Consider the following 45,977-nt stretch of genomic DNA (forward strand, 5'->3'; position numbering starts at 1 on the left):
GCTGCTTGAGGTCATATCCCGAATTGTTCTTCAGCATGCGGTTCATCGAAGAAACCACCTCGCCGGTCGGGAGGACAGCTTCGAGCCCGAGCACCAGATTGCGCATCATGCCATATCGCAGAACGTTCACCCCACCAGCATTGGTGGCGACATTGCCCCCGATCGTGCAGGTTCCGCGCGCGCCGAGGTCAAGCGGCAGAACCATGCCCTTTTCGGCAACCGCTTCCTGGAGTGTCTCGAGAACCACGCCGGCTTCGACGATCGCTACACCCTCGACACAATCGATCTCGAGGATGCGGTTCATGCGCTCGAGCGAGAGGACGATGTCATCAGCCTGTCCGCGCACACCATCTACGCAGGTAGTCCGCCCGCCATGAGTAACGACGGTTTGCGCACTCGAAGAGGCCCGACTGAGGAGTTCGGACACCTGCTGGGTTGTCCGAGGCCGTGCGAGCGCGCATGCCTGAAGAGGGGATGCATCCCAGTAACTGGTCTGCCGCAACCGAACTTCGTCGGCATCGAGCCAGGCAAGATCGGGCAGCGCCGCGATCAGGTCTGCCACAGAGCTCATTGGTGCAGGTCCGAGACGAACTTGTATCGATCTCCGCGATAAACAGACCGGGTAAGCTCGACGATATCGCCCTTGGCGTTGCGCGTGACGCGTTCGATTCTGAGAACTGCGCTTTGCTCGGCAATCGACAACAGCCCGGCCTCGGTCGGCGTCGCAAGCGAAGCATGAATACTCTGCGTGCCCCCGACGGGTCGGTTCCCGAGAGCTTCGAATGACCTGTAGAGTGAGCCTTCGATCTGCTCGACCGGAGGCAGGAACGTCTTCGGGACGACTGCATGCTCTATTGCGAGCGGCTCTCCATCGAGCAACCGCACACGCCCAAGTCGGACCACCTCGCTGTCACGGCCAATGCCGAGGATATTGGCCTCGTCCTCGGTCGGGCGGGCAATCGCCCGCATGATCCAGATGGTACCCGGCGTCCCGCCGCGGGCCAAAGCCTCGTCGCTGAAGCTCCCCAGCGCGTCGTTCTTGGTCTCGATGACGCGATTGACAAAGGTTCCTGATCCCTGCCGACGCGAAAGCAAACCTTCGGAGATCAATTCAGCAATGGCCTTGCGCACGGTAACACGGGATGCGTCGGTCAGGGCGCACAATTCACGTTCGGACGGAACAGCCTCACCTTCGCGCCACTCGCCTGCGATGATGTGCTGCTTGAGATTGGCAGCGATCTGAAGATAGAGCGGAGTAGAGCGGGTCCGGCCGGGTGCAAGGTCAAGCGCCATTGGACACTCCCTCAGATTGTCGCAACAGGAGGGACAAGGCCAACCCGACACTGCCGCCGGACTCGTCAAGTGCCAGCTCAGCTTGCGGACGCGCAAACCCTGCCGCGATCAGGATGGCCATGGGCAAATCATTTCCCGCGCGTGCCAGCGCCTGCCGGCTCTCCTCGGCAGAAACAGAGGCAATCGTTGAGATGATGTCGACTGCACGCTGGCGCAGTTTTTCATTGGAAACTGACATATGCGTCATCAGTCCGAGATGGGTTCGGCCGAGACCGACCATCATGCCCGTGGAAAGTGTGTTGAGCACAATCTTCTGCGCTGTTCCGGCTTTCATGCGAGTAGAGCCCGCGATGAACTCAGGTCCGGTTTCAGCGCAAAGCGCGATTTCCGCAAGGGCAAGCAAAGGCGTTTGGGGCTGGTTGGCGATCCCGATGGTCAGTCCGCCTTGCGCGCGCGCATGCTCGATCGCGGCGCATGTGTATGGTGTTCTGCCGCTGGCTGCGACGCCGATCACCACATCATGCGGAGTGATCTCACAATCCGAAATCTCATTGATTGCCAATGCAGCATCGTCCTCCGCAGCCTCTGAGCTTTCCACCAGTGCGCTCTCCCCGCCGGCGAGCAGGAATTTCAGGCGCTTCATCGGCCAGCCATAGGTCGGTGCGAGCTCGACTCCGTCCTGAACCGCTATGCGTCCAGATGTGCCGGCTCCTACCAATATAATACGACCGCCCTGCTTCAGGCGCGGCACTGCTTCGGCCACCGTCTCCGCAATCAGCGGTGCAAGAGCTTCGGTCGACTGCGCCGCCTCCACCTGTCCGGCAAGCATTTGCGCTATGTCGCCGTTGATCTGCTCAGGCAAACTGACGCCGGAGTTGCGTTGTACGGGTCTCGTCATGCCACCATTCTAGCGCAAACCCCTGCCATGGCAATACCTGTATTATATTGGTAATATTTTTGCTGGCCTGGCTTTCTTGATGTTTCATGTCTCACGCCGATCGGCTCGATTGCAATGTGAGAGCCGGAGAGGCGCGACCAGAATGCTTCGCTATTTCCCGCGGTGTCTCTGGCTGCAGGACTTCTACTTATGTGCTTGGGTATGGAGTTGCTAACACGGGTCCAGCGCACCTGAGGCTTGAAAGCGCACCAACAAGAGACCGTCGTTTCAATGCTCTACGGAATTAGTGGGATCGAGGATAGCGCCACAATTGCGTCGTGGATGATCTCACTGCCCGCCTTCAGCCTGTCGTTAAGCCCAGCACAACCCGTCCAGGGGGGAGACTGAAAATCGCCTGCCCCCGTTCCTTGGTGTACGCGTCTCGGGCCTCTTGCTCGTCTTTCGTTTCAGGAGTGATGAACTTCGCGACGCATACTTCGAGCACGCCAGGAACGACCGAGCGAAGATGTTGGTGTATGCGCGCGAAGTTCTGCCAGTGCTAGTTGCTTGTATTAACTCTGAGGCCAATCTGATCGGCGCTGAGTTCCCCGCTTTCGACCCGCTGGAGTGCACGTTCCCCGATCATCTCGAAGGTCGTGTCCGGTTCTCTATCCTTCGGCGACTTTCCCATGGTCGTCGGTAGGAGTCCGAACCACCGGTCGAGAGAAGTCGCGTGCTCCATAGTGACCTGAGAGAACGGCGTGCCCTTGGGCATTGCCTTCTCTAGTAAAGACCGCCACCCAGCGGATGTCGCGCAGGGTCGAGTCCTGCACCATCTCGCGCTGATGCTTGTCATCCTCGCGATGCGCCAGACCGCCGAACTTTTCGCTGATAAACACCTCGGCGAATCTGGTCGGCGCCATTGCAGCATACCGCCGCTGCTCTGCAGTGAGCGGCGACGCCAAGAGGGGCGACGCGCCGGGAAACTGGCTAGCGGGCCGGGTCGCGCCTTCGGGCGGCATGACCGCCTTCACGAACGAAGTCGCAAGGGATGCGAGCTTGGCGAGACCGTCGAAATCGGCATTTTCCTTCACACGTCGGGCTGCCTCGGCGCGCGCCCGGGCGATCACATCCACTGCAACCGGTATGCTGACCGCGTTGCTGGGAGCGCCAGCCTGCTCGAGACGCGCCTGCGCGGTCAGCCGAAGCGATTCCGGCAGGTCTTGGTGATCGCGAAGCAGATCCAGCACACGACATTGCATGTCGTGGTCGAATTCGGAGAAATGCTTTTCGACGAAGTCCCAGTCGCGGGGAACGCCGAGCCCTTCGTCGGCAATTCCTTTCCAGAGCGACTGGAACATCGCCAGATCGTCATCGCGGTTGGAAACCTTGCTCCAGACCGAGTGCGCCTTCCAGGCGGCCTCGAGATGGACGAGCTCGTTGCGGTAGCTGCGCACTTCTTCGACGAAGATCGTGCTTATGGACTGCTCGTCCAATCCTAACTGCGCGACGTTATCCCGGAAACTCATCCTCAATCTCTCACTGTAAGCGGTCATCGCCGCAGCACGTCTGCGGGCGCTGTCCAGCTCCTTGGTGAAGAGGCTGAACTCCAAGCTTATGAGTCGAGACTCCGAAAAATCCAAACAGGTGAGTGAAATGGTCCGACGCCACCAGTAGACAGCGCCGCGGCGTTTGAGGTTCTGAACGGGTGATCGGGGCATATGGGGCAAGCCTTTTTCGGCCTGCTGTCACCCCTGCCTTGGGACAGCTGGTTGGGACAGTTGCTGGGGACAACTGTGAATTCGCATTTGGGAAAAGCACGGATTTCCGTGCCTTTCGGCTGGTTTTGAGGTTAACTGGCTGGGGTGGCAGGGATCGAACCTGCGAATGTCGGTACCAAAAACCGATGCCTTACCACTTGGCTACACCCCAGCAGGTGCGCGCCCCTATAGCGTGTCCGGCGCGGAAGGGAAGGGGGTGGGCTCGGATTGCATGCGTCGTTCGGCAAGCTCACCTTCGAATCGTGCAATCGTCCGCCGGTCGAGCTTGTAGAAGAACATCGCAACGCCCGCGGGAATGATGATCGCGGCGGGCACTATCGCGAAGGCGAGGTCGATACCGAACTTCGCCGAATCGGTCTGCACAACCCCCGTCTCGAACCCGGTCAGCGCGAACAGCATACCCGGCAACGCCGCCCCGACTGCCACGCCGGTCTTGATCGCGAAAACCGCGCCGGACACGGCGAGGCCGGTCATCTGGCGACCCGTCGACCAGTCGAGATATTCGGCAATGTCGGTGAACATCGAATAAGCGAGCATCATCATCATGCCGAGGCCTACACCGACGAACACTTGCGCGATCGTTTGCGGCCAGATCGCGTCGAGCGGCATCAGATGGAAGATCGCAATCGCAGCGACTTCGAGCGCGCCGGCGAAGATCAGCAGACGGGCCTTGTCGAACCGGCGCGCCATCGAGGCCGCGAAAACGACTCCGACCAACTGGCCCACTGCGAAGGCTGTGTAGAAGAGGCCGATCCTGTCGAGAAACAGGAAGATCGGCGTGCCATCGTCGCCCGCCACATAGCGGAACCAGAACAGTGCACTGCTCGCGCGCGAGGCGAGGGCTACCGGGGTCAGCATTGCAGCGACGGCAACGGCTATCCAGGCTGGCGTGCGGACGAGCAATCTCACATCGTCGCGAATGCGCCCATTGGTCCGGGCCGGTGGAATTCTCTCTCTGCTCGAGGCGAATGCGATCAGCAGCGAGAGTGATCCGGCGCCGGCGATAAGGAACATCGTCAGCATGATTCCGCGCCGCTCGTCTCCCGCGCCCAACTCACGTACCAGCGTTGTCGCGATAACCGCCACCGCCACCACGGCCAAAGCGGAGAAAACCATGCGGTAGGCGGCGAAGGACGAGCGTGTATCGGCGTTGGGCGACACCACCCCCATCAGCGCCGAATAAGGCACATTGGTCGCGGTGAATGCGACCATCGTCAGCGTATAGGTCACATAAGCCCATACGAGCATTCCATTTTTCGACATGTCGGGTGCCGCGAAGATCGCCGCGCCGAACAGGCCGAACGGAACCGCGCCCCACAGCAGATAGGGGCGATAGCGACCCCAGCGGCTGCGCGTCCGGTCCCCGATCGCGCCCATTACCGGGTCGGTTATGGCATCGAAGAACTTCGTCAGCAGCAGCATGAGGCCCATCGCCGCCGGGCCAACACCGCCCAGCTCCACGAAAAAGTAGAGCAGGTAGATGTTGAAGAAGTTGATGTAGAAGGACGATGCGAGATCGCCGATCCCGTACCCGATCTTCTCCAGTCGCCCGGCGGCGGGGATCGGCTTACTCACAATTCGGTTCTCCCATGAAACCTATTGGGAGGTCATGGAAGGCGCGAAGTCAAGCCCGCGGCGGTGCGATCAATATCGCTTGCCTTCGAAATCTGCGGCCGAGTGGCGTTCGCGTAGCTGTTCGTCATCCTCGCCCCAGACTTTGTTGACGATGCGTCCGCGCCGCACTGCCGGGCGCTCGGCGATCTGTCTCACCCAGCGTTCCACATGCGTGTATTCTTGGATGGAAAGGAAGGTCTTCGCTTCACCATAAATCTCGCCGAAAACGAAGGGAGCGATCCAGGGATAGGCGGCGATATCGGCAATCGTGTAGTCCTTCCCGCCGAGGAATTCGCTGTCCGCCAGGCGCTCGTCGGCAACGTCGAACAGGCGCTTGGTTTCCATCGCATAGCGGTTGATCGGATATTCGTATTTCTCCGGGGCATAGGCGTAGAAATGGCCGAAGCCGCCGCCGATGAAGGGCGCGCTGCCGACCTGCCAGAACAGCCAGCTCAGCACTTCCGCGCGGCTGCGGTCGGTGGGTAGGAAAGCGCCGAATCTTTCGGCCAGATGCATCAGGATCGCACCGCTTTCGAACACGCGCACGGGCTCGCTGCCGCTGCGGTCGAGCAGGGCGGGGATCTTCGAATTGGGATTGAGGCCGACGAAGCCCGAACCGAACTGGTCGCCATCGCCGATATCGATCGTCCAGGCATCGTATTCCGCGCCCCCATGGCCCGCCTCGAGCAATTCCTCGAACATGATCGTCGCCTTCACCCCATTGGGCGTGGCGAGCGAATAGAGCTGGAAATCGTGCTGACCGACAGGCAGCTCTTTTTCCTCGCGCGCACCGGAAGTGGGGCGGTTTATGCTGGCGAAGCGGCCACCGTTCTCGGCATCGTGATTCCAGACTTCGGGCGGGGTGTAGGTAGGGTCGGCCAAACTCGTTCTCCTTTGGGCGGGATGGCTAGTTCACCCCGCCATTCGTCACAAGGTGGGGAACCGTGACAGCCATCCTACGGTTGTTCCCTACGCTATGACGAAGCTCATCTATGTCGACGACGATCTGCCCGGTATCACCCGGAAAGGGGCGGGTAAGGGATGGGCCTATTACGATGCCGAAGGTCGGCTGATTACCGATCCGCAGGAGAAGAAACGGCTCAATGCGATTGCGCTGCCCCCGGCCTATCGCGACGCCTGGTTTTGTCCGGCACCCAACGGCCATATCCTGGCGACCGGCGTGGATGCCAAGGGGCGCAAGCAATATCACTATCACCCCGATTTCCGCGCGGCGCGAGAGGGCGAGAAGTTCGATAGCTGTGTGACCTTCGGAAGCTTGCTGCCGCTGGTGCGCAAGCGGGTGGAAGACGATCTGCGGGGGCGCAAGCTCACTCGCGAGCGGGCGGTCGCCAGCGTTGTCCGCTTGCTCGATCTCGGCGCGGTGCGGGTCGGGAACGAGGGATATGCGCAGCGCAACCGCAGCTTCGGGGCAACCACCCTGCGGAAGCGCCATGCGGAGCTAACTGGCAAGACGCTGCGGCTGCGCTACAAGGGGAAGGGCGGCAAACTGCGTGAAGTAACCCTGTCGGATGGCAGTTTGACGCGGCTGGTACGCAAGATGCAGGATTTGCCCGGCCAGAACCTGTTCAAATATGTGGACGAGGACGGCGATGTCCAGGCGGTCGGTTCTTCCGACGTCAACGAATACCTTGCCGAAACCATGGGCGAACGATTTACGGCCAAGAATTTCCGCACATGGCATGGCAGCGTGATGGCGTTTCAGTGTCTGCTCGAAGGCGCGGGAGAGTTGCCGATCAAGGCGCTGCTCGATTGCGTCGCGGACAGGCTCGGCAATACCCCCGCCGTCACCCGCAAGAGCTATATCCATCCAGCCGTGATCGATCTGGTCGAACGGCAGGAAGAATGGCGCACGAAAACGCGCCTTCCGCGCGCGACCAAATGGCTCACCAGGGAAGAACGCGGCTTGATCGAACTGCTGCAGGAAAGCCCGGCCGCAGCGGACCTGCTCGCGGCCTAGCTCGCAGCTTGCATCTAGTATCCTTTAGGGATACCGAGCCTTCATGCATGTGGCAGGTGCCAAGATACGCGCCTTTCGCGAAACCCATGATCCGCCGCTTAGTGCGGGGGAATTCGGGACGCGCTATGGCGATCCGGAACCCTGGCCCAGCCGCACGGTCTACGGCTGGGAAGCCAGGGGCAAGATTGCCCGGGCCTCGGTCCAGAAACGCCTCGCCGATCTCGGGATTTGCGAGCCGGCGGACTGGCTCGAGCCCGCTTCGAAAAATTCCGACGAGAAAGGTCCCGCCCCCATGAGCGGCAGCGATATCCACCCCTTCTTCGACCTGCATACGCACGGCTTCGTGCGCATGGCGACGAGTACCCCGAAGGTGCGCACCGCCGATATCGCCTATAATGCCGAAGGCATCCTGGAACAGGCACGGATGGCGGATGCGCGAGCTGTCGATCTGCTGCTCTATCCAGAGCTTTCGCTGTCGTCCTATGCGCTTGATGACCTTCACCTGCAGTCGGCATTGCTCGATGCCGTCGAAACGCAGATCGAGGCGATTTGCGAAGCATCGCGTGACCTATCGCCCGTGCTTGTTCTCGGCGCGCCCTTGCGGCGTAATGGCCGGATCTACAATTGCGCACTGGTCGTGGCGCGCGGCGAGTTGCTCGGTGTCGTGCCGAAAAGCTATCTGCCGAACTACCGCGAATATTACGAAAAGCGCTGGTTCGCGCATGGCCGCGAATGCACCGGCTTGACGATCCGCTGCGGCGGGCGGGAAGTGCCTTTCGGCACCGACCTGATCTTTTCCGCCAGCGATCTGCCCGGCTTCACCTTCGGGATCGAGATTTGCGAAGATTTCTGGGCGCCCAATCCCCCCGGCACGCTCGCCGCGCTGGCCGGGGCTACGATACTCCTCAACCTGTCGGCCTCGAACATCACGATCGGCAAGTCGGATGAGCGCCATCTCCTCAGCCGGGCAAGCTCGAACCGTTCGGTCTGCGCCTATGCCTATTCGGCCAGCGGACATGGCGAGAGCACGACCGATCTCGCCTGGGACGGGCAGGGGATGATCTACGAACTGGGCGATCTGCTTGTCGAAAGCGTGCGGTTCGAGCTGGAGCCTGAACTGTGCATCGCCGATGTGGACACGCAGCGGATTCTGTCCGAGCGCATGCGGATGCAGACCTTCAACGATGCAGCCGAGGCGGCAGGGCGCCCGGAAGACTGGTATCGCCGCATCGAATTCGAGCACGCGGCATCGCGCGCCGACATCGGATTGAACCGTCCCGTCCGCCGTTTCCCGTTCGTGCCCAATCGCGCGCACAAACTGGATGAGGACTGTTACGAGGCGTTCAACATCCAGGTCGACGCGCTGATGCGGCGTATCCAGGCGACCAACCCCAAATGCCTGGTGATTGGCATATCGGGCGGGCTCGACAGCACGCATGCGCTGATCGTTGCAGCCAAGGCGATGGACCGGCTCGGTCGCCCGCGCACGGACATCCGGGGGTATACGATGCCCGGCTTCGCGACGTCCGAGGGGACCAAGTCCAATGCCTGGCGGCTGATGGACGCTTTCGGCATCGCTGCCGAGGAAATCGACATCAAGCCAACGGCGACCATGATGCTGGAGAATATTGGCCACGCCTTTGCCGATGGCGAGCCGGTTTACGATGTGACCTTCGAGAATGTGCAGGCGGGCTTGCGCACGGATTACCTCTTCCGGCTTGCCGGCCAGCATGGGGGCTGGGTCATCGGAACGGGCGATCTCAGCGAACTTGCGCTCGGCTGGTGCACCTATGGCGTGGGCGACCACATGAGCCATTACGGCGTCAATGCGGGCGTGCCCAAGACGCTGATCCAGTACCTCATCCGCTGGACTACGCAGACCAGCCAGTTCGATGAGGGTGTCGATGCCGTGCTGGCCGACATCCTCGACACGGAGATCAGCCCAGAACTGGTCCCGGCGGGCGCGGACGGGCAGATCCAGAGTACGCAATCGATCATCGGCCCTTACGAGCTCAACGACTTCTTCCTCCACCACACCATCCGCTGGGGACAGAAACCGAGCCATGTCGCATTCCTCGCCTGGCATGCCTGGAAGGACGCGAAATCAGGTCTCTGGCCGATAGACTTCCCGGATGATGCCAAGAACGAATACGATCTCGCCACCATCGCCAGATGGCTGGAAAACTTCCTCAGGCGTTTCTTCGGCTTCAGCCAGTTCAAGCGCAGCGCCTTGCCCAACGGGCCGAAGGTCAGCGCGGGTGGTGCGCTGAGCCCGCGCGGGGACTGGCGCGCGCCGAGCGATGCGGTGGCCGATACCTGGCTTGCCGAACTGGTGGCTGCCTTGCCCGATCTGGATGACTGACGATGCCGCTGCGGGCGCTGGTCATCATGATGCTGTGCAACGTCGTCTGGGCGCTCAACGTCGTTGTCAGCAAGATTGCCATCGCCGATCTCGGAACGCCGCCGTTGTTCTATGCGCTGCTGCGCTCGGTGATCATTGTGACCGTTCTCATACCGCTGCTGCGCCCACTGCCGGACAAGCTCTGGCAGGTGCTCCTGATTGGCCTCGCCATCAGCGGCGGGTCTTTCGCCTTGCTGTTCATGGGCCTCGCGACCGCAAGCCCTTCGGCGGCCGGGGTCGTCAGCCTGACCGGCGCGCCCATGACCGTGCTCTTCGCCATCATCTTCCTCGGCGAACGCATTCGTTGGCGGCGTGGGTTGGGGATTGGCTTGGCCTTCGGCGGTGTGCTTTTCGCCATGGCTGGGGACAACCAGATGGAAACGAGTACGGGCCTGTTGCTCGTGTTTGTCTCGGCGGTCGTGGGGGCGCTTGGATCGGTTTTCGTGAAGCGGCTCGATATATCTTCCATTCGTTTACAGGCCTGGGCGGCGGTCGCCTCGGTCGCTGTGCTGATTCCGTTGACGGCAGCGATTGAAGCCGGTCAGATGGTGGCCCTGTCGAAGGCCCCGTGGGCGCTCGCTGCCTGCCTGTTCTTCGCCGCGATCATCGTTTCGGTCGGGGCGCATACCGCCTACTATCGCCTGCTGCAGGAGCACGACGCCAACCTCGTCGTCCCGCTTACGCTGTTCACGCCGATTCTGACGATCCTGTTCGGAGCCTGGCTTACCGGGGACGCGATCGGCGAGCGACTGGTCATCGGCGGTGCCATTGCACTTGCCGGGGTGGCAATCATCGTGTTGCGGCCAAGCGAGACCTTTACTCGCCGCTTCCTGGTGCGGCCACGTTTCTGATCAGTCGAGTTTGACCGTCCAGCCGTGGGTGTCCTCGACTGCGCCCTTCTGGATGCCGACCAGCTTTTCGCGAATTTTGTGGGTCATTTGCCCGATCCCGCCGCTGCCGATCGTGAATTCGCCGTCGGGGCCGAGCACGGTGCCCACCGGGGTCACGACCGCGGCCGTGCCGCAGGCCATCGTCTCGAGAAGTCGGCCTTCCGTCGCGTCGGCGCGCCACTGGTCGATGCTGTAAGGTTCCTCGCGCACCTGGAGGCCTTCTTCGCGCAGCAACTGGATCAGGCTGTCGCGCGTAATGCCGGGCAGAATTGTGCCGGTGAGCGGGGGCGTGATGACCGTGCCGTCCGCGAACACGAAGAACAGGTTCATACCGCCCAGTTCTTCGATCCATTTCTTCTCGATCGCATCCAGGAACACCACCTGATCACAACCCTGATCGATGCCTTCCGCCTGTGGAACAAGGCTGGCGGCATAATTGCCGCCGGTCTTGGCGGCACCCGTGCCGCCGGGGGCGGCGCGGGTGTAGTTGCGGCTGACCCAGATCTTCACCGGCTTCGCGCCGCCTTTGAAGTAAGGGCCGACCGGGGAAGCGATGAGAATGTACTTGTATTGCCGTGCGGGCCGCACACCGAGAAAGGCCTCGGACGCGAACATGAAGGGGCGCAAATAGAGCGAACCGTCCGGATCGGAAGGAACCCAGTCGCGATCCTTCGCGACCAGTTGGCGGATCGATTCGAGGAACAGTTCCTCGGGCAATTCGGGCATTGCCATGCGCCGCGCGCTTTCGTTGAAGCGGCGCGCGTTCTGTTCGGGCCGGAACAGCGCAAGGCTATCGTCGCCCTGCTTATAGGCTTTCATGCCTTCGAAGATTTCCTGCGCATAGTGCAACACCGCCGCCGCCGGATCGAGGCTGATCGCCTCGCGCGGGCCGAGTGTCGCCTTGTACCAGCCACCTTTGTCCTCGTCATAGTCGATCACGACCATGTGGTCGGTGAATAGTCGGCCGAAGCCGGGATTTTCCAACGCTTGCTGGCGCGTTCCGGAAGGAACCGGGGCTGGGTGGGGAAGGTGCTCGAAATCCATGGATGCGCGGGTAATGGGTGAGGGCGCCAGAGGCAAGGAAGAGTCTTTTGTTCGGTGCGCTATCGGCATCCGTCGATAGCTTGCTGTTCCTTCCCGCGCCCCCTCCCGGCCACCCACGGCACGGTATTCTATGGGTGGTCGGGAGGGGGAGCGGGGCGGAATGGCCAAGGGAAGCGCGGATGCGCTTCCCGCACGCAACAATAAATTCCCAACAAAATGAGAAGGGCGACCCTCGCCCGTAGGAGGATCGCCCTTCGCATGGTCAGCGGCGGGAAGTGCCGCTCACGAAGTCTCTATCGGTTCTGCTTACCGATAGTACCTCGCGCGGAAACTTGCCGACCTCTCTGCTGAACCATGAGACATCGGATCACCTCCTTTCGCGCTGTTTAGAGCCAAAGTACCCCGTCTCCGGGGAACAAGACCGCGTTTCGCCGCTGATCTTGGATACCAATTTGTTGCCCTCAGCGCGCGAAAACAACCCTTGAAAAAAAGTTTTCCCACGTCAGAATTGGCGTTTGTGGCCCGGAGCATTCTCCGGGCCTTTTTCTTTGTTCGATCCGATCGGGATCACGAGGGGCGCCGTTTCGGGAATCGCATCAGCGGCAGTCTTCGATCACTCGGGTCACTTCGGCCCAAGGCGGCAGGTAGAGTGTAGACAAACCAGGAATTTCCACAGCGAATCGTCCACGGGTCAGCGCCATGGCATCGAGCAGCGGATCGGTCCGGCCGAGGTAAGCGGCGATGACCGGGCGCCCCGCTTCGTCGGGCGACAACCCACTCGTGTTCAGCATGCGATCGCTCGTTTCGGTGCGAATGGTCATCGCGGGTGTACCGCTGCCCGCGCCATGGCGGACCAAGGCAATCCTGGCATCGTCTGCCATACAGAGAATCGAAAAGACCGGCGCGCCCCGGCTGTCCACATATTGAGCCGAACCGTTTCCGCCCCGACTGCGGTAGGTCCATTCGCCCGGAGTACGCGCCTCGTCGATCCAGTTCTCCCTGGGAGGTGCCGGGGCGGCGGCGGACGGCGGAGGGGCTGTCTGCACCGGGGACGGCGTGGGTGTCGGCTTCGGTGCGGGGGTGGAATCCGGAGCGGGTACGCAGGCGGCGATGGTGAAGCTGAGCGCCAATGCGCCGCCGAATAGGAAATAGATCGGTTTCATGCCGCTTCAATGATCGCTAAGCGCCAAGTTTCCAATGCCGAAGAAGAAACGTCTCGATCAGATGCTTGTGGACCGCGGCCTCGTGGAGAGCCGCACGCGCGCGCAGGCGCTCGTCATGGCGGGGCTGGTTTTCTCGGGCGAACAGAAGCTCGCCAAGCCGGGGCAGCAACTTGCCGAGGATGCGCCGCTCGAGGTGCGGGGGCGCGATCATCCCTGGGTCTCGCGAGGCGGGATTAAGCTTGCCCATGCGATCGAACATTTCGGGCTCGATCCGGCAGGTGTCACCGCGATGGACATTGGCAGCTCGACCGGCGGGTTCACCGATGTGCTTCTCCAAGGCGGCGCGGCGCATGTATTCGCGGTCGATAGCGGGACCAACCAGCTCGCCTGGAAGCTGCGGCAAGACGAGCGCGTGACCGTGCTCGAACAGACCAGCGCCCGGATTCTCACGCCGGAGCTTATCGATCGGCCCGTTAGCTGGGTGGTGTGCGATGCGAGTTTCATCGGCCTCGCCAAAGTGCTCGAAGTGCCCTTGCAATTGGCCGGGCCGCGCTGCCGCCTGGTCGCGCTGATCAAGCCGCAGTTCGAAGTCGGGCGTGAAGAGGTGGGCAAGAAGGGCGTTGTCAGCGATCCCATGCTGCACGATCGGGTTTGCGGCGAAGTCCGCCAATGGATCGAAGGCCTGGATTTCGAGGTGCAGGGCATTGTTGAAAGCCCGATTAAAGGGCCGGAAGGAAATGTAGAGTTCCTCATTTCCGCCGAACGCGACCAAAGGCAGAATTGACGCTGCGGCACACTTCGCCCTAGGCGCTCGTGCAATCGTATTTCACGGAGAGAGCATGTCTTCAAATATAGCCGAGATGGAACGCCGCCGCGAAGCTGCCAGCATGGGTGGAGGACAGAAGCGGATCGATGCCCAGCACGCCAAGGGCAAGCTGACCGCACGCGAACGGCTCGATGTCCTGCTCGACGAGGGCAGCTTCGAAGAGCTCGACACCTATGTCGAGCATGACTGCGTCGATTTCGGCATGCAGGACCAGAAGATCCCCGGCGATGGCGTTGTCACCGGCAGCGGCACGATCAACGGCCGCCTCGTCTATGTTTTCTCCCAGGATTTCACAGTCTTCGGCGGCTCTCTTTCCAAACGCCATGCAGAAAAGATCTGCAAGGTAATGGACACCGCGATGAAGGTAGGCGCGCCGGTGATCGGCCTCAACGATTCCGGCGGCGCGCGCATCCAGGAAGGCGTCGCCAGCCTCGGCGGCTATGCCGAGGTGTTCCAGCGCAATGTTCTGGCCAGCGGCGTGGTGCCGCAGATCAGCCTTATTATGGGGCCGTGCGCGGGCGGCGCGGTGTACTCGCCTGCGATGACCGACTTCATCTTCATGGTGGAGGATTCGAGCTATATGTTCGTCACCGGCCCGGACGTGGTGAAGACTGTGACCAATGAGGTCGTCACGCAGGAAGAGCTGGGCGGCGCGAAAACGCACACCACCAAGACCAGCGTCGCCGACAACAGCTTCGAAAACGATATCGAGACGCTGCTCGCCACGCGCGATTTCGTCGATTACCTGCCGCTGTCGAACCGCGAGGAGGTGCCCGAGCGCCCCACCAGCGACGCATGGGACCGCGAGGAGCCGAGCCTCGACACGCTGATCCCCGACAACGCCAATCAGCCTTACGACATGCACGAGGTGATCCGGAAGACGCTGGACGAGGGCGATTTCTTCGAGATTCAGCCGAACCATGCGGCCAATATCCTCTGCGGCTTCGGCCGGGTCGAAGGGCGCACGGTGGGCGTGGTGGCGAACCAGCCGATGGTGCTGGCCGGTGTGCTCGACATCAATTCGTCGAAGAAAGCCGCGCGTTTCGTGCGCTTCTGCGATGCGTTCGAAATCCCGATCCTGACCTTCGTCGACGTGCCCGGCTTCCTTCCCGGCACGGCCCAGGAGCACAATGGCATCATCAAGCACGGCGCGAAGCTGCTCTTCGCCTATGCCGAGGCGACCGTGCCCAAGATCACCGTGATCACCCGCAAGGCCTATGGCGGCGCCTATGACGTGATGGCCTCCAAGCACCTGCGCGGCGACCTCAACTACGCCTGGCCCACCGCCGAAATCGCCGTGATGGGCGCGAAGGGCGCGGTGGAGATCATCTTCCGCCAGGACCGCGACGATCCCGACAAGATCGCCGAGAAAACCAAGGAATACGAAGACCGCTTCGCCAACCCCTTCGTGGCAGCGCAGCGCGGCTATATCGACGAGGTGATCTACCCGCACTCCACGCGTCGGCGGATCGCGCTGGGGCTAAGGAAGCTGAGGGGGAAGGTGCTTGAGAACCCGTGGAAGAAGCATGATAATATTCCGCTGTGAGGAATTATGGCGACGTAAAAGGAGATTCAGGAACACGTGAAAGCGAAGTTCGGTTTCGTGCCGAAAACCTGCTGGATTGCTGATCTGAAGCATAGGCACGGACTTACGAAGCGAACTGCGCCCAATCGACAGGGAACACAGCGGGCCTACCCTTGTCCTCCTGACAAGCGGAAAGCCATTGAGTCATCATTCAGGCATTTCGGATTGATCAAATGAAACTCGGCCGTCTCAATCGTCATTGCGAGCGTAGCGAAGCAATCCAGAGCGGCGCGCGGATCGCTCTGGATTGCCGCGGCGACTGCGTCGCCGCGCAATGACGAAGGAGCCTTGTGTCTACATCATGGCCAGCAGACGCAATGGAACGATCTATACCGGCGTGACTTCGAACCTGCCGCAGCGCGCATGGCAGCACCGTGAGGGTGTCGCCGACGGATTTACCAAACGATATGGGTGCAAAGTGTTGGTCTGGTTCGAATGCCATGAGACTATGGAATCGGCAATTTTGCGCGAAAAGCAGATCAAGGCAGGGAGCAGGCAAGACAAGCTCGCGCTGATCGAGATGGAAAATCCGACGTGGCGCGACTTGTTCGAGGAAATCGCCCAAGGCTAAGGTCGAACTGGATTACCGTGCTCGCAATGACGGAAGAATGAAATGAAACTGGGACGATTGAATCACATTGGGGTGGCCACACCGAGTATCGCGGACTCGCTTCGCTATTACCGCGACGTCATGGGCGCGACGATCACGCATGAGCCTTTCGATCTGGAGGAGCAGGGCGTGAAGGTCTGCTTCGTCGACACGCCGGGCGAAGAGGGCACCAACGGCACGCAGATCGAGCTGATCGAGCCGCTGGGCGAGCAGTCCACGCTGACCGGCTTCCTCGCCAAGAACCCCGCCGGGGGGCAGCACCACCTGTGCTACGAGGTCGAGGATATCGAGGACGCGCGCAAATGGTTCGAGGACCTCGGCAAACGCATCCTCGGCCCCACGCGCATCGGTGCGCATGGCACGCCGATCTTCTTCCTCCACCCCAAGGACATGATGGGCCAACTGACCGAGATCATGGAAACGCCCAAGGAAGGCGCGCACTGGTCGAACTGAAGGCCGAACGCCGCGCGCCGTAGCGTCCTTGCACTCTGGCTTGACGTTAGCGTAAACCTCCTGCCGAGATAAACCTTCGGGGAGAGACGCGTGAGCTACGAAACCATTATCGTCGAAAAGGACGGCCCGCTTACCACCATCACGCTCGACCGGCCCGACCGGCTGAACGCGATGGCCCCGCAGATGGCGGACGAAATCGGCGCGGCGTTCTATGATCTGGGCGATAGCCGCGCGGTGCTGATCACCGGTGCGGGCAAGGGCTTCTGCTCGGGCGCGGACCTTTCCGCGCGCGGCGAGGGGAGCGCGCTAGCCAACAAGGGCGGCAGCCATCGCGCGTTGCAGAACCATTATAATCCGGCGATCAGCATGGTGTTGCGCGCGCCGGTTCCGGTGATCTGTGCGGTCAACGGACCGGCTGCGGGGATCGGATGCAGCCTGGCGCTGGCCGGTGATTTCGTGCTGGCGGGCAAGAGCGCATACTTCCTTCAGGCCTTCGTCAATATCGGCCTGGTCCCCGACGGCGGTTCCACCTGGCTGCTGGCCCGCGCCATCGGCCGTGCGCGTGCCACGCGCATGATGATGCTGGGCGAGAAGATCGGTGCGCAGCAGGCCGAGGATTGGGGCCTCATCTACAAGGCGGTCGATGACGAGGCGCTGATGGGCGAGGCGAGGGCACTGGCGGAAAAGCTCGCCAATGGCCCCACACTGGCTTTGCGCACCATGAAACGGAATATCTCCGCCGCTCTCGACGGAACGGTAAACGAAGTCATGCTTGCTGAGGCTGAGGGGCAGCGCGTGGCCGGAGCGAGCAAGGACGCGATGGAAGGCGGGATGGCCTTCCTCCAGAAGCGCAAGCCCGCATTCAAGGGCGAATGAGCCCATGTTCGGGGGCGCCGCGGAGGTCGGAAACCTCGCAGCGATACCGGTAAAGGTGGCCGGATATGCGTAGATAGAATGGATAGATTGGCATCGTAGGAACACCGCGCTAGGGGGTCTTCCATGAGAGAGAAGACTCCCGGATACGATGACTGGAAGCCCCTCGCCGACAAGGAAGTGAAGGGCCGCGACCTAACCTGGCACACGCCTGAGGGCATTGAGGTCAAGCCGCTCTATACGAGCGAGGATGCCGCCGATCTCGATCCCGGCGTCCCTGGGATCGCGCCGTTCACGCGCGGCCCCTATGCCTCGATGTATACCGGTCGGCCGTGGACGATCCGCCAATATGCGGGCTTCTCGACCGCCGAGGAATCGAACGCCTTCTATCGCCGCAATCTGGCCGCCGGGCAGAAAGGCCTTTCGGTCGCCTTCGACCTCGCCACCCACCGCGGATATGACAGCGACCACAGCCGCGTGATCGGCGATGTCGGCAAGGCGGGTGTCGCGATCGACACCGTGCGCGATATGGAAATCCTGTTCGATCAGATCCCGCTCGACCAGATGAGCGTGTCGATGACCATGAACGGCGCGGTGATCCCGGTCATGGCGTTCTACATCGTTGCGGCGGAGCGACAGGGCGTTTCGCAGGACAAGCTTTCGGGGACCATCCAGAACGACATCCTCAAGGAGTTCATGGTCCGCAACACCTATATCTACCCGCCCGAACCGAGCATGCGGATCGTCTCCGACATCATCGCATATACTTCGGCCAACATGCCGAAATTCAACAGTATTTCGATCTCGGGCTATCACATGCACGAGGCAGGCGCCACCGCCGTGCAGGAACTCGCCTTCACCATCGCCGACGGCAAGGAATACGCCAAGCGCGCGATGGAAGCGGGCCTCGATATCGATGCCTTCGCGCCGCGCCTGTCCTTCTTCTGGGGGATCGGCATGAACTTCTTCATGGAAATCGCCAAGATGCGCGCCGCGCGTGCGCTGTGGCACGATGTGATGGAAGGGCTGGGGGCGCAAAACCCCAAGTCGAAGATGCTGCGCACGCACTGCCAGACCAGCGGTGTCAGCCTGCAGGAGCAGGACCCCTATAACAACGTCATCCGCACCACGGTAGAGGCGATGGCGGCGGTGCTTGGCGGCACGCAGTCGCTCCACACCAATGCGCTGGATGAGGCGATCGCGCTGCCGACCGACTTTTCCGCCCGCATCGCGCGCAACACGCAATTGGTGATCCAGGAAGAAACCGGCATTACCAATGTCGCCGACCCGCTGGGCGGCAGCTACTACATCGAGAGCCTCACTGCTGCCCTGATAGACGAGGCCCGCAAGCTGCTCGACGAGGTCGAGGCGGCGGGCGGCATGACCGAGTATGTCGCGAGCGGGAAGCCCAAGGCACAGATCGAGGAAGCCGCCGCCGCCAAGCAGGCGAGCGTTGACAAGGGCGAAACGGTGATCGTCGGCGTGAACAAGTATCGCCTGCCCGAGGAAGCCGAAATCGACACGCTCGACATCGACAACCATGCCGTGCGCCAGAGCCAGATCGCGCGCCTCAAGAAAGTCCGCGCTGGCCGTGACGAGTTCGCCTGCAAGGCCGCGCTCGATGCGCTGGCGCGCGGGGCCGCGCAGCGCGAAGGCAACTTGCTCGACCTCGCGGTAGAAGCCGCGCGCCACGATGCCACGCTGGGCGAAATCAGCCATGCGATGGAGGACGCCTATGGGCGCTACGACACCGTGCCCAAGCCGGTGCGCGGCGTGTATTCGCAAGCTTATGCCGATGATGATCGCTACCGGCAGGTGGTCGAAGGCGTGAAGGCGGTCGAGCGCCGCCTTGGCCGCGCGCCGAAGCTGATGGTTGCCAAGATGGGGCAGGACGGCCACGACCGCGGCGCGAATGTGATCGCATCCGCTTTTGCCGACATGGGTTTTGAGGTCGTCTCCGGTCCGCTGTTCCAGACGCCCGCGGAAACGCGCGATATGGCGCTGGAAAACGATGTGGACGCCATCGGCGCGAGCAGCCTTGCGGCAGGTCACAAAACGCTGATCCCAGAACTGATCGGCCTGCTGAAGGAGGCTGGGCGCAGCGATATCAAGGTGATCGCAGGCGGCGTAATTCCGCAGAAGGACTACGACTTCCTGCGCGATGCCGGGGTGCAGGGCATTTATGGCCCGGGTAGCAATGTGGTGGAATGCGCGGCGGACGTGCTGCGCCTGCTCGGCCACAACATGCCGCCTGCCGGTGAGGATCTGGACGAGGCCGCTGAATGAGCGCATCTTCGTCGAGCGCCTTTTTTCCGATCGCGGCCATGATGTTCGCGGCGGGGCTGGGTATACCTGTTTTCGCGGCGCTCAATGCAGGGCTCGGGCAACAGCTTGGCGGGCCTGTCGCGGCGACCGCAGTTACCTTTGCGGTTGGTTTCGTAATCGCCACGCTCATGCTGACGTTCACGGGCTATCCGCCGGCAAGCGCTTTTTCCTTTGAAAAGCCATGGCTCTGGATCGGTGCCATCATGATGCTTTTCTACGCTACATCCGTGGCCTTTTCAGCGCCCAAAATCGGGCTGGGCAACGCAATCTTCTTTGTGCTGCTCGGCCAGATCGTTGCGGCCGCCATCATCGATCATTTCGGCCTTTTGGGGTCTATACAGAGCGCGATCACACCCAAACGGGCGCTTGGTCTCGTGGTGATGGCTATCGGTCTTTATCTCGCCAGGAAACCTGTATGACCCACCCCCGCACCGACTGGACCCGCGAAGAGATCGCGGAACTGTTCGACCTTCCTTTCACCGAGCTGCTCTTCCGCGCGGCCACTGTTCATCGCGAATATCATCCGCCCGAGCAGGTGCAGCTCTGCACGCTGCTCAGTATCAAGACCGGCGGATGTCCGGAGGATTGCGGCTATTGTTCGCAGTCGGTCAAGGCCGATAGCGGGGTCGAGGCGACCAAGTTGATGGAGGTGCAATCGGTCCTCCAGCGCGCGGCGCAGGCGAAGGATGCGGGCAGCCAGCGTTTCTGCATGGGCGCGGCATGGCGCAATCCCAAGGACCGCGACATGCCCGCGATCGTCGAGATCGTGAAGGGCGTGCGCGCCATGGGTCTGGAAACCTGCATGACGCTGGGCATGCTGACGCCGAAACAAGCGGACATGCTGAAGGAAGCGGGCCTCGATTACTACAATCACAATGTCGACACCGGACCTGAATATTACGAACGCGTGATCTCGACGCGCAATTACCAGGACCGGCTCGACACGCTGCAGAACGTCCGCGATGCGGGCATCAATGTGTGCAGCGGCGGGATCGTCGGCATGGGCGAAACGCGCGAGGACCGCGTGGGCTTCGTCCACACGCTCGCCACGCTGGAACGCCATCCCGAAAGCGTGCCGGTCAACGCGCTGGTGCCGGTCAAGGGTACGGTGCTGGGCGACATGCTGGAAGGCACGCCGATGGCGAAGATCGACGATATCGAATTCGTCCGCACCGTGGCGGTGGCGCGCATCACGATGCCGATGAGCATGGTGCGCCTGTCGGCAGGCCGGGAGTCGATGTCCGAAGCCGCGCAGGCCCTGTGCTTCATGGCCGGCGCGAATTCGATCTTCACGGGCGACAAGCTGCTCACCGCTCCCAATGCAGGCGATGACACCGACGCCGCGCTGTTCGCCAAGCTCGGCCTGACCGCGCTCGAGCAGGAAGAACCGATGCGGGCGGCGGCGTGCCGCACCCAGGCCGTTCCGGCCGAATAGCCCATTTGGGGGGAATCGATGTCCGACCAGAAAATCGATACGCTGACCATTCACGCTGGATGCGAGCCCGATCCGACCACGAAAGCGCGGATCACGCCGATCTATCAAACGGCAAGCTATGTCTTCGACGATCCCGAGCACGCTGCACGGCTTTTCAGCCTGCAGGAATTCGGCAACATCTACACCCGCATCATGAATCCGACCAACGATGCGCTGGAGAAGAAGATCGCCGCGCTTGAAGGCGGTGTGGGCGCTTTGGGGCTCGCATCGGGCCATGCGGCGCAGTTGATCGCCTTCCACACGTTGATGGAGCCGGGCTGCAATATCGTCGCGGCGAAGAAGCTTTATGGCGGTTCGCTCAACCAGCTTGGCGAAAGCTTCCGCAAATTCGGCTGGGAAACGCGCTTCGTCGATGCGGACGATGCTGCGAATGTCGCCGCTGCGATCGACGAGAAGACGCGCTGTGTGTTCATCGAAAGCCTTGCCAATCCGGGCGGTGTCGTCAGCGATATCGCGGCCATTGCCAAGGCCGCGCATGATGCGGGCGTGCCGTTGATCGTCGATAACACGATGGCGACGCCGGTGCTGTGCCGTCCGTTCGAACATGGCGCCGACATCGTCGTCCATTCCTGCACCAAGTTCCTCAACGGGCACGGCAATGCGGTTGGCGGGCTGATCGTGGATTCGGGCCGTTTCGACTGGAAAGCGAGCGACAAGTTTCCCAGCCTCACGGCGCCCAACGGGTCCTATCACGGGGCGGTGCTGGTGGACGCGCTGGAGCCGGTCGGACCGATCGCCTTCATCACTGCCTGCCGGGTGCTCGGCCTGCGCGATCTCGGCCCGGCCATGGCGCCGATGAATGCCTTCCTCGCGCTGACCGGGATGGAAACGCTGGCGCTGCGAATGGATCGGCATTGCAGCAACGCGCTGGCCGTGGCGCAGTGGCTCCGCGCGCATCCCAAGGTGGACTGGGTATCCTATGCCGGGTTAGAGGATGATCCATACAGGCCGCTTGCGGAGAAATATCTGGGCGGCCGCGGCGGAGCCGTCTTCACCATCGGCCTCAAGGGCGGATTCGAGGCGGGCAAGCAGCTCGTCTCCAGCGTCAAGCTGTTCAGCCACCTCGCCAATATCGGCGATACGCGAAGCCTGATTATTCATCCCGCATCGACCACGCACAGCCAGCTTTCGGCGGAAGAGTTGGTCGCGGCGGGTGCCGGTCCGGACGTGGTGCGGCTGTCGGTCGGGATCGAACATATCGACGATATCGTCGCCGATCTCGAACAGGCGCTGGCACAGATTTAGGGACACTGGGAAGATAACGATGTTCAAAAAGATTCTCATCGCCAATCGCGGCGAAATCGCCTGCCGGGTCATCAAGACCGCGCGCCGCATGGGTATCCAGACGGTGGCCGTCTACTCCGATGCCGATGCCCGCGCGCCCTTCGTGCGGATGGCGGACGAGGCGGTGCATATCGGTCCGGCGCCAGCGGCGGAAAGCTATCTGATCGCCGACAAGATCATCGCTGCGGCTAAGCAGACCGGCGCCGAAGCGGTGCATCCGGGATATGGTTTCCTCTCCGAACGCGCGAGTTTCGTCGAGGCGTTGGCGAAGGAGAACATCGCCTTCATCGGTCCGCCGGTGAATGCCATCGCGGCGATGGGCGACAAGATCGAATCCAAGAAGCTCGCCAAGGAAGCCGGCGTGAATGTAGTCCCCGGCTTCGTCGGCGAGATCCGCGATACCGACCATGCGGTCGAGATCAGCAACGACATCGGCTATCCGGTGATGATGAAGGCCAGCGCAGGCGGCGGCGGCAAGGGCATGCGCCTTGCCTGGTCGGAAAAGGACGTGCGCGAGGGTTTCGAGGCGACCAAGCGTGAGGGCCTCAATTCCTTCGGCGACGACCGTGTCTTCATCGAGAAGTTCATCGAGAACCCGCGCCATATCGAGATCCAGATCCTCGGCGACAAGCATGGCAATGTGATCTATCTCAACGAGCGCGAATGCTCGATCCAGCGGCGGCACCAGAAGGTGGTCGAGGAAGCGCCGTCGCCTTTCGTCACGCCCAAGATGCGCAAGGCTATGGGCGAACAATGCGTCGCGCTGTCCAAGGCAGTGAACTACCACAGCGCCGGTACGGTCGAACTGATCGTCTCGGGCGCCGACCCGACGGGCGAAAGCTTCTACTTCCTGGAAATGAACACCCGCCTGCAGGTGGAGCATCCCGTTACCGAAGCGATCACGGGCGTCGACCTTGTCGAACAGATGATCCGCGTCGCGGCCGGCGAAGAACTCCAGATCAAGCAGGACGACGTCAAAATCGACGGTTGGGCGATCGAGAACCGGGTCTATGCCGAAGACCCCTATCGCGGCTTCCTGCCCTCGACGGGCCGCCTCGTGCGGTATCAGCCGCCGGTCCAGCCCTGGGCCGACGATGGCGAGGAGAACGGCCGCCGCGGTGTCGACGCTATCCGGGTGGATGACGGCGTGTTCGAAGGCGGCGAGGTGTCGATGTTCTACGACCCGATGATCGCCAAGCTCATAACCTGGGGCGAGACGCGCGATGAGGCCGCCGATCTCCAGATCGCCGCGCTCGACGCTTTCCGCATCGAAGGGCTGGGCCACAATATCGATTTCCTCAGCGCGATCATGCAGCACGACCGCTTCCGCTCGGGCGAGCTGACCACCGGCTTCATCGCCGAGGAATATCCCGACGGTTTCGAAGGCGCGCCCGCATCTGACGGGCTGACCAAGGTTCTGGCGGCGGTCGGTGGCGTGATCGCCACCGCCGATGCCGACCGGGCGCGGCGGATCAATCAGCAGCTCGCCGACGAGAATTACGCGCCGGGCGACTGGACCATTCGCATTGGCGAGCGCGAGGAAGGGGCGACCTCGCACGAGGTGCGGCTCGAGGAAAACGCGCTGACCGTCGACGACGAACAGATCACCATCGAAATGCGGTACACGCCGGGCGATGCGATGGTGGATGTGGCGCTGTTCGAAAACGGTGCGGACGAGGATGCCGATCCGCTCGATCGCTACACGTTCCAGCTCGAACCCACGCGCATGGGCTACGACATCACCACACGCGGCGCGACGCACCATCTGCGTATCCTGCAAACCCGCATCGCACCGCTCGCATCGCATATGATCGAGAAGACGCCGCCCGATCTGTCCAAAATGCTGATCTGCCCGATGCCGGGCCTGCTGGTGAAACTGCATGTGGAAGAAGGCGAGGAAGTCCAGCCGGGCCAGCCGCTCGCCACGGTCGAAGCGATGAAGATGGAAAACATCCTGCGCGCCGAAAAGCAGGCGACGGTCGGCAAGGTCAACGCAGCCGAGGGCGACAGCCTGGCAGTGGACGCGGTGATCCTGGAGCTGGAATAGAATGCACCTTTCGCATTCGCCCGATGCACCCGCAGCCGAGGAAACCGACTTCGCGACCTTTCTGAAGGCGGATATCCGCATCGGCACGGTGGTGTCGGCGGAGGATTTCCCCGAAGCGCGAAAACCGGCCTATAAGCTGGTGATCGATTTCGGCCCGGTGATCGGTGAGAAGAAAAGCAGCGCGCAGATCACCGCGAATTATTCCGCCGACGAACTGGTCGGGCGGCAGGTCGCGGCAGTGGTCAATTTCCCATCGCGACAGATCGGCCCGCTGATGTCGCAAGTGCTAACGCTGGGCTTTGCCGACGAGGCGGGCGAAGTGGTTCTGTTCGCGCCGGACAAGAAAGTGCCCGACGGATCGCGCCTGTTCTGATTTGCCGCGGGTTCAGTGCGCTTGCAGTTGCTCGTCCAGAAAGGCGGCAACATCATCCAGCGCGACGTCCCGTGCCAGACATGCTGCACCGATGCTGCGCAGCAGGATGAAGGGCAGCGTGCCCGCATCCATCTTCTTGTCGTGCAGCATGTGGTCGGCAAGCGCGCGCCCATCGCAGGGCAATTGCAGCGCGGCGATTTCCGATGGCAGGCCCGCGGCATCGACGGCGCGTGTCACCCGCTCGGCATCCGTCAGCGAAATATCACCACGCCGGGCGGAGTAGCGCGCGGCCAGCACCATGCCCAGCGCCACCGCCTCGCCGTGGAGCAGGCGGTCGGAGAAGCCGGTTTCCGCCTCCAGCGCGTGGCCGAATGTGTGGCCGAGATTGAGCAGCGCGCGCGTGCCGCTGGTCTCGCGCTCGTCCTCCGCGACAATCCGCGCCTTGGCCGCGACGCTGGTCGCCACTGCCTGTTCCAGATCGGGCGGATCCAATGCGAGTACCGCCTGCGCATGTGCCTCGAGCCAGGCGAAGAAGTCGCGATCGCCGAGCACACCGTATTTGAGCACTTCGGCAAACCCCGCGCGCAGTTCGCGCGACGGTAGGGTCGCAAGCGTATCGAGATCGGCCAGCACCAGCGATGGCTGATGAAATGCGCCGATCAGGTTCTTGCCTGCAGCGGTATTGATCGCGGTTTTTCCTCCCACCGAACTGTCGACTTGCGCGAGCAGAGTGGTCGGGAGCTGAACGAATCCGCAACCGCGTTTGAGAATGGCACAGGCAAAGCCGGTGAGATCGCCGACCACGCCGCCGCCGAGAGCGAAGACATGATCGCCCCGTTCGATGCCCTGGCCAAGCAGCCAGTCGGTGAGATGTTGGAGGCTCTCCCAGCTCTTGGAGGCTTCACCCGGCGCGACATCGTACCATCGCGGCTCGATACCTTCGGCCTGCAATGACCGGGCGACCGTCTCGCCCCAGTGCTTCCGCGCATTTTGATCGGCGACGATACAGGCATGGGCTTTGCGCAGGAAAGGCTTCGCGTGCGCGCCGAGATCGGCCAGCAGGCCCGGGCCGACCCGGACTTCGTACCGCCGTCCGGCCAGTTCGACAGGTATTACAGCCATGCGTCGATCGCCTCCAGAATGCGTTGTGCGGTTTCAGAATGGGGTCCGTTATCGGTCACCAGATGGATCTGCGCCTCGGCATAGGCTGCGCCGCGCCTGTCCTTGAGGTCGGTCAGGATTTCGCGCGCATTGCCATTGCGCAGCAGGGGCCGATCATTGCGGCGGGATGTGCGCTCTACCAAGGTGTCGATATCGCAATCGAGCCAGACCGCGATGGCTTGATCGAGAATGAGTGCGCGTGTTTCCGGATCGACGAAAGCGCCGCCGCCGGTGGCAATCACGCCATGCGCCTCTTCCATCAGACGGGCGATGACCCGGCGTTCCCCGGAGCGGAAATAGGCTTCTCCGTGCGCTTCGAAAATTTCGCTTACCGTGCGGTCTGCAGCGCGTTCGATTTCGTCGTCGACATCGACGAAATCGGTCCCGAGCATGGCCGCCAGTCTGCGCCCGACAGTCGATTTTCCGACGCCCATCAGGCCGACAAGCACCAATGGGCGGTCGATCCGCGCGGCGATCTTGGCGATTTCGCCAGGCGTCAGGGCGGTTGTATCGGTCATTGCCGCCGTGCCTAGAACTGGGCTAGGGCGCGGGCAAGGTATCAGCACTTGGAGCGGGACGCGAAAAACTTGGCGATGAGCGGCAAACGGATCGGAGCTATCTTGGTGATGGTGTTCTTGGTGCTGTTGGTAGCTGCCCTGATCCATGGCGGCGAGGAGCCGCTGCACCCGATAGAGGAAGCGATCGAAGTGCCGGGGATCGGCCGGTGAAGACCGCGTGGCTTCTGGGCACGGCGGCCCTCGTCCTCACTTCGGCCATGGGTCTTGCCCAGGATGCTCCGGTCGACCTGCTGCCCCCGGGATTCAACCAGCCTGCGCCTACCCCCACACCCACATCCACGCCAACGACACGGGCTACGCAACCTTCTGAATCCGGCCCGCCTGCCGCCGCCGAGACGCCCCGGCCGGGCGCGACGCAATCGGGCGAGATCGTTCAGCCCCTGCCGACACAAACGGCTCCGCCGCGCGCGAATCTGGACTTGTCGAACCTGCCTACAGTCGAAGAGCTGGAGTCAATGTCGACCGACGAGCTCGACGAACTGCTTGGCCTGAAGCCTAAATTCGACATACCCGACGCGGCCCGCCGTTCGACCGAACGGGTCGGTATCATCGCATCAGGCGAGGGGGGGCTGACAGCCGGTTCGCTCGCCCGCCAGCCGGCTCCCTTGGTTCGGGCTATCCTCGCCGGGACCAATCGTCCCATGGTATCGCGCTGGGGGCATATTCTCCTGCGCCGAGCCCTGGCCAGCAGGCTGGAAGCTCCCACGGGAATGGACCCGGTCGAATTCGCTAAGCTGCGGGTCGAGGTTCTCAATGCTCTGGGCGAGCATGTCGTCGCGCGGGCATTGGTTCAGGATGTCGACACGGCGGACTATTCTGCTGCGCTCGCCAATGCTGCCGTCAGGGCCTATATCGGCAGTGCCGATATCGTGGGTGCCTGCCCCGCCGTACGGTTGGTCGATACCGGGCGCGAGGATACCGAGTGGCAGATGCTGGCGGGTATCTGCAACGCCTTTGCGGGCGAAGAAACCCGCGCCCAGAACGATCTGCGCCGCTTGCTCAACCGAACCGAGGACGATCGCATCGACGTGTTGCTGGCGCAGCGCTTTGCCGGTGCCGCCGGCCGGGGGCGGCGTGCGGTGACGATCGAGTGGGAGGATACCGGACCGATCACCCCGTGGAGATTCTCACTGGCTAATGCTCTGGGCGAGCCGGTCCCGTCGAACTTGCTCGAAGATGCGGGGCCGGACCTCCTCCGCATGGCGGCGCTGACCCCGGCGCTGTCTCCGGTCCAGCGCGCTCCGGCGGTCGATATTGCCGGGGCAAGCGGCATTCTCTCGGCTTCGGCGATGGTCGATCTCTACAGCCAGATTTTCGCTGAAGAGGGCGTGGAGGGCGATCCCGCGCTGACCGCCTCGCGGCTGCGCGAGGCCTATGTCGGCAGCGACCCCGTGCAGCGGCTGGCAGCGATCCGGGACATATGGTCAGGCGGAGGCGAGTTTTCCTATGGCCGCGTTGTTCTCACCGCCTATGCTGCGGCGCGCGTGCCGGTGCGGGCCGACTTCGCCGACGAGGCTGGAAATCTTATCGCCTCGATGCTCGCGGCCGGGCTCGACGGCGATGCCATGCGCTGGTCGGGCGAAGTCGAACAGGGAAGCCTTGGCTGGGCCTTGCTCGCTCTCGCCGATCCTAACCGGAGCACTCGGGTAACCGACGGCCAGCTCGACAGCTTCGTCGATGACGATGATTCGTCAGGGCAGCAAAAGTCGCGCATGCTGCTGGCAGGACTGGCCGGTCTTGATCGGATCGACGATGCGGAGATCGGCGAATACAGCGATCGCCTCGGCATCGATCTGTCTGCCCCGACACGCTGGACCCGGATGATCGAGGGCGCGGCTGCAGTCGACAATCCCGCTCTGGTAGCGATGCTGGCGGGGCTGGGAATGCAGGGGTCCGGATGGGAACAGATGACCGCTCGCCATCTGTTCCACATCGTGGCGGCGCTGCGACGGGTGGGGCTCGATGCCGAAGCCCGCATGATCGCCGCGGAGGCGGTCGCCCGCGCCTGACGTGAGCGCGCCGGGATCATCGACAGACGATTTCCTCGCCATGCTCGCCGCCGAGCGAGGCGCGGCGCGCAACACTATCCTTGCCTACGGGCGGGATCTCGAACAGGCCGAGGCGCTGATCGGTGAAACGCTCGATGCCGCAACGCCCGCGCAACTGGCCAGGCTCGGCCAAGGTTGGTCTTCGCTTGCCCCGGCCACGCTCGCGCGGAAGGTGTCGGCTTTGCGGCAGTTTTTCGGCTTTCTCGTCGACGAAGGTCTGCGCGAGGACGATCCCACCCATGCCCTTCCTCGTCCGACAGCGCGCCGCCCGCTACCGAAAATTCTTTCGCATGACCAAGTGGAGGCCCTTTTCGCTACGGCGGAGGAAGAGGCGGTGGCAGGCACGCCTACCGCTGTCCGCCTGCTGACTCTTATCGAAATGCTCTACGGGTCGGGTCTGCGCGCGACGGAGCTGGTGTCGTTGCCGGTTTCCGCGGTGCCGCGCGATGCGCCGTTCATGACGGTCATGGGGAAAGGGGGGCAGGCCAGGCTGGTGCCCGTCAGTCGCCGTGCCGGTGCGGTTCTGAGCCGGTGGTTGCCGCTTCGCGATCCGGATTCGCCGTGGCTGTTCCCGTCGCGGGGTGGCCATCTTTCGCGTGTGCGGCTGTTCCAGCTCCTCAAGGATCTGGCCGTTCGCGCCGACTTGCCGCCCGAAAAGGTGAGCCCGCATGTCTTGCGACATGCTTTCGCGACGCATCTGCTCGAAGGCGGGGCGGACCTTCGCGCTTTGCAGACGCTGCTTGGACATGCGGATATCTCGACGACCCAGATATACACTCATCTCGATGCGGCGCGATTGGTAAAGCTGGTGAACGAGCGGCATCCGCTTGCGCGCGCGCCATCTTCGGACTAGCGCGAACCCATGATTTCCTATCTCGAATTCGAGAAGCCGGTTGCCGAGCTCGAAAAGCGCATCGCCGAACTGCGCAGTGCCTCGGAAGGCGACGATGTCGATATTTCCAACGAACTTCAACGGCTCGAACTGAAAAGCGCCAATCTGCTCGCGAGCACTTACGAGTCGCTCAGTCCGTGGCAGAAAACGCAGGTCGCGCGGCATCCTTCGCGCCCGCATTTTCGCGACTACGTCGAGCACGCGTTCGAGGAGTTCGTGCCGCTGGGCGGTGATCGCTGTTATGGCGACGATGAAGCGATTCTCGGCGGTTTCGCCAGGCTGAATGGGCGCAAGGTCGTGCTGATCGGCCACGAAAAGGGAAACGACACCGCCAGCCGGATCCGCCACAATTTCGGCATGGGCAAGCCAGAAGGGTATCGCAAGGCGATTCGCCTGATGGAATTGGCGGGACGATTTGGTCTGCCGGTGGTGACGCTGGTGGATACGTCCGGGGCCTTTCCCGGCATCGAGGCCGAGGAAAGAGGTCAGGCCGAAGCGATCGCCCGGTCCACCGAGGCCTGTCTTGCGCTTCCGGTCCCCATGGTCGCCGCGATTGTCGGTGAAGGGGGCTCCGGCGGCGCCGTCGCGCTGGCCAGTGCCGAGCGGGTGCTGATGATGGAGCATGCCGTTTATTCGGTCATTTCGCCCGAAGGGTGTGCCTCGATCCTCTGGCGCACGGCGGAGCGGGCACCGGATGCGGCGGAAGCGATGAAGGTCACCGCGCAGGATCTCGAGAGTCTCGGAGTGATCGATCGCATCGTGCCTGAGCCTGTCGGGGGTGCGCATCGCGATCCGCGCCTCGCCGCCACGTCGCTGGGATCGGCCATCGGCGAGGAACTCGACGAGCTTAGCCGGTTCCCGTCCAACGATCTCAGGCGCATGCGCGAAGAACGCTTTCTCACCCTGGCTGGCTGACACAAAGCGCCGGGGCGCGGGAACCACGCGCGCCTGCTCCGGTTCTTCCTACCGTACACGAACACAGCCGTGCGGGTCGCAATGGACGGCTCGCGCGTGCTTGCAGAGATCGGGGAGAACCGTTCATGTCGCGCATCAAACTCGCCGCCGCCACTTCCGTCGCCGCGCTTTCGCTTGGCCTATCCGCTTGTATGGGCGGCGGGGACATTCCCAGCGCATCCACACCGATTACGCAAAGCGAAGCGCAGATGGGGGCTAAGGCCCATCCACAACTGCTCGACGAATTCGGCGGTGCGATGAGCGGTTCGCATGCCCAATATGTCGCGCAGGTCGGCAAGAACATCGCCGTGCAGTCCGGGCTCGGGAACGCCCGCGAATCGTTTACCGTCTCGCTGCTCAACAGCCCGGTAAACAATGCTTTCGCCATCCCTGGGGGCTACATTTACACCACGCGTCAGCTGGTTGCGCTGATGAATAACGAAGCCGAGCTGGCCGGGGTGCTGGGGCACGAGGTCGGCCATGTCGCTGCCCGCCATTCGCAGCGTCGCCAGGCTGCGGCCCAGCGTAATACGTTGCTTGGTGCCGCCGGAGCGATCCTGTCCGGACTTCTGCTGGGCAATAGCGGGTTGGGGCAGCAGCTCGGTCAGGCGGCCCTTCAGGGGTCGCAGCTCCTGACGCTGAAATTCTCGCGGAGTCAGGAGCTCGAGGCTGACGAGCTGGGTATCCGCTATCTGAATCAGGCCGGATACGACCCGAGGGCCATGGGAACCGTGCTTCGCAGCCTGGCTTTGCAGAATGCTCTCGACGCGCGTGTTCAGGGCCGTGACAATGCGCGGCTCCCCGAATGGGCGTCCACACATCCCGACCCCGCCAGTCGCGTGCAGACTGCGTTGTCCAAAGCCCAGGCGACCGGTGGTGCGGGTGGGATCACCAATCGCGACACATTCCTGTCGCGGATCGATGGACTGACCTATGGCGACGATCCGTCGCAAGGCGTCGTCGAGGGGCGCCAGTTCATCCATCCCGATTTGCGGCTCGCTTTCACCGCGCCGCAGGGCTTTTACATGATGAACGGCACGCGTGCGGTATCGATCAATGGCCAGAGCGGGCAGGCGCAGTTTACCCTCGCACCCTACAACAACAATCTCGACAGCTATGTCACCAGCGTATTTGCGGGGCTGAGCAAGCAGCAGCAGGTTCGACCGCAATCGATCCAGAAAACGAGCGTGAATGGCCTGCCGGCCGCGTATGGCACTGCGCGGGTCAATTCGAACAACGGTCAGGTTGATGTCACGGTTTTCGCTTACGAGTTTTCCAATGATCGGGCCTACCACTTCCTCGCCATTACTCCGGCGGGACGGGCATCCACGTTCAACCAGATGTTCTCTTCGATGCGGCGGATCGATGCGCGAACTGCGGCCAATGTCATACCGCGCGTGATCGACGTGGTGACGGTGCAGAGCGGTGACACGGTTCAATCGCTCGCACGGCGGATGGCTTACAGCGACAGCCAGGTGGAGCGCTTCCGCGTCCTGAACGGATTGACCTCGAACGAGAATGTTCGGCCGGGTCAGAAGGTAAAAATCGTCGTCCGGGGCCGATAAGACCGGACGATCGCATCATGCACGAAAAAGGGCGGCGGGTAGAACCCGCCGCCCCGATTGTTCGATCAGCCTGAAATTAGGCGTTCGCTTTGCTCATCGTGGTCGAGACCTTGTTGAAGGTCGTGCTCAGCTCGCCGCCGAGGCTCTGCATCGCGGTGATCGCGGCAACGGCGATCAGCGCGGCAATGAGACCATATTCAATGGCGGTTGCACCTTCTTCGTCGCGGCGCAGCTTGCGGAAAAACTTCATGTGTCGTCTCCTGGTTCAGTCTTCGTACCCGGCTCGTCCCATAAATGCGGTTCGAGCAATTTCGCTTTCTGCACGGAAGAGATTGAAAAACTCCTAATCCCCATGGCCATGCCGATTGCCTCGTTAGATGCCTATCGCCGCAACCACCGCGGTTTCGACTTTCGACCACATGGCGATTGCCGAAGCACCAAATGATTGGATCGCACCAACCATGGCGAGAAAGATCAGAGCGAGGATCAGCCCGTATTCGACGGCAGTGGCACCGCGTGTGTCACGTCCCAGTTTGTGCAGGAAATTGACCATTCGCGTTGCCCCAATCGCCACTTGTCCAAGCTGACGGTAGGGGAGTACGGCCAAGCCAGTTAAAAAAGCGTTGAGAAGGCCTGCGATATTGGAAAAAATCCCGACATGGACCTGCGTCGTCGCCTTGGCCCTGTTCGACGGTCGGGGGCACTGGCTGATGCAGCGGAGACCCGACGACAAGCATCATGGCGGCCTGTGGGAATTTCCCGGCGGCAAGGTCGAAACGGGCGAAAAACCGCGAGATGCGCTGGTGCGCGAGATCGACGAGGAACTCGGCATTGCAATTCGGAAAGGCGATCTCATGCCCGTTGCCTTCGCGGAGGAAGCCGCAGTTGAGGGTCGTCCGCCGATTGTCATAATGCTTTACAGATCGCTGTATGACGGCAGCCCGCTATGCGCTCGGGAAGGCGGCGAACTCGGCTGGTTCGACCCACAGGGGGTTGCGCGACTGGACAAACCGCCATTGGATATCTCGCTGACGACGCAGTTGTTCGAAAAACTGTGATTTAGGGATTGCCAAGACGCAGGCGCCTGCCTATTTGGCGCCCTCCAAGCGCGCCCGTAGCTCAGCTGGATAGAGCACCAGACTACGAATCTGGGGGCCGGAGGTTCGAATCCTTCCGGGCGCGCCAATTTTCCATGGAAGTGATACCACAGGTGCGCAATGGCGCTGGGTGGACTTACCTCTAGGCCCAGACTGATTATTGGGCCGTTGCCGCAGTGGCCCCGTAGACGATCAAGCGAATTGGTGCGATTATGAGGTACTCCCTCAATCACCGAACTCGTGGTCAATCCCGGCGCAGCGAAGCTCCGGCATAGGGATCGTAGTCGGCCGACGGCAGTGGTTCTCGCGCCTCTTTCGGGATGAATATTATGGGCTCGGGGGCGGCAGGCGAGGCCGACTGCCATGCGCCGGCAAGGCCTGCGGCGATCACGGGTGCTCCGAGCAGGACAAAACAGCCGAGGATAACGCGCATGCCCTGCCGGAGGGGCATTTGACCCATCAACATAAACAGGCCGACAAGGCTGACGGCAAGGATGGACAGTCCGGTCGCCAGGCTGCCAAGCAGAAGATCGTTTATCCACCCGATGGCTCCGGCAAGAGCGGTTTCGGATCCGGGAGGCGCGACGGGTCCGTTCATTCGGCCACCATCACTTGCGACACGCGGCGTTGGCCGTGGCGCCGCTCGAGCTGGACGAAGACATCGATGCTTTCGCGCACATAATGGCGAACGTCGTCGCGCGACAGGCGCGAGCCGGTCTGGAGGACCAGCAGGGCAAGCTGCTCGATCGCCCTCTGCGGTGTATCGGCATGGATTGTCGTCATCGAGCCGGGATGGCCGGTATTGACCGCACGCAGGAAAGTGAAGGCTTCAGCCCCGCGCAATTCGCCGAGGATGATCCGGTCGGGACGCATGCGCAGCGCGGCGATCAGGAGGTCTTCGGCGCTGACATCCGCCTCGGCTAACGTTCCGCGGGCGGCGATCAGGCCCACTGCATTGGGGTGCTCGATCCGCAGTTCCTCGGTGTCCTCGATGGTCAGCAGGCGTTCGTCGCGCGGGATTTCTGCAATAAGCGCATTGAGGAAGGTCGTCTTGCCGCTCGAGGTGCCCCCGGAGACGATGATGCTGCGCCGTGCACGCACCGCTCCGGCAAGAATGTCCGCCGCTTCGCTTTCGCCAACCATATGCCAGACGCGCTCGCGATCGATGGCCGCCGCGCCGTTAGCAAGTCCGGCAAAAGCATCGCTGTCGCGCCAGTCGGTAAGCGAGAAGCTCGCCTTCACGTGCCGCCTGATCGCCAGAACGTGCCCGGCGCGCGTCGCGGGCGGAGCAATCACCTGGACGCGTGAGCCATCGGGAAGCGATGCGGCAAGCAGCGGCGCGGCGCGGCTGATCCCTTGCGAGGCATGTGCGGCGATCTGGCGCGCGAGCCGTGCTAGTAGCTGTTCGGTGAGAGCGGGATCCTCGTGGGACTCGATCCCGCCTCCCAGGCTCTCGGTCCAGATCTCGCCGGGCTGGTTCACATAGATATCGGTGATGTCCGCGCGGCCGAGCCATGGGGCAAGCGGAGCCAGGAAACTGTCGAGGTAGAAGCCCCGGGTCTCGGCAGGTGCGCTGACCTCTATCACGGTTCGACCGACGAGAAATCGAGGTCATTGGCGACGAAAACCGACACGCTGGTGCCGTGGCGGACCTTGAGCGTCGGTCGGATTTCGCCCTCCGTGATGCGCGGCGTCACATTCTGTGTGCTGCCCGGAAGCGCGACGATTACGCCATCGGTCGCCTCCCGGGTCGCAACCCCGACGCCGATATCGAGCACGGATTGCAGCAGCGCGCCGCCGAAGCGCTGGAAGAACTTGCTGTCGACCTTGCCCCTGACCCCGGCGCGCCCCAGTGGGTCGGAGGCAGGCGAATCGAGCGCGATGGTCACGCCGTCGGGACGGATCAGCCGCGTCCAGCGAATGAGCGCGCGGTTTTGCCCGCGCTGCAATTCGGCATCGTATTCGCCGTAGAGACGGCTGCCGCGCGGGATAAGGACGCGCGATCCATCGAAGCCGTGAATGTCGCGCTGAACGAGCGCGCGCACCCCGCCGGGCCGTGTGGAATCGAGCGCGGTTTCGAGCACGGCGGGGATGACGGTCCCTTGCGGCACCGTGCGCGAGGGCTTCTCAAACCGGGCTGCGTTGACCCGGGTCACCGTGCCGGCTTCTGCTTGCGATGCCGATTGTGCAGCCGAAGCGACGGGAGGCGCGGAAAATGTCACCGGCGGTTCGACCGTGCGGAATGGCTCTCGTGGAACATAGGGGGGATCTGCGGCGGCCGTTTGAACGATCACGCGCGGAGCCTGGGCGGGTGCGTTGAGCGTGGGCGCCGCACGTGTCGGTGCCGTTTGCGCAAGGGGCTCGCGCTCGCCGAGAGGTCCGCGTCCGAAATCCCCGGGCAACGCCAGTGGTGGCGGGGATGCGATGCGAGCATCGGGTTCTGGAACCGTGCCAAGGGGGCCTTCCTGTTCGAGCGTCGCCCGCCTGTCGCTCATCAGCGATACGATCCAGCCCCCGCCGATGAGCAAAGCGATTAGGAAAGCGGTCAAGCCGAGCTTGCCGGAACTACCGGTGGCGACCACCGGTCGGACATCGTTGGCCTGAGGTGTCTCGTTCGATGTCGAGGAAGCCGCGCTCATGATGCTTCCTCGGGTGTATCGTTACGCCGCGCGGTTGCTTTATCCTTGTCGATCCGGAACACCAGCTCACCATAGACCCGGTCGATGACGAAAACGCCGTCGCGCATGTAACCGTTGACGACCTCTTCCTCGCCCGTCGGGCCGATGGCAAAGACTGCCGGCAAAGCTTGTCCGGGGGCATAGGTTACGCGGGTCTTGAAGCCATCGTCGCTAAGGCTCGCCGGTCGAACTTCCCGGTCGCCGCGCAGGCGATAGCGCCAGCTCTGCAATGGGCGGGGATCTGCTACGGGTTGGGCCTCATGAGCGGCATGATCGAGCACATCCTTTACGAAGCGGACAAGCAAGGCAGCGGAATGGCTGGGCTCGACACGCAGGGAAAAATTGTAGCTCCGCCCCCGCGTGCCGATATCGAGCGTTCCCATGCGTGCATTTTCGGTTGGGAGGATCATGAAGGAATTGCGGTCCGAAGACACGCGGATTCGGAAATCGTCACCTTCGCCTGGGGTCGCACTTACTATATATTCGCTTGGTTCCAGTAGAACCGTGATCGGCGTCTCAGGCAGCATGGTGAGCAGCACGGGCGAGCCGGGGATGAACTGCACGCTCTGAATGCGGGGCGTATCGGCGCCCGGTTGCGGCGTGGTCTGCGCTGCCAGAGCCATCGGCCAAGCAACCAATCCTGCCAGGATCGCTAGTCTCATCATGCGGCGGGCTCGGCAACCGGAGCGGATTGGGGCAAACGCGGCTCCCTTGTTTCCGGAAGTGCCTCTTGATCCCGGCGATAGCGTGATACTTGAAATCCGAGCGGATTGACGAGCCGATCATCGGCACTCATTCCCGCGCCGCTGAATCGATAATTGATGACTGCAGCCCAGTGCTCGGGAGCCTGCTCGCGGCCACCGCGATCCGTGCGAACGGTGATGAAGCGCACCAATGCACTGTCGCGCGAAAGCGAGGAGACGCTCTTTATCTCGGTGCGCAGAGTTGTGCCGTTGCGCAGTTGCGCGATCGGGCTTGCGGGATTGGAGGCATTCATCGACGCGACATAGCGTTGGCGGGCATCTCCTTCGCTCCACAACGCCACCTTGCGGTAATCGTGCTGCAGATTTGCTGCATCGAAGCTTTCGCGCGCGACGACATATTGCGCGAGAAACGAGCGGGTAAGTGCGGTGTCCGGGCTGACCGCCGCTGCATCGAGCGGAGCGAGTTCCTCGACATGGCCGGTCTGGCGGTCGACCAGCAGCGTGTAGGGAACCACCGTCTTGAGCGGCAACATGACGGCGAGCGCAATCGCCAGCAGCAGTGCGATGGCGCCGGCGATGGACGCGACGATCCACGCGATGCGGCGCGAGCGCTCGAGATCCTCGGTGACGCTGGCGCCCCAGCTATCCGGAATCTCGACCTTTTCGCCGTCGATGGTGTGATGTGCGTTCATAGGCCTCGGTCCCTACGTGTGCCTGCGAGCGAGCGTCGCTGCGAGGTGCGGCGCCAGGAACTGCCCAAGGGCTCGACGCTACGCTCGCGGCTCGTGGAGGCATTGCCTTGCGAAGCATCACCGCCTGTCCGTGCCAGAAGGCGATGATCGGTGCGCTCGTGATGGAAACTCTCTTCGCGCCTTAGCTGCGTTTCCATGTGATCGACCAGGCGCTGCGAGCGTGATTGCGCAAAGGCCGGAGCCGGAGCGCTGCGAAGAGCCGTGGAGTGCTCCGCCGTCGGCGCCCGCAAGTCCGACAGCGCTGGGAAGGTGACCCAACCTCGGTTAAAGGCGATTTTGGCCATCAACCAGATCGAACTGAACTGGATGAGCGCGAAACCGAGGGTCAACGCGAGCAATTCGGTCGGCGCAGCGGGCGTTGCATAGCCGAGGCCCCGGAGCCGGAGCGCATCGCCGAGCCACGGCAGCAAGATGGCGAGTTGTCCCGCCGCCACGACGCTTAGCGTCGCCGAACCGATCAGAGCCAGCACCAGAGCGCGCAGCCAGCCTGCAAAGAGCCCCCGCGTCGCCTCGAAAAGGAGCATGCCGGCGGCCAGAGGCGCAAGAGCCAACAGCAGTCCTGCAATAATGCGGAGCAGCCCATAACTGCCCAGTATTCCTGTCAGGTAGAACAGCCGGGCAAGGCCGAAGGAGTTTTCATCTTCCAAAGCCTGGCCTTGAAACGTCCCGCCGGGTTCGTCAGCGTCGACATAGGCGCCGGTCTGCCGCCCGGTCCCCTGTTCGATCAGCCGGAGCATGGCGTCGTCGGCTTGCTGGAGACCGCCGACGAGACTTGTGTGTTGTGGCATGAGCGAAGCGCCCGCGCTTGCTGCCAATTCTCCCGGCCCATCCAGCACGACATCATGAATTATTGTGCGAAAGGCGGGCCAGGAAAACGCAAGGGTAAGGACGATCCCGATCTTGATGGCATCGCCGACCACATCGCGTGCGCCCGGCGCAGGGCCGAACAGCAGGCGAATCCCGAACAGCGCGACGAACAAGGTTAGCAGCCCCGTCATTACCGTGGCGGCGAGCGAGCTGGGGTGTCCCAGTGTCTGCCAACCATAGCTGCCCAGATAGGCTGCCTGGCAATCGATGTTTCCCAGTACGCGGGTGAGGAACTGGTCGCCGGTCAGGATCGCGGGGCAAGCCATCGTCCTCAGGCCGCCTTGCCCAGCAGCGGGCCCATCCACTTGGCCGGGTCTTCGCCGTGCTGCCTCACGAGTTCGTCGAACAGGCGCACGGTGCTTTCGCGGCCCGAGAGAATGGTCAGAAGCTCCTTCTCACCGGATAGGTCGAGCCTTGCCACCACGCTATCTTTGCCATGCCGGATAAGGAAGCAGTGCGCGCTGTCGGGCAGAGTGCGAATCAGCTCGAACTCGTGGCGCGATAGGCCGAAGCCGTTGATATAGTCTTCGGCGCGCGCCTTGGGGTTGATCATGAAGATCTGCGTGGCCGCCTGCTCGATGATCGCGCTGGCTATCCGGCTCTCAAGCGCATCCTGCGCGCTCTGGGTGGCGAAGCCGACAATGCCGTTGCGCTTGCGGATCGTCTTTTCCCAATCCTTGATCCGCCGGACGAAAACATCGTCGTCGAGCGCCTTCCAGCCCTCGTCGATGACGATGATCGCCGGCGTTCCGTCGAGGCGCTGTTCGACCCGGTGGAAGAAGTAGAGCATGGCAGGCGTGCGCGCGACGGGATCGTCGAGGATCGCGGTCATGTCGAAGCCGACCGTTTCCTGCGAAAGGTCGGTCAAGTCACGTTCGTTGTCGAACAGCCAGGCCCGGTCTCCCTCGCCCCACCAGCCCCGCATGCGCGAATAGAGGTCACCCGCGCGTGGGCGGTCGCCCCCGCGGAAAAGCTCGACCAAATGGCGAAGGCGCCGCCGCTCAGGCGGTGCGGTGAAGTTGGTATCGATCGCCTCGCGCACCTGCTCGGCTTCGCTTTCGTCGAGCCCGCCAGCCAGAAGCCCGAGCCATTCGGCGAGGAACATCCGCGCCTGGGGCGTATCCTCGAGCTGGAGCGGATTGAGTCCGCTGGGCGCTTCGGGGCGGAGGCGGTCGTACGTGCCGCCGATCGCGCGGATGAACAGTTCCGCACCCCGGTCCTTGTCGAAGAAAATCGTGCGCGGGCGATATTTGCGCGCCTGGGCCAGCAGGAAATTGAGCACCACCGTCTTGCCCGATCCCGATGGGCCGATCACGGTGAAATTGCCCAGGTCATGCGCGTGGAAGTTGAAGAAATAAGGGCCCGCCGCGGTCGTCTCGAACAGCGTGACCGCTTCGCCCCAGTGGTTGCGTGAAGGCTGGCCGACCGGAAAGTTATGCAGGCTGGCGAAGCCCGCAAAGTTGGTGGTCGAGACGAGCCCGCGGCGTGCGATATAGCGGAAATTTCCGGGGAATTGCGCCCAATAGGCAGGTTCGAGTGCTATGTCCTCGCGAACGGCAGTGATCCCGAGATCGGCAAGCAGGGCGATCACTTCGGCCACATGGCTGTCGAGGTCCTTCAGGTTGTCTGCATGGATGGCGATGGTCGTGTGATGTTCCCCGAACCCCGCGCGCCCCGCTGCCACTTCGTCCTTGGCGATCGCAAGCTCGTCGCGCAGCGACAGGGCCTCGTCTTCGGCCGATTTCATCCGGCGCAGCGCCAGGTTCATCCGGCCAAGTGCGGCGCCGCGCTCGACGAAGGCGAAGCTCTGGCTCATCGTCATCTCGAAGGGCAGGCGCGTGAGCTCGTCGAACATGCCCGGCATAGTCGACTGCGGCCAGTCCTTGATCGAAACCAGAGCAACAAAGCGGCGGTCTAGCGGGCCTGTGGGCGCTAGCTCTACAGTGTCTAGCCCGAAGCTCGCCCTGCGAGCAGGCAGATGATGACCGATATCCCCATGCGGAACCACGACCGGGCGCATATCGCCGTTGAACAGGTAAGAGAGGAACTCGAGGGGTTCGGAGCGCGTGCCATCGTCGCTGTCGTAGGTGGACAGCACCTGCGGATCATATTGGCCGAGCGCGGCCACCAGTGCTTCACGGGCATTGTCGAGCGAATGCTTTTCCGCCGCGAGCAGTGCTGCGCGGTTATCGGTCGCCGAAGCGAACAGGCCCTTGAGCCTGTCGGCAAACCCCATCCGCCCCTGTGTCGGACGGCGCATAATGGTGAGGAAGAGCTCGTTCACATAGAGCTGGCGGCGCGACAACCGTTTGCGCCAACGCTCGTCGAGCCGCTCGGAGAAGGCATCAGGGAATTCGGCCTGCATGACTACATCGGCACGCCGCCGTACGATGTGATGGTAGATTGCGAAGCGCGAATTGCCGATCGCCCGCAGCATCGCGTCGCGCAACTCGGCCCGGTAGTTTAATTCTTCGCTATCCGCAGTCTCGAACAGCAGCCCGCCAAGGCGGATGGTCTGCATCAGCAGGCCATCGCGCGTCTCGATCGTCCGCTCGTCAAGATGCCGGGCATAGGGAAGATGAGTTCCAGCCGGTGCCTCGCGGGCGATGACCTTAGGATCGCGCGTCAGGGCCGGTAGGAGTTGCATTTCCACAGATCGTAATTTTTGACCCGCGGGCAATTGCGCACGCGCGTGATCCACAGATCGAAAAAGCGCGGTTCGCGCAGGCAGAGAAGCGCGCCGATGCCGTGGAGAATGACCGCGACCAGCAGTACCCACCAAGAGCGGAACAAGAGGAAGAGCTCGACCGCGATGACAGCATTTATGACGAAGAACGTGTAGGTGACGCCTGCAAACATCTGTGGCCGCGTAAGAGCAATAAAGCATATGTCGCGGCGGAGCTGATCGGTCATTGTAAAAGTGTCTGCGCCCCATTCCCTGTTGGACTGCATCCTTCCCCGATTTCGCCGAAATTGCAAGGGCGAAACGTAATGACTGGTCCGTCAGCTGATGGGATATCGCTAAACAGAATGGGGTTTATGTTGTCTGCGGGCTTTAACTTCGGCCGTTTTTGAAAAGTCCCTCAATTTCCGCTTGTGGTAACTTGCATAATCTTCAAATCCCTTCATGATTGCGCGAATCAGGGGTGTGCGGTTGATTGGGTTTGAACCCTAACGAAAAGTTAATCTACGTTCTTCGATTCGCATTTGAAGTTCGCCGAACAATTATTATTCCTCAGAGAATAGCGAAATGCAGGGGTGTAATGCAAAAAAGGGGTCGATGGATCGGGTGCAGTGCATGCGCTTTAGGTATCGCTGGTTTAGTCAACGCGCAAACACGAACTGAGAATCACGAATACGATAGTCTTGGACGATTAATTACCACTCAATCGAGAGGGGTCGACGTTACGGAGACGCGATCTTACTGCTTTGATAATTTAGGGAACCGGACCGTTTTGCGGATTTCGACCGACGGTTCTGTGGCGAATTGCCCGCCGTCCTCGCCGACGCCCACCTCGTCACCGACGCCAACACCCACCAACACTCCGCCGGTTGCGAATGGCGATCTTGCCCGGGGATGGTGCAATACATCGACAACTTTCAATGTCACGGCAAACGATTTCGATGCAGAGGACGATCCCGCCAAGCCAGTGCTGATGGGTATCGTGGAGACGTCCGGGGGTGGAGCTTCGGCGGCAAGGCTTAATGGAAGTTCGGTTTCTATCAACTTCGGTTCGGCAGCCGGGATTTCCCAATATACCTACACCATAAAAGACAGTGCTGGATCTACTGATACAGCTTTTCTTACGATCGAGGCAATGTGTTTCGGAGGGAGTCCTGACCAATGAACATCGAGTCCGCGAAAAAGAAGAAGAGTTTTTCGTATATCTCGTTGGTCAACATCTTGATTGTCGGGTCCACATTTTGCCTCTCCCCCTTACCAATACTCGCGCAATCACCTGCTGTAGGCGGAAAACAGTCAGGTCTTACTTCGGTGTGCATGACAGGAACATGGCAAGGCTCCGCGCAGACCCTGTCATCCAATCGGGGCAAGCAATTTCGCATCGCCGTGGCTCCCACAGATGTTCCTACCCTTGAGCGGAAGGGTTTATCTCAGGCTGACTGTGGCGCACTGAACCTCACCTCGCATTCTCACCGGCAAAGATCTCGGGGCGAGGCCTGCTTGATGGCGGCCTTCGGAAACGAAGCCGTGCAGGCGCAATTTGAACGGGCCTTGGGCATTCGACCTGCAGTGCTGTGTCCCAGCGCTGAATTGGACGGAGCGCTCAGCGCGCGAGGCTGCTGACTAACTAGCGAATTCGTCGACTGCTGCCGCGCCTCAGGGCTGCGATCTGTGCAAAATTCCGGAGCTTGAATAATGGGAATGAAACGACTGTTGCTGGCCTCTGCGGCGCTGGCGCCTCTGGTGAGCTTTGGTACGCAGGTTTCGGCACAATCATTGACGCTGGACCCGCCACCGATACGGGCACCGCTGGATGAAAACGGCGTTGATCTGACGACCGGGAACATCGTGATGCCATCATCAACGATAGCCATTGGAGGTGAAGATGGTCTGGTCCACACTCGCTACCGGGTTCGAAACGGGTGGAGGCATAATTACCTGCTCTCGATCACTCGCGGTTCGCGGCAACTTGTCGGTGATACATATATCATACAAATTGGTGGAACAGCGCGTGAGTTCGCAATAGGAAGTGGAGGCTTCCTGCCCCTGGATGGCGAAAGTGGGACGCTATCGGAAACGACGAACGAGATTGTTTATACGAGCGGCGATGGGGTAAAATATACGTTTTCCAAGCAGCTCGTGAAGAATGGTGAAAGTTACTACCAACGCGTAGAGGCGGTCGGTACGTCGATAAAACACCCCGGCGGCCTGATAACCACTCTAGCCTATCGTGCTGGTTCCTACACCCGCAATGGCGTATCTTTGAAAACCATCCGCCTCGCGTCAGTCAATAATAACGGCGGTTTCCAACTTAAGTTCGAATATGAGGCGAATGGTTTCGGCTCGGGCGATGCGAGTTTGGCGGATGTCGATGCGTGGTACACCATCGATAAGGTTACCGCGATCAACAATGCTGTCGAATATTGCTCGCCTACCGCGAACAGCTGCGCGCTAACCGAAGATTGGCCCCACCTGTCCTACTCAAGCACGAAATCTGGCAGCAATACCTACGAAACCGTCACCGATGTGCTGGGCCGCGAAGCCCGGTATAAGATCGACGGGGCGCGGCGGCTCACCGCGATCAAGCGCCCCGGCGAGGCCAGCGATGGCATGGTTATCGGTTACGATAGCGAGTCCCGGGTCGACTGGATAAAGCTAATGAACAGCTATACGCGCGACTATAGCTGGTCGACTAATAGCGATAACGAGTTTGTCGCAGTGTCTACGGACGCGTTAGGCCGCACACGAACCGTTGTCAGTGATCCTGTCAAAAAGGTGATTCTTAGAGACACCGACGCACTGGGTGGCCCGACCTCTTATACGCATGATGGCTCCGGCAGGGTAACCTCAATAATCGCGCCTGAAGGCAACAAGGTCGAGTTCGACCACGATAGTCGTGGACGAGTTATCGAGACCAGGCACGTCGACGAAAATGGCTCTGCCGTCATTACGACCAGCGCGACCTATCCAGCACTCGACGGAGCCTTGCCTTGGGCCTGTGCCAATCCGGTCACCTGCGATAGCCCCCTCACCAGCACCGACGCGAACGGGAAGGTGACGAACTATACATACGATCCGGTGCACGGCGGCCTCACCCTCATCCAACGCCCCGCTGATCCCAATGGCATCCGGCCCACCACCGCGATCACCTATGCGAATCAACGCGCAAATTATTACATCTCGGCAAGCGTTCATGAGCAGAGTTCGCAGCCGATCAAGAAACCGCGGTATATCAGGACGTGTCGTACCGCAGCCAGTTGCGTCGGCAGTCCAAATGAGTTGGTCGTGGAAATGCTGTACCATCCTACAGTAGGCGAACCCAGTAACCCGCGCGTGTCGTCTTCAATACGGAGGACCGGCGACAGTTCGCTACGGGCGGTAACCTCTTATAAATACGATCATCTGATGAATGTCATCGAGGTCGATGGCCCGCTCACCGAAGCCGATATCACGACATATCGGTATGATCTCGCAGGGCAACTGGTCGGAATGATCGGCCCCGATCCCGATGGGAGTGCCGGAATGCCCCATGTCGGGATACGGCTCGAGCGAAGGGACGATGGGCAGGTTTATCAGCGCGAAGTGGGTACGCTTCAGGGCCGTTCCGACGCGGATTGGAATGCATTCGACCCTTTCGAGCTGACCAAAAGCACATTCGATGGTTTCGGCCGTCTTCTGACTGTCGCCAAGCAGGATCCCGATAGCTCGACGCAATTCTCGCTGACCCAATACAGCTACGATGCCGCCGGCAGGCGCGAATGCACTGCTCTTCGCATGAACGCTCCCATCAAGAGTACATCTCTTCCGGCCAGTGCCTGCACCGCAATGACGCCCGGCGCATTCGGCGAAGACCGGATTTCGCGTACATATTATGATAATGCCGACCAGGTCACGCAGGTCTGGTCCGGGATCGACACCGCGCTCGCCCAGCGCACGGCCAAGCTGGAATATTCGCTCAATGGCCGGGTGACAGCGGTGGAAGATGCGAAGGGAAATCGTACCGAATATATATTTGACGGTATCGATCGGGCCATCAAAGTGTTGTATCCCCATCCCACAACCGCCGGTCTCGCCAATCCAAACGATTTTGAGAGGATGACGTATCTTCCGGGCGGTCAGATCGCCACGTATTTCAACCGCAGGGGCGAGAGGATCGTGTTTCAATACGACGATCTGGGTCGGCTCAAGCGGAAGACTGTCGATACCCGGTCCGGACTGGACGGGTTGCACACTCGTAATACCAGCTATCAATACGATCTCTTTGGCAATCCTGTCGATATCAGATATACCGATGGCAAGGGTTTTGCCTACGGTTACGATGGATTGGGCCGTCTGACATCGGTGACCGATCAGATGCTATCCACCGCCCGTACGCTGGGTTACGAATACGATAAGGCCGATCGCCGCACCGCCCTTATCCACCCCGATGGCCAGCGCTTCACTTATACCTATGACGTAATGGGCCGCAACACGTTGATCCGGCATAACGGCACCACCACGCTGCGTTCGCTCGACTATTTTGGGGCGGGCGGGCTGAAGCGCGACACGCGGGGTGGCTATCGCTCTGTCTTCACCACTGATGCGGCCAGGCGGCAAGACAGCCGGAAGCTGGAGATCGCGAACCAGACAACCTCCTACGATTTGGCGCATGGTTGGTCCTACAATCCGGCAAACGAGGTGACGAACGAGATCACGAACAACGATAAGTACGCGTGGGACGGGCATCCCCCAGGTCAGCTGACCAAGAATTACACCGCCAACGGTCTCAACCAGTATACCAGGATCGATGCGGCGAATTATAGCTATGATGCCAACGGCAATCTGACCGGCGATGGGATCAACAGCTACACTTACGATCCGCAAAACCGGCTGGTGGAGGTTTCGGGCGCGCGCAATGTCAAGCTACTCTACGATCCGCTCGGGCGGCTCTATCAAATCCGCGCGAGCAACAGCGCGGTTGGCCAGATCGACGGTAGCGATACGATCCTGCGCACCAATCTTTACGATGGCGATGCGCTGATCGGGGAATATGCTGCTTCGGGTGCGATGCTGGCGCGCTATGTCCACGGGCTCTCGCCGGGGGACG

At 61.8% G+C, this 45,977-nt stretch carries 43 protein-coding genes and 2 tRNA genes (1 of these 45 cut by a window edge); 24 read left to right on the forward strand and 21 right to left on the reverse strand.

The features are described from left to right. The 7 genes from MUY37_RS12475 to yghU form a co-directional block, all read right to left on the reverse strand. Positions 1 to 571, reverse strand: partial view of an FAD-binding oxidoreductase gene (locus MUY37_RS12475; RefSeq protein WP_499195665.1) — the 5' end (the start) only. The gene continues 812 nt to the left of window position 1, outside the view; only the first 571 of its 1,383 coding nucleotides appear in the window; its start codon is at positions 569 to 571; its stop codon lies off the left edge, out of view. Beyond that, positions 568 to 1,293: a GntR family transcriptional regulator gene (locus MUY37_RS12480; RefSeq protein WP_499195666.1), complete on the reverse strand. Its 726-nt coding sequence runs from the start codon at positions 1,291 to 1,293 to the stop codon at positions 568 to 570. Before MUY37_RS12480 ends, MUY37_RS12475 begins: the two co-directional genes overlap by 4 nt. Then, on the reverse strand, positions 1,283 to 2,191 hold the full coding sequence (locus MUY37_RS12485) for an N-acetylmuramic acid 6-phosphate etherase (RefSeq protein WP_499195667.1): 909 nt from the start codon (positions 2,189 to 2,191) through the stop codon (positions 1,283 to 1,285). Before MUY37_RS12485 ends, MUY37_RS12480 begins: the two co-directional genes overlap by 11 nt. 647 nt (positions 2,192 to 2,838) lie before the next feature. Continuing rightward, on the reverse strand, positions 2,839 to 3,783 hold the full coding sequence (locus MUY37_RS12490) for a hypothetical protein (RefSeq protein ID WP_499195668.1): 945 nt from the start codon (positions 3,781 to 3,783) through the stop codon (positions 2,839 to 2,841). 244 nt (positions 3,784 to 4,027) lie between these two features. After that, positions 4,028 to 4,102: transfer RNA gene (locus MUY37_RS12495), tRNA-Gln, on the reverse strand. A 14-nt stretch (positions 4,103 to 4,116) separates the two neighbouring features. Beyond that, entirely contained in the window at positions 4,117 to 5,526 is a 1,410-nt protein-coding gene (locus MUY37_RS12500; protein WP_499195669.1) for an MFS transporter, read from the reverse strand. Positions 5,527 to 5,595: 69 nt separating this feature from the next. Then, the gene (gene yghU, locus MUY37_RS12505) at positions 5,596 to 6,447 is read right to left on the reverse strand and encodes a glutathione-dependent disulfide-bond oxidoreductase (RefSeq protein WP_499195670.1); all 852 of its coding nucleotides are present in this window, start codon (positions 6,445 to 6,447) and stop codon (positions 5,596 to 5,598) included. Positions 6,448 to 6,541: 94 nt separating this feature from the next. On the opposite strand from yghU, the gene MUY37_RS12510 reads away from it, so the two are divergent. The 3 genes from MUY37_RS12510 (at position 6,542) to MUY37_RS12520 (ending at position 10,795) form a co-directional block, all read left to right on the forward strand. After that, a complete protein-coding gene (locus tag MUY37_RS12510) occupies positions 6,542 to 7,543 on the forward strand; it encodes a DNA topoisomerase IB (RefSeq protein WP_499195671.1) in 1,002 nt (333 codons plus the stop codon). 292 nt (positions 7,544 to 7,835) lie between these two features. Then, positions 7,836 to 9,905, forward strand: coding sequence for an NAD(+) synthase (locus MUY37_RS12515; protein WP_499195730.1), 2,070 nt, complete (start codon positions 7,836 to 7,838; stop codon positions 9,903 to 9,905). Between the two features lie 2 nt (positions 9,906 to 9,907). Next, a complete protein-coding gene (locus MUY37_RS12520; protein WP_499195672.1) occupies positions 9,908 to 10,795 on the forward strand; it encodes a DMT family transporter in 888 nt (295 codons plus the stop codon). Here the strand turns inward: MUY37_RS12520 and MUY37_RS12525 are convergent, their stop codons facing one another. Next, positions 10,796 to 11,878, reverse strand: coding sequence for a branched-chain amino acid aminotransferase (locus tag MUY37_RS12525; RefSeq protein ID WP_499195731.1), 1,083 nt, complete (start codon positions 11,876 to 11,878; stop codon positions 10,796 to 10,798). It abuts the gene before it with no gap. Between the two features lie 596 nt (positions 11,879 to 12,474). Continuing rightward, positions 12,475 to 13,041 carry a hypothetical protein gene (locus MUY37_RS12530; RefSeq protein WP_499195673.1) on the reverse strand — a complete coding sequence of 189 codons (567 nt, stop codon included), beginning with the start codon at positions 13,039 to 13,041 and terminating at the stop codon, positions 12,475 to 12,477. 34 nt (positions 13,042 to 13,075) lie between these two features. On the opposite strand from MUY37_RS12530, the gene MUY37_RS12535 reads away from it, so the two are divergent. The 11 genes from MUY37_RS12535 (at position 13,076) to MUY37_RS12585 (ending at position 24,912) form a co-directional block, all read left to right on the forward strand. Continuing rightward, the gene (locus MUY37_RS12535) at positions 13,076 to 13,825 is read left to right on the forward strand and encodes a TlyA family RNA methyltransferase (protein ID WP_499195674.1); all 750 of its coding nucleotides are present in this window, start codon (positions 13,076 to 13,078) and stop codon (positions 13,823 to 13,825) included. 55 nt (positions 13,826 to 13,880) lie between these two features. Further along, positions 13,881 to 15,413, forward strand: coding sequence for an acyl-CoA carboxylase subunit beta (locus MUY37_RS12540; protein WP_499195675.1), 1,533 nt, complete (start codon positions 13,881 to 13,883; stop codon positions 15,411 to 15,413). Positions 15,414 to 15,726: 313 nt separating this feature from the next. After that, positions 15,727 to 16,023, forward strand: a complete 297-nt coding sequence (locus tag MUY37_RS12545; RefSeq protein WP_267899706.1) for a GIY-YIG nuclease family protein — start codon at positions 15,727 to 15,729, stop codon at positions 16,021 to 16,023. 42 nt (positions 16,024 to 16,065) lie between these two features. Beyond that, on the forward strand, positions 16,066 to 16,515 hold the full coding sequence (mce, locus tag MUY37_RS12550; RefSeq protein WP_499195676.1) for a methylmalonyl-CoA epimerase: 450 nt from the start codon (positions 16,066 to 16,068) through the stop codon (positions 16,513 to 16,515). Between the two features lie 90 nt (positions 16,516 to 16,605). After that, positions 16,606 to 17,391 carry an enoyl-CoA hydratase-related protein gene (locus tag MUY37_RS12555; protein ID WP_499195677.1) on the forward strand — a complete coding sequence of 262 codons (786 nt, stop codon included), beginning with the start codon at positions 16,606 to 16,608 and terminating at the stop codon, positions 17,389 to 17,391. Between the two features lie 123 nt (positions 17,392 to 17,514). Further along, on the forward strand, positions 17,515 to 19,674 hold the full coding sequence (gene scpA, locus MUY37_RS12560) for a methylmalonyl-CoA mutase (RefSeq protein ID WP_499195678.1): 2,160 nt from the start codon (positions 17,515 to 17,517) through the stop codon (positions 19,672 to 19,674). Between the two features lie 38 nt (positions 19,675 to 19,712). Beyond that, a complete protein-coding gene (locus MUY37_RS12565) occupies positions 19,713 to 20,132 on the forward strand; it encodes a DMT family transporter (protein WP_499195679.1) in 420 nt (139 codons plus the stop codon). After that, a complete protein-coding gene (gene bioB / locus MUY37_RS12570) occupies positions 20,129 to 21,148 on the forward strand; it encodes a biotin synthase BioB (RefSeq protein WP_499195680.1) in 1,020 nt (339 codons plus the stop codon). The genes MUY37_RS12565 and bioB overlap by 4 nt, the downstream gene beginning before the upstream one ends. 18 nt (positions 21,149 to 21,166) lie before the next feature. Further along, complete coding sequence (locus MUY37_RS12575) at positions 21,167 to 22,453, forward strand: O-acetylhomoserine aminocarboxypropyltransferase (protein WP_499195681.1); 1,287 nt, start codon at positions 21,167 to 21,169, stop codon at positions 22,451 to 22,453. A 19-nt stretch (positions 22,454 to 22,472) separates the two neighbouring features. Then, positions 22,473 to 24,539 (forward strand): ATP-binding protein, encoded by a 2,067-nt coding sequence (locus MUY37_RS12580; RefSeq protein ID WP_499195682.1) that lies wholly within the window; start codon positions 22,473 to 22,475, stop codon positions 24,537 to 24,539. Position 24,540: 1 nt separating this feature from the next. Continuing rightward, positions 24,541 to 24,912 carry a tRNA-binding protein gene (locus tag MUY37_RS12585; RefSeq protein ID WP_499195683.1) on the forward strand — a complete coding sequence of 124 codons (372 nt, stop codon included), beginning with the start codon at positions 24,541 to 24,543 and terminating at the stop codon, positions 24,910 to 24,912. Between the two features lie 12 nt (positions 24,913 to 24,924). Here the strand turns inward: MUY37_RS12585 and aroB are convergent, their stop codons facing one another. Both aroB and MUY37_RS12595 read right to left on the reverse strand, forming a co-directional pair. Beyond that, entirely contained in the window at positions 24,925 to 26,034 is a 1,110-nt protein-coding gene (gene aroB / locus MUY37_RS12590) for a 3-dehydroquinate synthase (RefSeq protein ID WP_499195684.1), read from the reverse strand. After that, a complete protein-coding gene (locus MUY37_RS12595) occupies positions 26,025 to 26,591 on the reverse strand; it encodes a shikimate kinase (protein ID WP_499195685.1) in 567 nt (188 codons plus the stop codon). Before MUY37_RS12595 ends, aroB begins: the two co-directional genes overlap by 10 nt. 75 nt (positions 26,592 to 26,666) lie before the next feature. Between MUY37_RS12595 and MUY37_RS12600 the strand changes: the two genes are divergently transcribed. The 5 genes from MUY37_RS12600 (at position 26,667) to MUY37_RS12620 (ending at position 32,110) form a co-directional block, all read left to right on the forward strand. Further along, positions 26,667 to 26,801, forward strand: coding sequence for a hypothetical protein (locus MUY37_RS12600; protein ID WP_499195686.1), 135 nt, complete (start codon positions 26,667 to 26,669; stop codon positions 26,799 to 26,801). Then, complete coding sequence (locus MUY37_RS12605) at positions 26,798 to 28,660, forward strand: hypothetical protein (RefSeq protein ID WP_499195687.1); 1,863 nt, start codon at positions 26,798 to 26,800, stop codon at positions 28,658 to 28,660. Before MUY37_RS12600 ends, MUY37_RS12605 begins: the two co-directional genes overlap by 4 nt. 1 nt (position 28,661) lies before the next feature. Further along, positions 28,662 to 29,552, forward strand: a complete 891-nt coding sequence (locus MUY37_RS12610) for a tyrosine recombinase (protein ID WP_499195688.1) — start codon at positions 28,662 to 28,664, stop codon at positions 29,550 to 29,552. A gap of 9 nt (positions 29,553 to 29,561) precedes the next feature. Beyond that, a complete protein-coding gene (locus MUY37_RS12615) occupies positions 29,562 to 30,506 on the forward strand; it encodes an acetyl-CoA carboxylase carboxyltransferase subunit alpha (protein WP_499195689.1) in 945 nt (314 codons plus the stop codon). 125 nt (positions 30,507 to 30,631) lie between these two features. Continuing rightward, positions 30,632 to 32,110, forward strand: coding sequence for a M48 family metalloprotease (locus tag MUY37_RS12620; RefSeq protein ID WP_499195690.1), 1,479 nt, complete (start codon positions 30,632 to 30,634; stop codon positions 32,108 to 32,110). A 76-nt stretch (positions 32,111 to 32,186) separates the two neighbouring features. Here MUY37_RS12620 and MUY37_RS12625 read toward each other — a convergent pair whose 3' ends face one another. Both MUY37_RS12625 and MUY37_RS12630 read right to left on the reverse strand, forming a co-directional pair. Next, positions 32,187 to 32,360 (reverse strand): Flp family type IVb pilin, encoded by a 174-nt coding sequence (locus tag MUY37_RS12625; RefSeq protein ID WP_499195691.1) that lies wholly within the window; start codon positions 32,358 to 32,360, stop codon positions 32,187 to 32,189. Positions 32,361 to 32,483: 123 nt separating this feature from the next. After that, the gene (locus MUY37_RS12630; protein ID WP_499195692.1) at positions 32,484 to 32,663 is read right to left on the reverse strand and encodes a Flp family type IVb pilin; all 180 of its coding nucleotides are present in this window, start codon (positions 32,661 to 32,663) and stop codon (positions 32,484 to 32,486) included. An 88-nt stretch (positions 32,664 to 32,751) separates the two neighbouring features. On the opposite strand from MUY37_RS12630, the gene MUY37_RS12635 reads away from it, so the two are divergent. Together MUY37_RS12635 and MUY37_RS12640 are read left to right on the forward strand one after the other, a co-directional pair. Further along, the gene (locus MUY37_RS12635; RefSeq protein WP_499195693.1) at positions 32,752 to 33,168 is read left to right on the forward strand and encodes an NUDIX domain-containing protein; all 417 of its coding nucleotides are present in this window, start codon (positions 32,752 to 32,754) and stop codon (positions 33,166 to 33,168) included. A gap of 50 nt (positions 33,169 to 33,218) precedes the next feature. After that, positions 33,219 to 33,295, forward strand: a tRNA-Arg gene (locus MUY37_RS12640). A gap of 156 nt (positions 33,296 to 33,451) precedes the next feature. Here the strand turns inward: MUY37_RS12640 and MUY37_RS12645 are convergent. Genes MUY37_RS12645 through MUY37_RS12680 form a run of 8 tightly spaced genes read right to left on the reverse strand, consistent with a single transcriptional unit; the run spans position 33,452 to position 41,121 of the window. Continuing rightward, a complete protein-coding gene (locus MUY37_RS12645) occupies positions 33,452 to 33,805 on the reverse strand; it encodes a TrbC/VirB2 family protein (RefSeq protein ID WP_499195694.1) in 354 nt (117 codons plus the stop codon). Continuing rightward, on the reverse strand, positions 33,802 to 34,794 hold the full coding sequence (virB11, locus tag MUY37_RS12650; RefSeq protein ID WP_499195695.1) for a P-type DNA transfer ATPase VirB11: 993 nt from the start codon (positions 34,792 to 34,794) through the stop codon (positions 33,802 to 33,804). The genes MUY37_RS12645 and virB11 overlap by 4 nt, the downstream gene beginning before the upstream one ends. After that, positions 34,791 to 35,846, reverse strand: a complete 1,056-nt coding sequence (locus MUY37_RS12655) for a TraB/TrbI/VirB10 family type IV secretion system protein (RefSeq protein ID WP_499195696.1) — start codon at positions 35,844 to 35,846, stop codon at positions 34,791 to 34,793. Before MUY37_RS12655 ends, virB11 begins: the two co-directional genes overlap by 4 nt. Further along, positions 35,843 to 36,550 (reverse strand): TrbG/VirB9 family P-type conjugative transfer protein, encoded by a 708-nt coding sequence (locus tag MUY37_RS12660; RefSeq protein ID WP_499195697.1) that lies wholly within the window; start codon positions 36,548 to 36,550, stop codon positions 35,843 to 35,845. The genes MUY37_RS12655 and MUY37_RS12660 overlap by 4 nt, the downstream gene beginning before the upstream one ends. Continuing rightward, a complete protein-coding gene (locus MUY37_RS12665) occupies positions 36,547 to 37,281 on the reverse strand; it encodes a VirB8 family type IV secretion system protein (RefSeq protein WP_499195698.1) in 735 nt (244 codons plus the stop codon). Before MUY37_RS12665 ends, MUY37_RS12660 begins: the two co-directional genes overlap by 4 nt. Further along, positions 37,278 to 38,474: a type IV secretion system protein gene (locus tag MUY37_RS12670; RefSeq protein ID WP_499195699.1), complete on the reverse strand. Its 1,197-nt coding sequence runs from the start codon at positions 38,472 to 38,474 to the stop codon at positions 37,278 to 37,280. The genes MUY37_RS12665 and MUY37_RS12670 overlap by 4 nt, the downstream gene beginning before the upstream one ends. A 5-nt stretch (positions 38,475 to 38,479) precedes the next feature. Further along, positions 38,480 to 40,855, reverse strand: coding sequence for a VirB4 family type IV secretion/conjugal transfer ATPase (locus MUY37_RS12675; protein ID WP_499195700.1), 2,376 nt, complete (start codon positions 40,853 to 40,855; stop codon positions 38,480 to 38,482). Then, positions 40,834 to 41,121 carry a VirB3 family type IV secretion system protein gene (locus tag MUY37_RS12680; RefSeq protein WP_499195701.1) on the reverse strand — a complete coding sequence of 96 codons (288 nt, stop codon included), beginning with the start codon at positions 41,119 to 41,121 and terminating at the stop codon, positions 40,834 to 40,836. The genes MUY37_RS12675 and MUY37_RS12680 overlap by 22 nt, the downstream gene beginning before the upstream one ends. 350 nt (positions 41,122 to 41,471) lie before the next feature. Here MUY37_RS12680 and MUY37_RS12685 point away from each other — a divergent pair, with 350 nt between their 5' ends. The 3 genes from MUY37_RS12685 to MUY37_RS12695 all read left to right on the forward strand — a co-directional run. Further along, the gene (locus MUY37_RS12685) at positions 41,472 to 42,056 is read left to right on the forward strand and encodes an Ig-like domain-containing protein (protein WP_499195732.1); all 585 of its coding nucleotides are present in this window, start codon (positions 41,472 to 41,474) and stop codon (positions 42,054 to 42,056) included. Next, on the forward strand, positions 42,053 to 42,514 hold the full coding sequence (locus MUY37_RS12690) for a hypothetical protein (RefSeq protein WP_499195702.1): 462 nt from the start codon (positions 42,053 to 42,055) through the stop codon (positions 42,512 to 42,514). Before MUY37_RS12685 ends, MUY37_RS12690 begins: the two co-directional genes overlap by 4 nt. Positions 42,515 to 43,153: 639 nt before the next feature. Beyond that, positions 43,154 to 45,977, forward strand: a 2,824-nt coding sequence (locus MUY37_RS12695; RefSeq protein WP_499195703.1) for an RHS repeat domain-containing protein, incomplete at its 3' end; no start/stop codon positions are given.

Source organism: Qipengyuania sp. ABI-127-1, from assembly GCA_022953095.1.
In the GTDB taxonomy this organism is placed as follows: Bacteria; Pseudomonadota; Alphaproteobacteria; order Sphingomonadales; family Sphingomonadaceae; genus Qipengyuania.

What these genes read in the sequence shown, in the direction of transcription:
- MUY37_RS12480 (WP_499195666.1), bottom strand. Translation starts at nt 1,293, where the DNA reads ATGGCGCTTGACCTTGCACCCGGCCGGACCCGCTCTACTCCGCTCTAT.
- MUY37_RS12485 (WP_499195667.1), bottom strand. Translation starts at nt 2,191, where the DNA reads ATGACGAGACCCGTACAACGCAACTCCGGCGTCAGTTTGCCTGAGCAG.
- MUY37_RS12510 (WP_499195671.1), top strand. Translation starts at nt 6,542, where the DNA reads ATGACGAAGCTCATCTATGTCGACGACGATCTGCCCGGTATCACCCGG.
- MUY37_RS12515 (WP_499195730.1), top strand. Translation starts at nt 7,836, where the DNA reads ATGAGCGGCAGCGATATCCACCCCTTCTTCGACCTGCATACGCACGGC.
- MUY37_RS12520 (WP_499195672.1), top strand. Translation starts at nt 9,908, where the DNA reads ATGCCGCTGCGGGCGCTGGTCATCATGATGCTGTGCAACGTCGTCTGG.
- MUY37_RS12525 (WP_499195731.1), bottom strand. Translation starts at nt 11,878, where the DNA reads ATGGATTTCGAGCACCTTCCCCACCCAGCCCCGGTTCCTTCCGGAACG.
- MUY37_RS12530 (WP_499195673.1), bottom strand. Translation starts at nt 13,041, where the DNA reads ATGAAACCGATCTATTTCCTATTCGGCGGCGCATTGGCGCTCAGCTTC.
- MUY37_RS12535 (WP_499195674.1), top strand. Translation starts at nt 13,076, where the DNA reads ATGCCGAAGAAGAAACGTCTCGATCAGATGCTTGTGGACCGCGGCCTC.
- MUY37_RS12540 (WP_499195675.1), top strand. Translation starts at nt 13,881, where the DNA reads ATGTCTTCAAATATAGCCGAGATGGAACGCCGCCGCGAAGCTGCCAGC.
- MUY37_RS12545 (WP_267899706.1), top strand. Translation starts at nt 15,727, where the DNA reads ATGACGAAGGAGCCTTGTGTCTACATCATGGCCAGCAGACGCAATGGA.
- mce (WP_499195676.1), top strand. Translation starts at nt 16,066, where the DNA reads ATGAAACTGGGACGATTGAATCACATTGGGGTGGCCACACCGAGTATC.
- scpA (WP_499195678.1), top strand. Translation starts at nt 17,515, where the DNA reads ATGAGAGAGAAGACTCCCGGATACGATGACTGGAAGCCCCTCGCCGAC.
- MUY37_RS12565 (WP_499195679.1), top strand. Translation starts at nt 19,713, where the DNA reads ATGATGTTCGCGGCGGGGCTGGGTATACCTGTTTTCGCGGCGCTCAAT.
- bioB (WP_499195680.1), top strand. Translation starts at nt 20,129, where the DNA reads ATGACCCACCCCCGCACCGACTGGACCCGCGAAGAGATCGCGGAACTG.
- MUY37_RS12575 (WP_499195681.1), top strand. Translation starts at nt 21,167, where the DNA reads ATGTCCGACCAGAAAATCGATACGCTGACCATTCACGCTGGATGCGAG.
- MUY37_RS12580 (WP_499195682.1), top strand. Translation starts at nt 22,473, where the DNA reads ATGTTCAAAAAGATTCTCATCGCCAATCGCGGCGAAATCGCCTGCCGG.
- MUY37_RS12585 (WP_499195683.1), top strand. Translation starts at nt 24,541, where the DNA reads ATGCACCTTTCGCATTCGCCCGATGCACCCGCAGCCGAGGAAACCGAC.
- aroB (WP_499195684.1), bottom strand. Translation starts at nt 26,034, where the DNA reads ATGGCTGTAATACCTGTCGAACTGGCCGGACGGCGGTACGAAGTCCGG.
- MUY37_RS12595 (WP_499195685.1), bottom strand. Translation starts at nt 26,591, where the DNA reads ATGACCGATACAACCGCCCTGACGCCTGGCGAAATCGCCAAGATCGCC.
- MUY37_RS12600 (WP_499195686.1), top strand. Translation starts at nt 26,667, where the DNA reads ATGAGCGGCAAACGGATCGGAGCTATCTTGGTGATGGTGTTCTTGGTG.
- MUY37_RS12615 (WP_499195689.1), top strand. Translation starts at nt 29,562, where the DNA reads ATGATTTCCTATCTCGAATTCGAGAAGCCGGTTGCCGAGCTCGAAAAG.
- MUY37_RS12620 (WP_499195690.1), top strand. Translation starts at nt 30,632, where the DNA reads ATGTCGCGCATCAAACTCGCCGCCGCCACTTCCGTCGCCGCGCTTTCG.
- MUY37_RS12625 (WP_499195691.1), bottom strand. Translation starts at nt 32,360, where the DNA reads ATGAAGTTTTTCCGCAAGCTGCGCCGCGACGAAGAAGGTGCAACCGCC.
- MUY37_RS12630 (WP_499195692.1), bottom strand. Translation starts at nt 32,663, where the DNA reads ATGGTCAATTTCCTGCACAAACTGGGACGTGACACACGCGGTGCCACT.
- MUY37_RS12645 (WP_499195694.1), bottom strand. Translation starts at nt 33,805, where the DNA reads ATGAACGGACCCGTCGCGCCTCCCGGATCCGAAACCGCTCTTGCCGGA.
- MUY37_RS12655 (WP_499195696.1), bottom strand. Translation starts at nt 35,846, where the DNA reads ATGAGCGCGGCTTCCTCGACATCGAACGAGACACCTCAGGCCAACGAT.
- MUY37_RS12660 (WP_499195697.1), bottom strand. Translation starts at nt 36,550, where the DNA reads ATGATGAGACTAGCGATCCTGGCAGGATTGGTTGCTTGGCCGATGGCT.
- MUY37_RS12665 (WP_499195698.1), bottom strand. Translation starts at nt 37,281, where the DNA reads ATGAACGCACATCACACCATCGACGGCGAAAAGGTCGAGATTCCGGAT.
- MUY37_RS12670 (WP_499195699.1), bottom strand. Translation starts at nt 38,474, where the DNA reads ATGGCTTGCCCCGCGATCCTGACCGGCGACCAGTTCCTCACCCGCGTA.
- MUY37_RS12675 (WP_499195700.1), bottom strand. Translation starts at nt 40,855, where the DNA reads ATGCAACTCCTACCGGCCCTGACGCGCGATCCTAAGGTCATCGCCCGC.
- MUY37_RS12680 (WP_499195701.1), bottom strand. Translation starts at nt 41,121, where the DNA reads ATGACCGATCAGCTCCGCCGCGACATATGCTTTATTGCTCTTACGCGG.
- MUY37_RS12685 (WP_499195732.1), top strand. Translation starts at nt 41,472, where the DNA reads ATGCAAAAAAGGGGTCGATGGATCGGGTGCAGTGCATGCGCTTTAGGT.
- MUY37_RS12690 (WP_499195702.1), top strand. Translation starts at nt 42,053, where the DNA reads ATGAACATCGAGTCCGCGAAAAAGAAGAAGAGTTTTTCGTATATCTCG.